At 68.0% G+C, this 53,431-nt stretch carries 59 protein-coding genes (1 of these 59 cut by a window edge); 31 read left to right on the top strand and 28 right to left on the bottom strand.

Annotated features, from left to right (window positions below; genetic code table 11):
• Together PAM7066_RS12430 and PAM7066_RS12425 are read right to left on the bottom strand one after the other, a co-directional pair.
• Nucleotides 1-353: the start of an NAD(P)H-quinone oxidoreductase gene (locus PAM7066_RS12430; RefSeq protein WP_370738093.1), read on the bottom strand. 640 nt of this gene lie to the left of the window's left edge; the window shows 353 of its 993 coding nt (coding positions 1-353); its start codon is at nt 351-353; its stop codon lies beyond the left edge, outside the window.
• A 3-nt stretch (nt 354-356) separates the two neighbouring features.
• On the bottom strand, nt 357-1,043 hold the full coding sequence (locus tag PAM7066_RS12425) for a COQ9 family protein (RefSeq protein ID WP_085854538.1): 687 nt from the start codon (nt 1,041-1,043) through the stop codon (nt 357-359).
• Nucleotides 1,044-1,151: 108 nt separating this feature from the next.
• On the opposite strand from PAM7066_RS12425, the gene rpsU reads away from it, so the two are divergent.
• The 3 genes from rpsU to PAM7066_RS12410 all read left to right on the top strand — a co-directional run bounded on the left by rpsU (nt 1,152) and on the right by PAM7066_RS12410 (nt 5,358).
• The gene (rpsU, locus tag PAM7066_RS12420; protein WP_007426337.1) at nt 1,152-1,358 is read left to right on the top strand and encodes a 30S ribosomal protein S21; all 207 of its coding nucleotides are present in this window, start codon (nt 1,152-1,154) and stop codon (nt 1,356-1,358) included.
• Nucleotides 1,359-1,494: 136 nt separating this feature from the next.
• The gene (gene lysA, locus PAM7066_RS12415) at nt 1,495-2,760 is read left to right on the top strand and encodes a diaminopimelate decarboxylase (RefSeq protein ID WP_085854537.1); all 1,266 of its coding nucleotides are present in this window, start codon (nt 1,495-1,497) and stop codon (nt 2,758-2,760) included.
• A 51-nt stretch (nt 2,761-2,811) separates the two neighbouring features.
• Nucleotides 2,812-5,358, top strand: coding sequence for a TIGR02302 family protein (locus PAM7066_RS12410; RefSeq protein ID WP_245749676.1), 2,547 nt, complete (start codon nt 2,812-2,814; stop codon nt 5,356-5,358).
• A 22-nt stretch (nt 5,359-5,380) separates the two neighbouring features.
• On the opposite strand, the gene PAM7066_RS12405 is transcribed toward PAM7066_RS12410, so the two are convergent.
• The gene (locus tag PAM7066_RS12405; RefSeq protein ID WP_085854536.1) at nt 5,381-6,262 is read right to left on the bottom strand and encodes a hypothetical protein; all 882 of its coding nucleotides are present in this window, start codon (nt 6,260-6,262) and stop codon (nt 5,381-5,383) included.
• Nucleotide 6,263: 1 nt separating this feature from the next.
• Complete coding sequence (greA, locus tag PAM7066_RS12400) at nt 6,264-6,734, bottom strand: transcription elongation factor GreA (protein ID WP_085854535.1); 471 nt, start codon at nt 6,732-6,734, stop codon at nt 6,264-6,266.
• 200 nt (nt 6,735-6,934) lie between these two features.
• On the opposite strand from greA, the gene PAM7066_RS12395 reads away from it, so the two are divergent.
• From PAM7066_RS12395 to PAM7066_RS12385, 3 genes are all read left to right on the top strand, one after another.
• Nucleotides 6,935-8,587, top strand: coding sequence for an electron transfer flavoprotein-ubiquinone oxidoreductase (locus tag PAM7066_RS12395; RefSeq protein ID WP_085854534.1), 1,653 nt, complete (start codon nt 6,935-6,937; stop codon nt 8,585-8,587).
• A gap of 91 nt (nt 8,588-8,678) precedes the next feature.
• On the top strand, nt 8,679-10,367 hold the full coding sequence (locus PAM7066_RS12390) for a tetratricopeptide repeat protein (protein ID WP_085854533.1): 1,689 nt from the start codon (nt 8,679-8,681) through the stop codon (nt 10,365-10,367).
• Nucleotides 10,357-11,184: a 4-(cytidine 5'-diphospho)-2-C-methyl-D-erythritol kinase gene (locus PAM7066_RS12385; protein WP_085854532.1), complete on the top strand. Its 828-nt coding sequence runs from the start codon at nt 10,357-10,359 to the stop codon at nt 11,182-11,184. Before PAM7066_RS12390 ends, PAM7066_RS12385 begins: the two co-directional genes overlap by 11 nt.
• Nucleotides 11,185-11,191: 7 nt before the next feature.
• Here PAM7066_RS12385 and PAM7066_RS12380 read toward each other — a convergent pair whose 3' ends face one another.
• Nucleotides 11,192-12,178 (bottom strand): polyprenyl synthetase family protein, encoded by a 987-nt coding sequence (locus PAM7066_RS12380; RefSeq protein WP_085854531.1) that lies wholly within the window; start codon nt 12,176-12,178, stop codon nt 11,192-11,194.
• 45 nt (nt 12,179-12,223) lie between these two features.
• Between PAM7066_RS12380 and PAM7066_RS12375 the strand changes: the two genes are divergently transcribed.
• From PAM7066_RS12375 to PAM7066_RS12365, 3 genes are all read left to right on the top strand, one after another.
• Nucleotides 12,224-12,439, top strand: a complete 216-nt coding sequence (locus tag PAM7066_RS12375; RefSeq protein WP_085854530.1) for a putative signal transducing protein — start codon at nt 12,224-12,226, stop codon at nt 12,437-12,439.
• Complete coding sequence (locus tag PAM7066_RS12370) at nt 12,417-13,175, top strand: tRNA1(Val) (adenine(37)-N6)-methyltransferase (RefSeq protein ID WP_090928987.1); 759 nt, start codon at nt 12,417-12,419, stop codon at nt 13,173-13,175. Before PAM7066_RS12375 ends, PAM7066_RS12370 begins: the two co-directional genes overlap by 23 nt.
• A 103-nt stretch (nt 13,176-13,278) precedes the next feature.
• Nucleotides 13,279-13,443, top strand: a complete 165-nt coding sequence (locus tag PAM7066_RS12365; RefSeq protein WP_085854528.1) for a YdcH family protein — start codon at nt 13,279-13,281, stop codon at nt 13,441-13,443.
• Between the two features lie 60 nt (nt 13,444-13,503).
• Here the strand turns inward: PAM7066_RS12365 and PAM7066_RS12360 are convergent, their stop codons facing one another.
• The 4 genes from PAM7066_RS12360 to PAM7066_RS12345 all read right to left on the bottom strand — a co-directional run bounded on the left by PAM7066_RS12360 (nt 13,504) and on the right by PAM7066_RS12345 (nt 17,234).
• The gene (locus PAM7066_RS12360) at nt 13,504-14,226 is read right to left on the bottom strand and encodes a beta-ketoacyl-ACP reductase (RefSeq protein WP_085854527.1); all 723 of its coding nucleotides are present in this window, start codon (nt 14,224-14,226) and stop codon (nt 13,504-13,506) included.
• 19 nt (nt 14,227-14,245) lie between these two features.
• Nucleotides 14,246-15,097, bottom strand: a complete 852-nt coding sequence (locus tag PAM7066_RS12355) for a patatin-like phospholipase family protein (protein WP_085854526.1) — start codon at nt 15,095-15,097, stop codon at nt 14,246-14,248.
• Nucleotides 15,098-15,137: 40 nt separating this feature from the next.
• The gene (locus PAM7066_RS12350; RefSeq protein ID WP_085854525.1) at nt 15,138-16,313 is read right to left on the bottom strand and encodes an acetyl-CoA C-acetyltransferase; all 1,176 of its coding nucleotides are present in this window, start codon (nt 16,311-16,313) and stop codon (nt 15,138-15,140) included.
• Between the two features lie 87 nt (nt 16,314-16,400).
• Complete coding sequence (locus PAM7066_RS12345; protein ID WP_085854524.1) at nt 16,401-17,234, bottom strand: EAL domain-containing protein; 834 nt, start codon at nt 17,232-17,234, stop codon at nt 16,401-16,403.
• Nucleotides 17,235-17,320: 86 nt separating this feature from the next.
• On the opposite strand from PAM7066_RS12345, the gene PAM7066_RS12340 reads away from it, so the two are divergent.
• Together PAM7066_RS12340 and PAM7066_RS12335 are read left to right on the top strand one after the other, a co-directional pair.
• Entirely contained in the window at nt 17,321-17,887 is a 567-nt protein-coding gene (locus tag PAM7066_RS12340; RefSeq protein ID WP_085854523.1) for a DNA-3-methyladenine glycosylase I, read from the top strand.
• A gap of 54 nt (nt 17,888-17,941) precedes the next feature.
• Nucleotides 17,942-19,375, top strand: a complete 1,434-nt coding sequence (locus PAM7066_RS12335; RefSeq protein ID WP_085854522.1) for a DUF2252 domain-containing protein — start codon at nt 17,942-17,944, stop codon at nt 19,373-19,375.
• 10 nt (nt 19,376-19,385) lie between these two features.
• Here PAM7066_RS12335 and PAM7066_RS12330 read toward each other — a convergent pair whose 3' ends face one another.
• The 3 genes from PAM7066_RS12330 to PAM7066_RS12320 are packed head-to-tail and all read right to left on the bottom strand — an operon-like array spanning nt 19,386 to nt 20,524.
• Complete coding sequence (locus tag PAM7066_RS12330; RefSeq protein ID WP_085854521.1) at nt 19,386-19,631, bottom strand: hypothetical protein; 246 nt, start codon at nt 19,629-19,631, stop codon at nt 19,386-19,388.
• Nucleotides 19,632-19,634: 3 nt separating this feature from the next.
• Nucleotides 19,635-20,228, bottom strand: a complete 594-nt coding sequence (locus PAM7066_RS12325) for a DUF5671 domain-containing protein (protein WP_085854520.1) — start codon at nt 20,226-20,228, stop codon at nt 19,635-19,637.
• Complete coding sequence (locus PAM7066_RS12320; protein WP_085854519.1) at nt 20,228-20,524, bottom strand: DUF1244 domain-containing protein; 297 nt, start codon at nt 20,522-20,524, stop codon at nt 20,228-20,230. The genes PAM7066_RS12325 and PAM7066_RS12320 overlap by 1 nt, the downstream gene beginning before the upstream one ends.
• A 129-nt stretch (nt 20,525-20,653) precedes the next feature.
• Here PAM7066_RS12320 and pyk point away from each other — a divergent pair, with 129 nt between their 5' ends.
• The 4 genes from pyk (at nt 20,654) to PAM7066_RS12300 (ending at nt 23,799) form a co-directional block, all read left to right on the top strand.
• Entirely contained in the window at nt 20,654-22,099 is a 1,446-nt protein-coding gene (pyk, locus tag PAM7066_RS12315) for a pyruvate kinase (RefSeq protein WP_085854518.1), read from the top strand.
• A 123-nt stretch (nt 22,100-22,222) separates the two neighbouring features.
• The gene (gene rpmI / locus PAM7066_RS12310) at nt 22,223-22,423 is read left to right on the top strand and encodes a 50S ribosomal protein L35 (protein ID WP_085854517.1); all 201 of its coding nucleotides are present in this window, start codon (nt 22,223-22,225) and stop codon (nt 22,421-22,423) included.
• A 12-nt stretch (nt 22,424-22,435) separates the two neighbouring features.
• Complete coding sequence (gene rplT / locus PAM7066_RS12305; protein WP_085854516.1) at nt 22,436-22,810, top strand: 50S ribosomal protein L20; 375 nt, start codon at nt 22,436-22,438, stop codon at nt 22,808-22,810.
• Between the two features lie 89 nt (nt 22,811-22,899).
• On the top strand, nt 22,900-23,799 hold the full coding sequence (locus PAM7066_RS12300) for a CHAD domain-containing protein (RefSeq protein ID WP_175484641.1): 900 nt from the start codon (nt 22,900-22,902) through the stop codon (nt 23,797-23,799).
• Here PAM7066_RS12300 and PAM7066_RS12295 read toward each other — a convergent pair.
• Together PAM7066_RS12295 and PAM7066_RS12290 are read right to left on the bottom strand one after the other, a co-directional pair.
• The gene (locus PAM7066_RS12295; protein WP_085854514.1) at nt 23,796-24,245 is read right to left on the bottom strand and encodes a CYTH domain-containing protein; all 450 of its coding nucleotides are present in this window, start codon (nt 24,243-24,245) and stop codon (nt 23,796-23,798) included. The genes PAM7066_RS12300 and PAM7066_RS12295 overlap by 4 nt on opposite strands.
• On the bottom strand, nt 24,238-24,975 hold the full coding sequence (locus PAM7066_RS12290; protein WP_085854513.1) for a dienelactone hydrolase family protein: 738 nt from the start codon (nt 24,973-24,975) through the stop codon (nt 24,238-24,240). Before PAM7066_RS12290 ends, PAM7066_RS12295 begins: the two co-directional genes overlap by 8 nt.
• Before the next feature lie 142 nt (nt 24,976-25,117).
• Between PAM7066_RS12290 and pheS the strand changes: the two genes are divergently transcribed.
• Together pheS and PAM7066_RS12280 are read left to right on the top strand one after the other, a co-directional pair.
• Complete coding sequence (pheS, locus tag PAM7066_RS12285; RefSeq protein WP_085854512.1) at nt 25,118-26,194, top strand: phenylalanine--tRNA ligase subunit alpha; 1,077 nt, start codon at nt 25,118-25,120, stop codon at nt 26,192-26,194.
• Nucleotides 26,195-26,199: 5 nt separating this feature from the next.
• A complete protein-coding gene (locus PAM7066_RS12280; RefSeq protein WP_085854511.1) occupies nt 26,200-26,475 on the top strand; it encodes a YrhK family protein in 276 nt (91 codons plus the stop codon).
• Between the two features lies 1 nt (nt 26,476).
• Here the strand turns inward: PAM7066_RS12280 and PAM7066_RS12275 are convergent, their stop codons facing one another.
• The gene (locus PAM7066_RS12275) at nt 26,477-26,803 is read right to left on the bottom strand and encodes an AzlD domain-containing protein (protein ID WP_085854510.1); all 327 of its coding nucleotides are present in this window, start codon (nt 26,801-26,803) and stop codon (nt 26,477-26,479) included.
• Complete coding sequence (locus PAM7066_RS12270) at nt 26,800-27,504, bottom strand: AzlC family ABC transporter permease (RefSeq protein ID WP_085854509.1); 705 nt, start codon at nt 27,502-27,504, stop codon at nt 26,800-26,802. Before PAM7066_RS12270 ends, PAM7066_RS12275 begins: the two co-directional genes overlap by 4 nt.
• Before the next feature lie 56 nt (nt 27,505-27,560).
• Here PAM7066_RS12270 and PAM7066_RS12265 point away from each other — a divergent pair, with 56 nt between their 5' ends.
• The 4 genes from PAM7066_RS12265 to PAM7066_RS12250 are packed head-to-tail and all read left to right on the top strand — an operon-like array spanning nt 27,561 to nt 31,628.
• On the top strand, nt 27,561-28,427 hold the full coding sequence (locus tag PAM7066_RS12265) for a formate dehydrogenase accessory sulfurtransferase FdhD (protein ID WP_085854508.1): 867 nt from the start codon (nt 27,561-27,563) through the stop codon (nt 28,425-28,427).
• Nucleotides 28,424-29,032, top strand: a complete 609-nt coding sequence (mobA, locus tag PAM7066_RS12260) for a molybdenum cofactor guanylyltransferase MobA (protein WP_085854507.1) — start codon at nt 28,424-28,426, stop codon at nt 29,030-29,032. The genes PAM7066_RS12265 and mobA overlap by 4 nt, the downstream gene beginning before the upstream one ends.
• On the top strand, nt 29,029-29,523 hold the full coding sequence (gene mobB, locus PAM7066_RS12255) for a molybdopterin-guanine dinucleotide biosynthesis protein B (RefSeq protein WP_085854506.1): 495 nt from the start codon (nt 29,029-29,031) through the stop codon (nt 29,521-29,523). The genes mobA and mobB overlap by 4 nt, the downstream gene beginning before the upstream one ends.
• The gene (locus PAM7066_RS12250) at nt 29,520-31,628 is read left to right on the top strand and encodes a molybdopterin-binding protein (RefSeq protein WP_085854505.1); all 2,109 of its coding nucleotides are present in this window, start codon (nt 29,520-29,522) and stop codon (nt 31,626-31,628) included. The genes mobB and PAM7066_RS12250 overlap by 4 nt, the downstream gene beginning before the upstream one ends.
• Before the next feature lie 8 nt (nt 31,629-31,636).
• Here PAM7066_RS12250 and PAM7066_RS12245 read toward each other — a convergent pair whose 3' ends face one another.
• Nucleotides 31,637-32,374, bottom strand: coding sequence for a zinc-ribbon domain-containing protein (locus tag PAM7066_RS12245; protein ID WP_085854504.1), 738 nt, complete (start codon nt 32,372-32,374; stop codon nt 31,637-31,639).
• A 149-nt stretch (nt 32,375-32,523) separates the two neighbouring features.
• On the opposite strand from PAM7066_RS12245, the gene PAM7066_RS12240 reads away from it, so the two are divergent.
• From PAM7066_RS12240 to PAM7066_RS12230, 3 genes are read left to right on the top strand one after another with little or no spacing between them, the layout of a single operon-like run.
• Nucleotides 32,524-33,201, top strand: a complete 678-nt coding sequence (locus PAM7066_RS12240; RefSeq protein WP_085854503.1) for a cell division ATP-binding protein FtsE — start codon at nt 32,524-32,526, stop codon at nt 33,199-33,201.
• A gap of 2 nt (nt 33,202-33,203) precedes the next feature.
• Complete coding sequence (locus tag PAM7066_RS12235) at nt 33,204-34,100, top strand: cell division protein FtsX (RefSeq protein ID WP_085854502.1); 897 nt, start codon at nt 33,204-33,206, stop codon at nt 34,098-34,100.
• Nucleotides 34,100-34,834, top strand: a complete 735-nt coding sequence (locus tag PAM7066_RS12230) for a lysophospholipid acyltransferase family protein (RefSeq protein WP_085854501.1) — start codon at nt 34,100-34,102, stop codon at nt 34,832-34,834. The genes PAM7066_RS12235 and PAM7066_RS12230 overlap by 1 nt, the downstream gene beginning before the upstream one ends.
• Here the strand turns inward: PAM7066_RS12230 and pheT are convergent.
• The 6 genes from pheT to PAM7066_RS12200 all read right to left on the bottom strand — a co-directional run bounded on the left by pheT (nt 34,831) and on the right by PAM7066_RS12200 (nt 41,421).
• Nucleotides 34,831-37,227, bottom strand: coding sequence for a phenylalanine--tRNA ligase subunit beta (gene pheT / locus PAM7066_RS12225; protein ID WP_085854500.1), 2,397 nt, complete (start codon nt 37,225-37,227; stop codon nt 34,831-34,833). The genes PAM7066_RS12230 and pheT overlap by 4 nt on opposite strands.
• A gap of 90 nt (nt 37,228-37,317) precedes the next feature.
• Entirely contained in the window at nt 37,318-37,665 is a 348-nt protein-coding gene (locus tag PAM7066_RS12220) for a DUF2793 domain-containing protein (protein WP_085854499.1), read from the bottom strand.
• Nucleotides 37,666-37,792: 127 nt separating this feature from the next.
• Entirely contained in the window at nt 37,793-38,410 is a 618-nt protein-coding gene (locus PAM7066_RS12215; protein WP_085854498.1) for a hypothetical protein, read from the bottom strand.
• A gap of 2 nt (nt 38,411-38,412) precedes the next feature.
• The gene (locus PAM7066_RS12210; protein ID WP_085854704.1) at nt 38,413-38,547 is read right to left on the bottom strand and encodes an aa3-type cytochrome c oxidase subunit IV; all 135 of its coding nucleotides are present in this window, start codon (nt 38,545-38,547) and stop codon (nt 38,413-38,415) included.
• A gap of 78 nt (nt 38,548-38,625) precedes the next feature.
• Nucleotides 38,626-39,657, bottom strand: a complete 1,032-nt coding sequence (locus PAM7066_RS12205) for an MBL fold metallo-hydrolase (protein WP_085854497.1) — start codon at nt 39,655-39,657, stop codon at nt 38,626-38,628.
• 60 nt (nt 39,658-39,717) lie between these two features.
• Nucleotides 39,718-41,421 (bottom strand): acyl-CoA dehydrogenase, encoded by a 1,704-nt coding sequence (locus tag PAM7066_RS12200; RefSeq protein ID WP_085854496.1) that lies wholly within the window; start codon nt 41,419-41,421, stop codon nt 39,718-39,720.
• 120 nt (nt 41,422-41,541) lie between these two features.
• Here PAM7066_RS12200 and PAM7066_RS12195 point away from each other — a divergent pair, with 120 nt between their 5' ends.
• Together PAM7066_RS12195 and PAM7066_RS12190 are read left to right on the top strand one after the other, a co-directional pair.
• Entirely contained in the window at nt 41,542-42,480 is a 939-nt protein-coding gene (locus tag PAM7066_RS12195; protein ID WP_085854495.1) for an L-threonylcarbamoyladenylate synthase, read from the top strand.
• Between the two features lie 36 nt (nt 42,481-42,516).
• Entirely contained in the window at nt 42,517-43,260 is a 744-nt protein-coding gene (locus PAM7066_RS12190) for a M48 family metallopeptidase (RefSeq protein ID WP_085854494.1), read from the top strand.
• On the opposite strand, the gene pyrC is transcribed toward PAM7066_RS12190, so the two are convergent.
• The 4 genes from pyrC to def (PAM7066_RS12170) are packed head-to-tail and all read right to left on the bottom strand — an operon-like array spanning nt 43,261 to nt 46,044.
• On the bottom strand, nt 43,261-44,529 hold the full coding sequence (gene pyrC, locus PAM7066_RS12185) for a dihydroorotase (protein WP_085854493.1): 1,269 nt from the start codon (nt 44,527-44,529) through the stop codon (nt 43,261-43,263).
• A 59-nt stretch (nt 44,530-44,588) separates the two neighbouring features.
• Complete coding sequence (gene def, locus PAM7066_RS12180) at nt 44,589-45,083, bottom strand: peptide deformylase (RefSeq protein ID WP_085854492.1); 495 nt, start codon at nt 45,081-45,083, stop codon at nt 44,589-44,591.
• Nucleotides 45,083-45,526: a hypothetical protein gene (locus tag PAM7066_RS12175; protein ID WP_085854491.1), complete on the bottom strand. Its 444-nt coding sequence runs from the start codon at nt 45,524-45,526 to the stop codon at nt 45,083-45,085. The genes def (PAM7066_RS12180) and PAM7066_RS12175 overlap by 1 nt, the downstream gene beginning before the upstream one ends.
• On the bottom strand, nt 45,526-46,044 hold the full coding sequence (gene def, locus PAM7066_RS12170) for a peptide deformylase (protein ID WP_085854490.1): 519 nt from the start codon (nt 46,042-46,044) through the stop codon (nt 45,526-45,528). The genes PAM7066_RS12175 and def (PAM7066_RS12170) overlap by 1 nt, the downstream gene beginning before the upstream one ends.
• Before the next feature lie 92 nt (nt 46,045-46,136).
• On the opposite strand from def (PAM7066_RS12170), the gene PAM7066_RS12165 reads away from it, so the two are divergent.
• The 5 genes from PAM7066_RS12165 (at nt 46,137) to PAM7066_RS12145 (ending at nt 52,654) form a co-directional block, all read left to right on the top strand.
• On the top strand, nt 46,137-47,306 hold the full coding sequence (locus PAM7066_RS12165) for a MalY/PatB family protein (protein WP_085854489.1): 1,170 nt from the start codon (nt 46,137-46,139) through the stop codon (nt 47,304-47,306).
• 33 nt (nt 47,307-47,339) lie between these two features.
• Nucleotides 47,340-48,089, top strand: a complete 750-nt coding sequence (gene map / locus PAM7066_RS12160) for a type I methionyl aminopeptidase (protein WP_085854488.1) — start codon at nt 47,340-47,342, stop codon at nt 48,087-48,089.
• 368 nt (nt 48,090-48,457) lie between these two features.
• A complete protein-coding gene (locus tag PAM7066_RS12155) occupies nt 48,458-49,342 on the top strand; it encodes an alpha/beta fold hydrolase (protein WP_217639963.1) in 885 nt (294 codons plus the stop codon).
• 256 nt (nt 49,343-49,598) lie between these two features.
• On the top strand, nt 49,599-51,503 hold the full coding sequence (locus PAM7066_RS12150; RefSeq protein WP_217639962.1) for a hybrid sensor histidine kinase/response regulator: 1,905 nt from the start codon (nt 49,599-49,601) through the stop codon (nt 51,501-51,503).
• Nucleotides 51,504-51,610: 107 nt separating this feature from the next.
• Nucleotides 51,611-52,654 (top strand): Ldh family oxidoreductase, encoded by a 1,044-nt coding sequence (locus tag PAM7066_RS12145; RefSeq protein WP_276326079.1) that lies wholly within the window; start codon nt 51,611-51,613, stop codon nt 52,652-52,654.
• A 177-nt stretch (nt 52,655-52,831) separates the two neighbouring features.
• Here the strand turns inward: PAM7066_RS12145 and PAM7066_RS12140 are convergent, their stop codons facing one another.
• Complete coding sequence (locus PAM7066_RS12140) at nt 52,832-53,329, bottom strand: chemotaxis protein CheW (protein ID WP_175484640.1); 498 nt, start codon at nt 53,327-53,329, stop codon at nt 52,832-52,834.
• Nucleotides 53,330-53,431: the final 102 nt, after the last annotated feature.

The raw sequence follows: 53,431 nt of genomic DNA, 5'->3' as shown, positions 1-53,431 counted from the left end.
GACAGCCCGCGCGGGATCGGCAGGCAATGCGCCGCCGGGGTCACGACATATTCCGCGTAGCCCCCGCCCGGCAGCAGGGCGCAAACCTGCTCGCCCACCTGGCGCGCTGCACCTTCGCCAACCGCTACGACCTCGCCCGAACACTCCAGCCCCGGAAGGTCCGAGGCGCCCGGCGGCGGGTCATACGCACCGGCCCGCTGCAGCGCATCGGGCCGGTTCACCCCGGCCCAGGCCACGCGGATCAGCACCTCTCCGGCACCGGGCACGGGCACGTCGCGTTCGGTCGGGGTCAGGACCTCGGGGCCACCGGGGCGCGCGATCTCAATGGCCTGCATCTTCGTCGGCACGGTCATGGGTTACGGCCGCGTGCCGGTCGTTCCGGGAAAGCCTCTCGGTGGGCGGATCGGGGCGCGCAGGCGGGACATCAGGAAGTTCGGCCCCGCCATGACCACCCGCCCGACCGGATTTGCGCTGACCGACGATTTCATCCGCTCGAACCGCATCACGTCCGAGATCCGCCGCGCGATGAAGGCCTTCGTGTCCGCGTGATCCAGCGACGCATCGCCCAGCCAGAACAGCACGACCGAGCCGTAGACCCCGGTCAGCGTCGCCCTCTTGGAATACCAGTTTCCGTCGTTCGACTTGTCGCCCAGCGCGGACCAGATCGCGTCCGCTGTGCCCCACAGGGCGCGCATTCCGTCGGCGGCGTGGTTCGGCAGCGCGAACAGCGTCGTGGCGCGGCGCGCCGCCTCCTTGTCCACGGAATCGAGGCGCAGCCAGATCGCCCGCGCGACCTTGTCCGAATAGCTCAGGTCGGCCATGCTCTCTTGGCGGACGCGGCGCAGCATGCGTTCGTCGCCGCGGCGGTGGAAGGCCAGCGCCAGGTCCACCGCGCCGCGCGGAAACAGCGCCCGGGCCTCGGGCAACGGAATGTCCGCGTCGGACGCAGCACGCTTCAGGGTCTGTTCGCTCCACCCGTCGAAGGGAACGTGGGCCAGTGCCGCGTCGAGGATGCGGTCCTGCGGGTCTTGGGGATTGTCCATGGAACCTCCGGGGCGTTCGTTTCGCTAGACAAACTAGGGAGGCCTGCGTATAAGGCCACCTCCTGCAGACGTTCCGAAACTCCAGACTAGAAAGGTGGTGAAAACCACATGCAGGTTAGCGTTCGTGACAACAATGTCGATCAAGCGCTTCGTGCCCTGAAGAAGAAGCTCCAGCGTGAAGGTGTATTTCGCGAGATGAAGCTCAAGCAACATTTCGAGAAACCTTCGGAGAAGAAGGCGCGCGAGAAGGCTGAAGCTATCCGCCGGCAGCGCAAGCTCGCCCGGAAGAAGGCCCAGCGCGAGGGTATGATGTAAACCCTCTCGGCATTGCCGAACCGAAAGATCGAAGCCCTCCGGACGCCCGTTCGGGGGGTTTTTTCGTTGGCCCCGCCCCTTGTTCCCGCCCCCGCGCGGCCGTACTGCATCCACGCTTCGACGCGCGAGGACGACCATGGACCATTTCAACTACAAGAACGGCCGCCTCCATGCCGAGGATGTCGACCTGGCCGAAATCGCAGCCGCGGTCGGCACGCCCTGCTACGTCTACTCGACCGCCACGCTGACGCGCCACTTCCAGCTGTTCGACGACGCGCTGTCGGGAATGGACCACCTCGTGTGCTTTGCGATGAAGTCGCTGTCGAACCTGGCGATCCTGAAGCTTCTGGGCGATCTGGGGGCAGGCATGGACGTCGTGTCGGGCGGCGAATACGCCCGCGCCCGCGCGGCCGGCATCCCCGGCGACCGCATCGTCTTTTCCGGCGTCGGCAAGACCCGCGAGGAGATGGCCGAGGCGCTCCAGGGCGGCATCCGCCAGTTCAACGTCGAAAGCGAGCCCGAGTTGCGCGCCCTGTCCGAGGTTGCCGACCGCCTTGGCGCCACCGCCCCGATCGCGCTGCGCGTGAACCCCGACGTGGACGCGCGGACGCACGAGAAAATCGCGACCGGCCGCAAGACCGACAAGTTCGGCGTGCCCCTGGAGCGCGCCCGCGACATATACGCGCTGGCCGCTTCGCTGCCGGGGATCGAGGTTATCGGCATCGACGTCCATATCGGCTCGCAGCTGACCTCTCTCGATCCGTTCGAGCAGGCCTATACGAAGGTCGCCGAGCTGACGCACCAGCTGCGCGAAGACGGGCATGACATCCGCCGGCTGGACCTCGGTGGCGGCCTCGGCATCCCCTACACCCGCGGCAATGAAGCCCCGCCCCTTCCCGCCGAATACGGCGCGCTGGTCCAGCGCACCGTGGGCGATCTCGGCTGCGAGATCGAGATCGAGCCCGGCCGCCTGATCGCTGGCAACGCAGGCATCCTGATGACCAAGCTGCTCTACGTGAAGGAAGAATCGGACCGCCGCTGGCTGATCGTGGACGGGGCGATGAACGACCTGATCCGTCCGGCCATGTACGGTGCGCATCATGACATCGTCCCGCTGAATGAACCGGCGGCCGGCGTCGAGCAGCAGGAGGCCGACATCGTCGGCCCGGTCTGCGAATCCGGCGACACCTTTGCCCGCTCGCGCCCCATGCCGCCCTTGGCCGAGGGCGATCTGCTGGCCTTCCGCTCGGCCGGGGCCTACGCTGCGGTGATGGCCAGCGAGTACAACTCGCGCCCGCTGGTCCCCGAAGTGCTGGTCCGCGGCGATCAATTCGCCGTCATACGTGCCCGCCCGACGATTGACGAGATGCTGGGGCGCGATAGGCTGCCCGGGTGGCTCTAACGCGGAATCCACCGCATCGGGCCGGCTGAACGGGACGACCCCCGGAGGTCCATGACCCCGAGACACCCCCTTCCTGACGCGGCTCGCAAGGGCTTGCGCAGACCGCTGATCCTGACCCGCACCGGCATGGTCGCGGAACGGGCCAGTCATGCGTTCTGGCCGCTCTGGACGATCTGCCTCGCCGCGCTCGCGGTGCTGATGATGGGCCTGCAGGACGTGCTGCCGCTCGAGGTGGCGTGGATGCTGTCCCTCGGGGTGATCGTGGGCACGCTCTGGGCGCTGTGGTACGGAATCCGTCGGTTCCGCTGGCCGTCCGAGGCCGAGGCGCTCGCCCGACTCGACGCCACGATGCCCGGCCGCCCGATCGCCGCGCTGTCCGACGAGATGGCGATCGGCGGCAACGACCCCGCCTCGCGCGCCCTGTGGGAGGCCCACGTCACCCGCATGGCCGAGCGCATCCGCGCCGCCCGTCCCGCGCGCCCCGACCTGCGCATCGCCGCCCGCGACCCCTTCGCCCTGCGCTACGCCGGCCTTCTGGCCTTCGCCATGGCGGTGCTGTTCGGCTCGTTCTGGCAGGTCGGGTCGGTCACGCAGATCGCGCCAGGCGGCGGACAGGCCGCGGCCGGCGGCCCGTCGTGGGAGGGCTGGATCGAGCCGCCCGCGTATACAGGCCTTCCCTCGCTCTACCTCGCGGACCTTCCCGCCCATCCCGTCGACGTCCCGGAAGGCAGCCAGGTCACCCTGCGCCTCTACGGCGAGGTTGGCGATCTGACGCTGACCGAAACCGTCTCGGGCACCACGACACCCGACCCCGCGAGCGCGCCACAGCACAGCTTCCAGGTCACGCGATCGGGCGAGATCGAGGTGGACGGCCCCGGCGGCCGCGACTGGCAGATTGCCATGAGCCCCGATGCCGCGCCCGCGGTCGAAGTCACCGGCGACCCGGAGCGCGCCTCGGGCGGCGAGTTCCGCCAGGCTTTCGCCGCGAGCGACGATTTCGGCGTCGTGACGGGCCAGGCGCGGATCGCGCTCGACATGGACCGGATGGACCGCCGTTACGGCCTTGCCACCGAGCCCGACCCCCGCGATCCCATCGTGGTCGACCTGCCGCTGCCGATTTCCGGTGACCGGGCCGAGTTCACCGGCACCCTGGTCGAGACGTTCTCGGAACACCCCTGGGCCAACCTGCCCGTCACCATCACCTATGAAGTCGAGGACGAGCGCGCTCAAACCGGCGCCTCGGACCCCTACGAGATGGATCTTGCCGGCCAGCGTTTCTTCGACCCGCTGGCGCAGGCCGTCGTCGAACAGCGCCGTGACCTGCTATGGTCCCGCGACAATGCCCGGCGCGTTGGCGACGTCCTGCGCGCGGTCTCGTGGCAGCCGCAGGGGATCTTCCCGTCCGAGACGCTGTACCTGCGCCTGCGCGTCGCGATCCGGCGGCTCGAGGCGGGGCTCGACATGACACCGCTGACCGCAGAGCGGCAGGACGAGATCGCCGCCGAACTTTGGGCAATCGCGCAGGAGATCGAGTTCGGCGACCTGAACGACGCTCGCGAACGGTTGCAGCGCGCGCAGGAGCGCTTGTCCGAAGCGATGGAGAACGGCGCCGACGCGGCCGAAATCGCCGAGCTGATGCAGGAAATGCGCGAGGCGATGAACGACTACATCGAACAGCTCGCCCGCGAGGGGCAGGAGCAGGGCGACCAGCAGCAGGCCCAAGGCGAGATGCAGGAGATGACGGGCGACCAGCTGCAGGAGATGATGGACGAGATCCAGCGCCTGATGGAGGAAGGCCGCATGGCCGAGGCCCAGCGCCTGATGGAGCAGCTGAACCGGATGCTCGAGAACATGCGTGTCACGCAAGGGCAGCAGGGTCAGCAAGGCGAGGGCCAGCAGGCGATGGACGGCCTGCAGGAGACTCTGCGCGACCAGCAGGAGCTGTCGGACGACAGTTTCCGCGGGATGCAGGAGGGTCAGCAGGGCCAGCAAGGGCAGCAGGGCCAGCAAGGTCAGCAGGGGCAGCAGCCCGGTGAGGGCCAGCAACCCGGCCAAGGCCAGCAACCCGGCCAGGGCCAAGGCACGCAGCAGGGGGGGCCGGGCGGCGAACAGAGCCTCGCCGACCGGCAGCAGGCCCTGCGGCAGGAACTGAACCGGCAGCGCGGCAACCTGCCCGGCGCGGGCACCGAAGAGGGCGAGGCGGCGCGCGAGTCGCTGGGCCGCGCCGACAGGGCCATGGAAGGTGCCGAAGAGGCCCTGCGCCAGGGCGACACGCCCGGCGCGCTCGACCGGCAGGCCGATGCGATGGAGGCCCTGCGCGAAGGGATGCGCAGCCTTGGCGAGGCGCTCGCGCAGGAACAGCAGCAGGGCCAGGGTCAGAACCAGGCGCAGGGCCAGCCCGGCGGTCAGAACCGCGACCCTCTGGGCCGGCAGGCGGGCGAGGGTGGCCAGACGGGCTCGGACGAGCAGCTTCTGGGGCAAGAGGACGTGCGCCGCCGCGCCGAAGAGCTGCTGGGCGAAATCCGCCGCCGCTCGGGCGAGCAGCAGCGTCCCGAGCGCGAGCTCGACTACCTGCGGCGGTTGCTGGAGCGGTTCTAGAACCGCCCTGCCGCCCCTCGAGTCAGTCGAATGTCCCCATCGCGCGGCCGACCAGCATGAAGCTGCGGGCCGTCCGGGTATCGGCGAGTTCCACGATTTCGCTATCGCTCAGGTGCGGCTCGAGCTTCGCTAGAAGCTGGTCGAACACCCGCAGGAAATGCAGCGCCACGTCGCGGAAGATGGTGTCCGCCCGCAGCCTCTGGGTCACGAGCGCGATCATGTCGTCGTCGCGCACGCCGCCCACCGCACCCACCGGGGCCCCGCGCTCGCCATGGGCGAATCGTCGCCACAGTTCCGGCCGGGCCGGCTCGACCGTCAGGTCGTCCATGTAGAGCCCCTCCTGGCTGAGAAGCGTGAGGAGATCCTGCGCGGCGGTCACCACGACCTTGCTCTGGCGGTCGCGAAGCGCGCGGCGTAGCGCTCGAAAACCGACCTGGTCGTGAGCATCTTGCGGGAAATGCAGGGCGATGATCAGCTCGTCGACCGTCAGCTCCGGCTCGGGGGATTTTTCAGCCGGTTCGAGCGCGAGCGCCCGCTGTTGGGGTGCCGCCGCGCGGGCGGGTTGCTGCGGGGCCGGCATCGCCACCTGCGCGCGCGGCCGCGTCGCCAGCACGGCGTCCAGCTTCTTCTCCAGCGCCGCGAGATCCGGCGCGGCCTGCCCGTTCGCAACCGCGCGTGTCAACGCGTCGAGCCGGCGCGCCAGGATCGTCGCCAGCCAGATCAGCGCGATGGGTCCGAGAACCGCCACCGGCACCATCAGCACCCGCAGCGGATCGAGATCGGCCTCTCCGCCGGTGAAGCCGAACAGGACAAGCGCCGAGATCGCCAGCCACGCGATCGTGGCACCCCACGCGAGAAGCTGGCCCCTCTGCGCCGCCTCGGCGCCATCGTCCTCGATGCGCATGTCAGGTATAGCTGACCGAGAGGATCTCGTAGGATTTCTCGCCGCCGGGGGTGCGGACCTCGACGCTGTCGCCCTCTTCCTTGCCGATCAGCGACCGGGCGAGGGGCGACTTCATGTTGAGCTTTCCGCTCTCGAGATCGGCCTCGGGCTCGCCGACGATCTGGTAGGTCTTTTCCTCGTCGGTATCCTCGTCCACGATCTTGATCGTGGCGCCGAACTTGATCGGGCCGGACAGCTTCGACGTGTCGATCACGTCGGCCCGGGCGAGGATTCCCTCGATCTCCTTGATGCGGCCCTCGATGAAGGACTGCTTTTCCTTGGCCGAATGGTACTCGGCGTTCTCGGACAGATCGCCATGCGCACGCGCTTCGGCGATTGCCTGGATGATCTCGGGGCGATCCCTGGACTTCAGGCGCTTCAGCTCTGCGTTCAACGCGGCCTGTCCGTTGCGGGTCAGCGGTATCTTTTCCATGTTTCCCCAATGGAGCTACGACACGCGCAAAGCGCGCGTCGGTTTACGATCTTCGGTGCATCCTGACACAGCCGTTCCAGAGGCGAAAGCACCCGCTGCCTCGAGGCCGCATCTTGCGCCGTAACGCCGTGTCGCAATTGATTCCGCACGAGAACCGCAGATATTCACTCAGACGCCCCACGGCAATCGGAGGAGCCCCCATGACCGACACGACCCGCGAAGCGATGGAATACGACGTGGTGATCGTCGGCGCCGGCCCCGCCGGGCTGTCGGCAGCGATCCGCCTGAAGCAGCTCGACCCCGCGCGCGAGGTCGTCGTGCTGGAGAAGGGATCCGAGGTCGGGGCACATATCCTGTCGGGCGCCGTGCTGGACCCGGTGGGGCTGAATGCGCTGATCCCGGACTGGAAGGACAAGGGCGCGCCGCTGAACGTGCCGGTGAAGGAAGACAAGTTCTTCTACCTGGGTGAAGGCGGCAAGGTCTCGGTCCCGACCAAGTTGATGCCGCCGATGATGAACAACCACGGCAACTACATCGTCTCGATGGGGAACGTGTGCCGCTGGCTCGCAGAACAGGCGGAAGAACTGGGGGTCGAAATCTTTCCCGGCATGGCCTGTTCCGAGCTGATCTTCGACGAGGACGGCAACGTGAAAGGCGTCGTCGCGGGCGAGTTCGGCCGCAACGCCGACGGCACCGAAGGGCCGGGATACGAACCGGGCATGGAACTGCACGGCAAGTATGTCTTCCTCGGCGAAGGCGTGCGCGGGTCGCTGTCGAAGCAGGTGATCGAACGCTTCGCCCTCGACAAGGCATCGGACGTCCAGAAATTCGGCCTGGGCATGAAGGAGCTGTGGGAGATCGACCCCGCGAAGCACTCCCCCGGCCGGGTGGTCCACACGATGGGCTGGCCGCTGGGGTCGAACGCGGGCGGCGGATCGTTCATCTACCACCTCGACAACAACCAGGTCTATGTCGGCTTCGTCGTGCACCTGGGCTACGCCAACCCGCACGTGAACCCCTACCTGTCGTTCCAGCAGTTCAAGCACCATCCTTACGTCAAGGACCTGCTCGAAGGGGGCAAGCGCGTCAGCTACGGCGCCCGCGCGATCACCGAGGGCGGCTGGCAGTCGCTGCCGAAGACCGCCTTCCCGGGCGGCGCGCTGCTGGGTTGCGCGGCGGGAATGGTCAACGTCCCCCGCATCAAGGGCAATCACAACGCCATGCTCTCGGGCAAGTCGGCGGCCGAGGCGGCGCACAGCGCGATCGAGTCCGGGCGCAGCCGCGACGTGCTGGAGGAATACGACCGCGACGTGCGCGACGGACCGATCGGCAAGGACCTGAAGCCCGTGCGCAACGTGAAGCCCATCTGGTCCAAGTATGGCCTGAACGCGTCGCTGGCGCTCGGTGGATTCGACATGTGGACCAACCGCTTCGGGTTCTCACTGTTCGGCACGCTCAAGCATGGCAAGACCGACGCGCAGGCGACCGAGGAGGCCGCGAAGCACAAGGTGATCGAGTATCCCAAGCCGGACGGAAAGCTCAGCTTCGACCGACTGACGAATGTGTCCTTCGCGAACACCAATCACGAGGAAAGCCAGCCGTCGCACCTGAAGTTGAAGGATCCCGACATCCCCGTGCAGGTGAACCTGCCGAAATACGCGGGCCTGTCGCAGCGCTACTGCCCGGCCGGAGTCTACGAGTTCGTGAAGGACGAAAGCACGGGCAAGGACCGCTTCGTCATCAACTTCCAGAACTGCGTCCACTGCAAGACCTGCGACATCAAGGATCCGACGCAGAACATCGTCTGGACCACGCCCCAGGGCGGCGACGGGCCCAACTACCCGAACATGTGAGCGATCTGCGGCGTCTTGAACGGGGCGCCGCGATTGCCCTTCGGGGGCGCGGGCTCTACTCTGCGGGGTAACGAGCGCAGAAGGATCCCGCATGTTCCGCACAGCCATTCTTGCCGCCGGTCTGGCCGGCCTGGCCTTGCCCGGCGTCGCCGAGCCGGACGCGGGGGCCTATCTCGCCGGCCGCTCCGCGCAGTTGGCCGACGATTTCTCGGCCGCCGAACGCTATCTCTCGCAAGCGCTGACGCGGGATGGCGACAACCTCGCGCTGATGGAATCGCTGGCCGGCGCGCAGATGTCGCTGCTGGACTTCGACCGCGCCGCGACGGTGGCCGAGCGCCTGGTCGAGAACGGCGGCAGCAGCCAGATCGCCGCCCTTGCCGTTCTGAGTGCCCGGGCGGGGAACGAGGATTGGCAGGGCATCCTCGACGCGCTCGACGAAGGGCTCACGGTCGGGCCGCTCTTCGACGGCCTGGCGCGTGCATGGTCGCTGATGGGCCTCGATCGGACCGAAGACGCGCTCGCCGCGTTCGACGAGGTCTCCGGCGAGCAGGGGGTCGAGGCGTTCGGCATCTACCACAAGGCTCTCGCCCTCGCCTCGCTCGACCGGTTCGAGGAAGCCGCCGAGGTTCTCGAGACGAATGACGGCATCCGCCTGACCCGGCGCGGGTTGATGGCCGAGGCTCAGATCCTTTCGCAGGTCGGCCGCGCCGACGAGGCCCGCGCCCTTCTCCAGGACGAGGCCGGGTCCGCCCTCGACGCCACGCTCAGCGCCACGTTCGACGCCCTGGCCGACGGCGAGCCGGTGGAGTTCACCGTCGCGCCCGACGCCCGCGCGGGCATGGCCGAACTTGCCTTCGACATCGCCAACACCGTGGTGGGCGAGACCGCCTCGAGCTACGCGCTGCTCTATTCCCGCATGGCCGAGTTCCTGCGTCCGAGCCATACCCACGCGACGCTGCTGTCGGCGCTTCTGTTCGAAGAGATGGGGCAACACGGCCTCGCCATCTCGACCTACGGCAACGTGCCCGCCGACGATCCCGCCTTCTTCACCGCCGAGCTTGGCCGCGCCGAAGCGCTGCGTGCCGAGGGGCAGTCGGACGCGGGCGTCGAGGTGATGCAGGAGCTTGCAGCACAATACGACGACCAGCCCCTCGTCCACATCACGCTGGGCGACGCGCTGCGCGAGGATGGGCGCTACGAAGAGGCGCGCGCCGCCTACGACGAGGCAATCGCGCTACTGGACGAGGCCCAGTCTGGCGAGTGGATCGTCTATTTCGCCCGCGCCATCACCGCCGAGCGCCTCGACGACTGGGAGGCGGCCAAGGCCGATTTCGAGACGGCGCTCGAGCTCAATCCAGACCAGCCGCAGGTGCTGAACTATCTCGGTTACTCGATGCTCGAGCGGGGCGACGATCTGGAAGAGGCGCTGGACATGATCGAGCGCGCGGTCGCCGCGGCGCCCAATTCCGGCGCCATCGTCGACAGCCTGGGCTGGGGTCTCTATCGCGCGGGGCGGTACGAGGAAGCCGTCGATCCCATGGAGCGCGCGGTCGAGCTGATGCCCGTCGATCCGGTCGTGAACGACCATCTGGGCGACGTGCTCTGGGCGGTCGGTCGCAAGCTCGAAGCGCGCTTCCAGTGGCAACGCGCCCTCAGCTTCATGGACGAGGACACCGAGGACGTCGACCCCGAGCGCGTCCGTCGCAAGATCGAAGTCGGCCTCGACCGGGTGCTCGACGAGGAAGGCGAGCCGCCGCTCATGATGGCAAATGGCGGCTGAGGCCTTTGCGCCTGCCAAAATCAACTTGGCGCTTCATGTCACCGGGCAGCGACCGGACGGCTACCACCTGCTCGATTCGCTCGTCGTCTTCGCCGATGTCGGCGACACCGTCAGTGCAGAGGCCGCGGACGACTGGCAGCTGACGGTGGACGGACCCTTCGCGGCCGGCCTCGCTCCGGACCCGTCGAACCTGGTGTTGCAGGCAGCGCGGCTGACCGAGGGGCCGCCAGCTCGGCTGACCCTGACAAAGCGCCTGCCGATCGCCGCGGGCCTCGGCGGCGGCTCGGCCGATGCGGCCGCGACCTTGCAGGCGCTGAACCTCCTCGACGGGCGGGCGATACCTGACGATGTGCTGCCCATCGGGGCCGACCTGCCGGTCTGCCTTGCCGGGCAGCCGGCGCGGATGCGCGGGATCGGCGAAGAGCTCTCTCCCCTACCCGACCTGCCCTCGGCGTGCCTCGTCCTCGTCAATGCCGGGCGCCACGTCCCGACCGGCCGCGTCTATGCCGCGACCAAGGTCAAGAACAACGCGCCACTGCCCGATCCCGTGGACTGGCCGGACGCGCCCGCCTTCGCGGATTGGCTAGCGCGGACCCGCAACGATCTGGAGGGTCCGGCGCGAGAACTCGAACCCGCGGTGGGCGTCACGCTCGCGCGGATTGCCGAGACGGAGAATTGCCTTCTGGCGCGCATGTCGGGATCGGGGGCGACCTGCTTCGGCCTCTACGCGACCGAGCCCGAGGCCCGCGCCGCTGCCGACGCGATCCTTTCGCAGCACCCCGACTGGTGGGTCGAGACCTCGGCCATCCGGCGCTGAGGCCAGCTTAGCGCAGCCGCGCCACAACGAAATCCGCCAGCTCGTGCAGCATGTGGCGCAGCGGGTTCTCCGGCAGGGCGCGCAGCGCCTCCTGGGCGGTCCCGGACCACCCGAGCGCCGTCTCCCGCGTCGAGTGCAGCGCCCCGGTCTCGACCAGCAGCTGATGCGCGCGGTCCAGGTCGCCCTCTTCCTGGCGGCCCTTGCCGATGGTGCGGGCCCAGAACGCCCGGTCGTCGCCGCCCTGCGCCGCGGCCACCGCGCGGATCACGGGCAGGGTCATCTTGCGCTCGCGGAAGTCGTCGCCCACGCCCTTGCCGGTCTCGGCCATCCAGTCGATCACGTCATCGGCCATCTGGAACGCGATCCCGAGCGCGTCGCCATAGACATGCAGCGCGCGGATCTGATCCTCGGAGGCATCGGCGATCACGCCCCCGGCCTCGGTCGCGGCCGAGAACAGCGCCGCCGTCTTGCCGCGCACGATCTTCAGGTACGTCTCCTCGCTCGTGCTGAGATCGCTCATCGCGGTCAGCTGCAGGACCTCGCCTTCGGCAATGGTGGCCGATGCATTGGCCAGGATGTCGAGCACCCGCATCGAGCCTGTCTCGACCATCAGCTGGAACGACCGCGCGAAGAGGTAGTCGCCGACCAGCACGCTCGACTTGTTGTCCCACAGCAGGTTCGCCGTCGGGCGCCCGCGTCGCTGGCTCGATTCGTCGACCACGTCGTCATGCAGCAGCGTCGCGGTATGGATGAACTCGACCGTCGCGGCGAGGTGCACGTCGTAGGGCCCCGGATATCCCAGCAGACGCGCCGAGGCGAGCGTCAGCATCGGGCGGATCCGCTTCCCGCCCGCGCTGACGAGGTGCTGCGTGACTTCGGGGATGCGCGGCGCGTGCTCCGAGGCCATCCGCTCGCGGATCAGCGCGTCAACCTGGGCCAGCGGAACCGAGAGGGCATCGGCCAGCTGCTCGTGCGGTTTCGCTTGTACATCCATGTCTTGCCTCTTTCGCCGGGCGGCAGTCGGGTTTACCTCGACCCCATGAAGGAACTCCTCCGCTCAAACGATCCCGCGACGATCGCCTTTGCCAAAGCCCTTCTTTCGGGCGAGGGGATAGAGGTGTTCGAGTTCGACGTCCATACGAGCATGATCGAGGGATCCCTCGGCATCCTGCCACGGCGCCTGATGGTCGCGAACCGCGACCATTTCCTCGCAACCGCCGTTCTGCGCGACAATGATGTCGACTTCGGACGATAGCACGACGCACGACGCCTTCCTCGGCGGGCAGCTGATCCTCGGCCAGTTCCGCCACGGCTACCGTGCCGGGGTGGACCCCGTTCTTCTGGCCGCGAGTGTGGAGGCCCGGCCCGGGCAGAGCGTTCTGGATCTGGGCTGCGGCGCGGGGGCGGCGATGCTGTGCCTGGGGACCCGAATCGCGGAGCTCGACCTGCACGGGCTCGAGGTGCAGCCAGCCTATGCCGCCCTCGCCCGCGTGAATGCGGGGCGCAACGGCATCGCCGCGACGATACACGAGGGCGATGTGGGGCGCATGCCGCCGGCGCTCAGGGCGCGGCGGTTCGACCGGGTCATCGCGAACCCCCCTTATTTCGACCGCCGCACCGGCACCCCCTCGCCCGATACCCCTCGCGAAACGGCATTCGGCGAGGGCGTGGCGCTGGCCGACTGGATCGCCGCCGGTGCGCGGCGGCTCGAACCCCGCGGCGTGATGAGCGTGATCCAGAAATCAGACCGCCTGCCCGACCTGCTGGCCGCGATGCACGGGACGCTCGGCAGCTTGCGCCTGCGCCCGGTTCAGCCGCGAGAGGGGCGGCCGGCGGTGCTCGTCGTGATCGAAGGCACAAAGGGGGGCCGTTCCCCTGCCCGGATGGAGGCGCCGCTGATTCTGCACGCCGGCGCTCGCCATACCGCGGATGGCGACGATTTCAGCGCCGAAGCAAGGGCCTTGCTCAGGGCCGGAGCAGCTTGGGAATAACTTTCGGCAAATCTTCGCGGGGCCGTGGCAATATTTGCAACGAAACCATGACAGCCGGCGACAGAGTGCTTATCTTTGGAGTCTCACAGCAACGGAGGTGACGATGTCTGTAAGCTCTCACGTTCAGGAACTGCGCAGGAAACACCAGGCGCTATCGGCGGAAGTGGAGGCCGCGCAGCGCCGACCATCCTGCGACGAGTCCGAGGTGAAACAGAAGAAGCGTCAGAAGCTCCGACTAAAGGAACAGATCGAGCGGCTCACGCACTGAGCCGCCACCCGTACTGAACCGCAAAGGCCGGCCCCGGGGCCGGCCTTCTCGATTCTCGGCTCAGGCGAGGTACTGACCGCCATTCGCCGTCAGAGTGGCGCCGGTGATGAAGCCCGCGTCGTCCGAGGCGAGGAAGGCAACGCAGCGCGCGATTTCCTCCGGCTCGCCCAAGCGGCCCACGGGGATCTGCGCCACGATCTGCTCGCGGACCTTTTCGGGGACGGCCATGACCATGTCGGTCGCGATATAACCGGGGCTGACCACGTTCACCGTGATGCCCTTGCGCGCCCCCTCTTGCGCCAGGGCCTTGGTAAGCCCGATATCGCCAGCCTTGGCGGCCGAATAGTTCGCCTGCCCGAACTGCCCCTTCTGGCCGTTGATCGAGCTGATGTTCACGATCCGGCCGAATCCGCGATCGCGCATGCCGCCCCAGACATTGTGGGTCATGTTGAAGACCCCCGTCAGGTTGGTGTCGATCACCTCGCGCCACTGGTCGGGCGTCATCTTGTGGAACGGCGCATCCCGCGTGATCCCGGCATTGTTGACGAGGATCTCCACGGGACCGAGCGCGTTCTCGACCTCGGCGATGCCGGCCTTGCAGGCCTCGTAATCCCCTACGTCGAACTTGAACGTGCGAATCCCGGTCTCCTCGGTGAAGGCGCCGGCGGCCTCGTCGTTGCCGCCATAGGTCGCGGCGACCTCGTGCCCGGCCTCCTTCAGCGCCCGAGAGATCGACGCGCCGATGCCGCGACTGCCTCCGGTAACGATCGCTACACGTGCCATGTCTGTCTCCTCCTCTGTGTCACTTCCGGGCGATGTTGCCGATGTCGCGTAGAAAGCTGCGCGCGTCCTCCTCGCCCAACGCCCACGTGTCCCGCATCTTTTGCGGATCGGTGAAGTCGATCTTGTCGGCCGGCACCTCCTCTGACGGCGCGACGTAGACCCTCCCATCGACCTCTGGAATATCGTTGAACGCTTTTGTCAGCAGCACAAGGGTGCGCCCTGAATCGCCGGTCGGAAACGGCGCCTGATCGACCATCCCGGCGTCGATGGCCGGCTCGCCGTTCCAAAGCGGCGGCTCGAAGGCGGGCGGGATCGTCGCCGCGGCGCAGATCAGGTCGATGATCCGCCCGTCGCGCGCCGCGGCGCGGGCGTCGATCATCTCGCCCTTTAGACCCGCGGCCTTGGGCCACCTGAGATGCGGGTTCGATCGCACGGCAGTGTCGGCCTCGTAGAGCAGCGTCATCGCGGCTCCGGTCAGCTTTGCCCATTGGTCGTCCGGCGGTCGCCCGATGAGGATCTCGAGCTGCGGCCCCTTGGCGATATCGTCGGTCGCCTCCGGATCGTCGAAGCAGGCCTTGATCACTTCGCGATAGATCTGCTGGTGCGGCGTATAACCGTACTTGCCGTCGAAGGGTTCGTGCAGCGGAATGTTGCGGTCGTGCTTCTGGAAGCTCTCGATGAAGATGTCCCGCACATGCCTGCCGCGATGGGTAACGAAACCGCAGGCCGAGCACGCACCCCCCGAAACCCCCGTCACCCGCTCCGGGCTAAGCGGGATCTCTTGCCGCAGGACGTCGACGAAGCCGCCCTGCCACATGCAGCGCGTGCCGCCGCCCGAGAAGACGATCTGATCGAAAAAGGTATCGGACATCGGGATCGACCGCGCGAGGGTCCGCGCGGTCTTGTCTCCGTCAGGGACGCTCGAGGCACATGGCGACGCCCATGCCACCGCCGATGCACAGCGTGGCCAACCCCTTCTTGGCGCCGCGGCGCGTCATCTCGAACAGGAGGGTGTTGAGGATCCGCGCACCGCTCGCGCCGATCGGGTGGCCGATGGCGATAGCGCCGCCGTTGACGTTCACGACCTCGGGGTCCCAGCCCATCTCCTTGTTCACCGCGCAGGCCTGAGCGGCAAAGGCCTCGTTGGCTTCGACGAGATCCAGGTCGCCGGGCTTCCAGCCGGCCTTCTCCAGCGCCTTTCGGCTGGCGCCGATGGGGCCCGTGCCCATGATCGACGGGTCGAGGCCGACCGTCGCGTAGCTGACGATGCGGGCCATGGGCTCGATACCCCGCGCCTCGGCCTCGTCGGCCGACATCAGGAGGGCGACGGCGGCACCGTCATTGATGCCGCTCGCATTGCCCGCCGTGACCGAGCCGTCCTTGGTGAAGACGGCGCGGAGCTTGGACATCCCCTCGGGCGTCGCGCCCTCGCGGATGTGCTCGTCGCTATCGACGACGATGTCGCCCTTCCGGGTCGCGATCGTGTAGGGCACGATCTCGTCCTGGAATTTCCCCTCGGCACGCGCCTTCTCGGCGTTGTTTTGTGACTTCACCGCAAATGCGTCCTGCTCTTCGCGGCTGATCTGCCATTGCTCGGCCACGTTCTCGGCGGTCTGGCCCATGTGATATCCGTTGAAGGCATCCCAGAGACCGTCGCGGATCATCGTGTCGATGAACTTGAGGTCCCCCATCTTGTGGCCCTTGCGCAGGTTCGCCACATGGGGGGCCATCGACATGTTTTCCTGCCCGCCGGCCGCGACAATCTTGGCATCGCCCAACTGGATGTGCTGCGCGGCAAGGGCCACGGCCCTGAGGCCCGAACCGCAGACCTGGTTGATGCCCCATGCGGCGGCCTCGATCGGGAGGCCCGCGTTTATATGCGCCTGGCGGGCAGGATTCTGGCCTTGGCCCGCGGTGAGCACCTGTCCGAGGATGGTCTCGCTCACCTCCGACGGATCGACGCCAGCGCGTTCGACGACAGCTTTCAGGACGTGAGCGCCCAGGTCGTGGGCCGGCGTGTCCGCGAAGGAGCCGTTGAAGGTTCCGACGGCGGTGCGGGCTGCAGAAGCGATGACGACGTTAGTCATGGTGTTCCCCCCGGGGTGTGATCTGTTCTCGCATGCATGCGTTCCGCAGGAGTATAAGGTCGGCGAGGCAGAATTCCACCGGGAGACTCATCCCGCGCGCGGCACCGCGCAAGGAACGAAGCTCGGGTTGATCGTCGGGGCCCCGAACAGGTAGCCTTGCAGGCAATCGACGCCGATCTCGGTCAGGACACGGGCATCCTCGGCCGTCTCGACACATTCGGCGACGGTTACCATGTCGAAATGCCGTGCGATCGCGACCATGGCCGAGACGAGCGCGCGGTTGTCGGGTTGCGAGGCGACCCCGCGGCAGAACTCTCCATCGATCTTCATCATGTCGCAGCAGAAGTCCTTGAGGTAGCGCATCGAGGTGTAGCCGGTTCCGAAATCGTCGATCGCCACGCATATTCCGCGCATCTGCAGGTCGTCGACGAAACGGCTGACCAGTTTGGGCATGGTGATCGCGGTGCTTTCGGTGATTTCGAGAATCAGGCGTTCGGCGATGAACGGATCCGCGGCGAGACCATCCTCGAGCGTCTTCATCCAGAGCGGATAGGCGACCGAGCGGGCGGACATGTTGACCGACAGGCGCAGCTCGGGGCGCTGGATCAAGGCGTCGATCCCGCATCTCAGGGCGAGCACGTCGAGGCGCCGCCCGGTTTCGGTAGCCTCGACCTCATTGATGAAGTCCCGCGCCGGAATGACACGGCCGCTAGGGTCGAGAACCCGCAGAAGCCCCTCGAAGAAGACCGGCTTGGCGCCACCGCCCGCCACCACGACCGGCTGATAGGCGAGCACGACGTTGTCCGTGTCCAGCGCCCGCTCTACCGAGGCGATGACGTGGCGGTCACGTTCCGCCACCGCATAGCTGAGCGGATCGGGTGCCTGATCCGAAACCTCGATCTCGTCAAAATCCCACGCCATATTCCCACCATCCCCTCTGTACCCCTTACGTTCTTATTCCGCGCGCCCTAACATCGGGTAAAACCATTTTGACAGGCGGAGGACGCATGACGACTACACGATGTCCCTGGTGCGGAACCGACCCGATCTACGTCGCCTACCACGATACGGAATGGGGCGTTCCCGAACGCGAATCCCGCGCGCTATGGGAGAAACTGATCCTCGATGGGTTTCAGGCCGGTCTATCATGGATCACCATTCTCAAGAAGCGAGATGCGTTCCGCGAAGCCTTCGACGGATTCGACCCCGAGCGGATCGCAGGATGGGGCGATGCCGAGGTCGAGCGCCTTCTGCGCAATGAAGGTATCGTCCGACATCGTGGCAAGATTCAGGCAACGATCGGCAACGCACGTGCCTTTATCGAGATGGATGAAGACTTTGCGGATTTCACCTGGGGCCATGTCGGCGGCGCGCCGGTGCAGAACGCCTTTCATACGGCCGCCGACATGCCCGCGGCCACGCCGACCTCGACGGCCCTCGCCAAGGCATTGAAGGCGCGGGGATTCCGATTTTGCGGGCCGACCATCACCTATGCATGGATGGAGGCCTGCGGGCTGGTCAACGACCACCTGACGGGCTGCATCCGCCACGACGCCGTCGCGCGCATGGGCTAGGTGGGAACGGCGCTCGCACGGGCGGCGTTCCCCACCAACACCCGGAGGGACTGCATGGCGACCCAGAAGAAGCGCACAAACGGCACGGCCACGAAGAAGACCGCCGACAAGACCGTCGCCCAACCGGTGGTCAAATCGTCGGGCCGCGTCGAATCGTTCCATAGTCTCGCCACGAGAATCGCCGAGGGCGAGCAGATCCTCCCGCCCTCGTACCTGACCGGCCTTCCCCGGCGCCATCACGTCCGCTCGACCCTGCGCGAGGACCACCAGACGCGAATCGAGGAGAAGGCCTCGGGAACCCGCGACAAGTTCAAGAAGCTTGCCGGCTCGCGCTACAGCTTCTTCCGCGGCACCGCGCTGCTGTTCTATCGCGACATGGTGGGAACCGACGCGCACATGCCCTCGGTCCTCGCGCTCGGCGACGTGCATCCCGAGAACTTCGGCGTGATGCCGAACGCCGAGGGCGTGCCGATCTTCTCGGTCAACGATTTCGACGAGGCGATCTATGCGCCCTTCACCTGGGACATCAAGCGCGGCGCCGTCGGCTTCTGGATCGCCGCGCAAGAGGAAGGCGACCTGAGCCGGAAACAGCGCCGGAAGATCGTGTGCGCCTTCGTGGATGGATACCTGGCGGGCATGAAGCGCTTCGCCGAAAGCGAGGTCGAGAAGAACGACGCCTTCCGGATGGACAACTCCCCCAAGGTTCTGCAGCGGCTGTTCGAGGATGCCTGGCAAGAGCGCAAGGACTGGCTGTGGGAGGATTACCTCAAGCCCAACGGCCGCGGCTTCAGGGCGGATGACGAGCTCGAGCCGATCACCACGCAGAAGAAGAAATTCCAGAAGGCGGTCGACGACCTTGCCAAGGCCAACGGGATCGACGCGCCCGACCGAGCCGGTGAACTGAAGGTCAAGGATGTCTGCGTGCGTCACGGGCAGGGCACGGCGTCACTGGGGCTGCCGCGCTACTACGTGCTGATCGAGGGGCCGTCGAAGAACGCGACGGACGACCTCATCATCGAGTTCAAGCGGGCCCGCACCTCGGCGCTCGAGGGGCTGACGCCGCCATCGGACTTCCACGCCGGCAGCCAGGGCGCGCGCATCGCCCACGGCCAGGCAGTGCAACTGGCCCACGGCGACATCTTCTACGGGGCCGTCGAGATCGACGGCGACAGCTACATGAGCCGCGAGCGCGCGCCTTTCCGCGACGACATCGACCTGGACGAGCTTTCGAAAAAGACATGGCGCGCCTACGCGCATGTCTGCGGCGAGGCGCTTGCCCAGGCCCATGCGCTGTCGGACGACCTCGGCCAGATCGACTACGACGTGGAACCCTCGATCATGGCCGCCTGCGAACCGCGCGAGCTGTTCAAGCAGGACATCCTGCGCTTCACCGTCGCGACCGCCGACCGCATCAAGCACGACCACCGCGAGTTCATCGACGACTTCGAACTCGGCGCCTATGACAGCATCGACATGGTGTATCGCTGAGTCGCCAGCGTCAGTCGGCGAAATCCGGATTGCGCAGGATCGCCCGCAGCCTGCGCCGCGTGTCGAGGTAGCCGTGACGACCGGCCTGGTCGAGCGTCAGGCTCATCGCCGCCGCCTGGTCGAAGGTCAGTTCCTCCGGCCTCACGTCGATGCCGTAATAGCGCACCCCCGCCGCAACCCGTTCTTCCATCGGAGGCTGCGCCGGCACACAGGCCGATAGTAACAGAACGACCCCCAGCATGAACGGCGTCCGCATTTCTCAACCCTCCCTGTCTGCACGGAAATCACCACGGTAATACGCCATGATGCCACCGGCTGTTCCCGCCACGACAAGCGCCTTCGCCCCCAGCGCCAGGGTCAGCCCGCCCGACAGGCCCAACGCGATCACGCTGACCAGGGTGAACAGGATCACCAGTGCCGAGAAGAACAAGGCGGCATAGGCGCAGATCTTGCGCACCGGGCTTTCGCGGTCCGCCCGCCAATCCGTCGCGGCGAAGAGCGGCGCGAAGACAACGATCGCCGCCACGCGCCACGCCTGCTGCTCGAGTCCGCCGCGCCACATCGGATCGGTCAGTGCCTCCACCGCGTCGAACAGAAGCGAGACGAAGCAGACCACCACGACGCCGAGCGCGAAGAAGCCAAGCCCGTAGATCACCGCATCGCGGGCCGAGACGAAGGCCTGCGGCCGCGGCACCGGCGGCACGAAATCCCCCGCATGGAACGCGGCCAGCGCCCGGTCGGCATCCTTCTCGCGCCACCCGGCACCTAGGATCGCGCGGTGGATTTCGTCACGCCCCCGCCCCGCCGCCAGCGCGTCGCGGACGAACCGCACCAGGTCAGAGCGCGCGCGCATCAGTGGCCCTTCGACGCCGTGTCGAACGTCGCCTTCTGGGCGTCGCTGGCCTCGGTCTGATAGCGGTCGCGCCATTCCGCGTAGGGCATCCCGTAGAACGCTTCGCGCGCGTCCTCCTTGCCCATCTCGAGGCCACGCTCGGTGGCGGCCTCCTGATACCATCGGCTCAGGCAGTTCCGGCAGAACCCGGCGAGGTTCATCATGTCGATGTTCTGCACGTCGGTGCGCGTCTGCAGGTGATCGCGCAGGCGGCGAAACGCCGCGGCTTCCAGTTCCGTGCGGGTGGCGTCGTCCATGGATTCTCTCCCGTTGTCTGCCCGAAAGCTGTGCAGCGCCCCGTGAAAGATCAAGGCAAGATGGCGCGCCTTGTTGTCAGATGCCGGGCTTTGTCCCATAAGCGCGTCCGACGCTAACGGGAGCCCACCATGCGACGCATGCGCAAGATCAAGATCGTGGCCACCCTCGGCCCGGCATCCTCCGACTACGACACGATCCGCGCCTTGTTCGAGGCCGGGGCCGACGTGTTCCGCCTGAACATGAGCCACGGCAGCCACGAGGAAATCGGTGCCCGCCACAAGATCATCCGCCAGATCGAAGAGGATCTGGGCCGGCCGATCGCCATCCTGGCCGACCTTCAGGGTCCGAAACTGCGCGTCGGCGTGTTCCAGGACGGCAGCGCCGAGCTGGTCGAGGGGCAGGATTTCCGGCTCGACCTCGACGATGCCGAGGGCGACGCCACGCGCGTCCAGCTGCCCCACCCCGAGATCTTCCAGGCGCTCGAGAAGGGTGCGAGCCTGTTGGTCAACGACGGGAAGATCCGGCTCAAGGTCAAGGAGCACGGCGAGGACTTCGCCGATTGCGAGGTCATGGTCGGCGGCACGATCTCGAACCGCAAGGGCGTGAACGTCCCCGACGTGGAGCTTCCCCTCGCCGCGCTCAGCCCCAAGGACCGCTCGGACCTGGAATATGTCTGTGCCCTTGGCGTCGACTGGCTGGCCCTGTCCTTCGTCCAGCGCCCCCGCGACGTGGAAGAGGCGCGAGAGCTTTGTCAGGGTCGCGCCGCGGTCCTGTCGAAGATCGAGAAGCCGCTGGCGGTCAAGAACTTCGAGTCGATCCTCGAGGCCTCGGACGGCATCATGGTCGCCCGCGGCGACCTCGGGGTCGAGCTTCCCGTCCAGAACGTCCCCCCGATCCAGAAGCGTCTGATCCGCAAGTGCCGCGCCGCGGCCAAGCCGGTGATCGTGGCGACGCAGATGCTGGAATCGATGATCGAAAGCCCCGTGCCGACCCGGGCCGAGGTCTCGGACGTCGCGAACGCCATCTACGAGGGCGCCGATGCCGTCATGCTTTCGGCCGAATCGGCTGCCGGGGACTACCCGATCGAGGCGGTCACGACGATGAACGCCGTCGCCATCGAGGTCGAAAGCGACCCGACCTACCGCGACGTGATCAACGCCAGCCGTGGCGGCACGAAAGAGACGGTGGCCGACGCGATCGTCTCGGCCGCCCGCGAGATTGCCGAGACGACCGACATCAAGGCGATCTGCTGCTACACGCAGTCCGGCACGACGGCCACGCTGGTGGCGCGCGAACGCCCGATGGTGCCGATCATCGCGCTGACCTCGATGATGGGCACCGCGCGGCGGCTCTGCCTGTCGTGGGGGATGCACTGCGTCCGCACCGGCGAGGTGACCCGCTTCAAGGAGGCCGTGATCAACGCCGCCCGCGCAGCCCGCACCGAAGGCATCGCCGACGCGACCGACCAGATCGTCGTCACCGCTGGGGTGCCCTTCGGCCAGTCGGGCACCACCAACATCCTGCGCGTCGCCCCCTGCGAGGAACGCCTGATCTTCGCCACCGATCCGGGCTGAGCGCAGCCAGATCACCCTTGCGCCAGCGCGCCCCAGGCTGTAATGGGGCCGCCTATCCGTGCGTGGTCCGGCCAGTGTGGCATGCCGAGGCTGCGGAACTGTCCCTCTCAACAGGAGACGAAAATGCCCAAGATGAAGACGAAGTCGAGCGCCAAGAAGCGCTTCAAGGTCACCGCGACCGGCAAGGTCGTCGGCGGCTCGGCCGGTAAACGGCACGGCATGATCAAGCGGTCCAACGATTTTATTCGCGACGCCCGCGGAACCCGTGTGCTCAGCAAGCCCGACCAGAAGCTTGCCAAGCAATACATGCCCTACGACCGGTAAGGAGACGCTCCCATGGCTCGAGTCAAAGGTGGAACGACCACCCACGCCCGTCACAAGAAGGTCATCAAGGCTGCGAAAGGCTATTACGGCCGTCGCAAGAACGCCTTCCGCACCGCCACGCAGGCCGTCGACAAGGCGAACCAGTACGCCACGCGCGACCGCAAGACCCGCAAGCGCACGTTCCGCGCCCTGTGGATCCAGCGGATCAACGCCGGTGTCCGCGCCCATGACGAGTCGCTGACCTATTCGCGCTTCATCAACGGCCTGTCGCTTGCGGGCATCGAGGTTGACCGCAAGGTTCTGGCCGATCTCGCCGTGCACGAACCCGAGGGCTTCGCCGCCATCGTGGATCAGGCCAAGGCCGCACTGGACAAGCAGGCCGCCTGAACCGGCGCCGATCGAAGATGGCAAGGCCGCCCCCTCGGGCGGCCTTTTCTTTGGCGGGAACGCGGCGCCTGCGCCAACGTTCGTCGCACATGGCCTATTCATTCAAGATCGACGACGACAGCCTCACGACCGCGGTCCGCCGCGTCGCGCTCGACCAGATCGACACGGCGCTGGAAGAGGCCGCGGATGACGGCATCTCCGAGGCCGAGCGCATCCACCAGCTTCGCAAGCGCTGCAAGAAGCTGCGCGGCCTCATCCGACTGGTGCGCCCGGGCTTCGACGGCTATGCGCACGAGAACACGGCCTTTCAGGACACCGCCCACCGCCTTGCCGACGTGCGAGACGCCCGCGCCCTGGTCGAGACCTGTGACGCGCTGAAAGCCCAGTTCGACGACCAGCTCTACGCCAACGCCTTCTCGACCATCCGGGGCCATTTCGAGAAACGCGCGAAGAAGGTCGAATCCGCCCCCGACCTTGGCAAGCGCCTTGAAGAGGCCGCCGATACGCTCCGTGCCGCGCGCGAGCGGGCCTGCCTCTGGACCATCGACCCTGACAGCGCGGAAAGCATCGCGGGCGGGGTGAAAAAGACCTACGGGCGCGGCTGCGCCGCCATGAAGGCCGCACGCAAGACCCCTACGGGCGAGAACCTGCACGAATGGCGCAAGCGGGCGAAGTACCACTGGTACCACCTGCGCCTTCTGAAAAACACGTCGGCCGTCGCCAAGGCCGAGGTCGATCCCGCCAGCGACCTTGCGGACCTGCTGGGCGACCACCACGACATCCACGTCATGGGCGAGGCGCTCGACGCGGCGGGCGAGATTGCCGATGCCGACACAATGGCCGCCTTCCGGGGACTGATGCGCGCGCGGCAGGAGATGCTCGAGGCCGAGGCGTTCCGGTCGGGTCGATCGGTGTTCGCCGAACCGCCCAAGGTGGCGGCGCGTCGGCTGGCGACCTACTGGAGCATCTGGCGCGAGGACGCAGCCTAGCCCGTGCCCAGCGCCATCGCCGCGTTGTAGTAGGCCGGGTCATCGGTGACCTCTTCTCCCAGCCAGTCGGGACGCTCGAAGGCGGCGTCCTCGGACGGCAGTTCGATTTCGGCCAGGATCAGCCCGTCCGCGAAGACGTCCACCTCCCACGCCAGGTCGCCCGCCGGCACCACGTGGCGCGTCTTGACCAGCACACGCCCGGTTGCGAGCGCCTCCATCTCGCGGGCATCCTCGATCGGGATGTCCCATTCGTATTCGGGCCGCGCGGGGCCCTCGCGGTTGCCCTTCACCGTCAGCCGGGCCGACACGTCGTCCGTGATGCGCACCCGCACCGTCGCCGTCTTGCTATGCGACAGGTAGAACTGGCGAAAGGCGTGCCGATCCGACACGCCCTCCTTCCAGCCATCCCCGGTCACGAGGAACTTGCGCTCGATCTCCTCAGCCAAGGCGTTCGCCGAGGAAGTCGGTGAAGGCCTCCCAGCTTTCTTCCGCCGCGCGCTCCTGGTAGCGGTCGCTGCCCTCGACGGTGAAGGCGTGGGGCGCGCCCGAATAGAGCTCGACCGTAAAGGTGTTGCCCGCCTCTTCGAGTTCGCGCGCGAGGGCGAAGAGGGTTTCCATCGTCTGCGACTCGTCCGCCGCGCCGTGCAGGATCTGGATCGGCGGCTCGTCCCCGTCGTAGCTTTGCTCCTCGGGCGTCGCCAGCGTCCCGTGGAACACGGTGTAGCCCGCGGCCTGAGCGGCAAATCCCGACCGCGCCATCTCGAGCACCACGCCGCCGCCGAAGCAGTAGCCCATGACGACGAGGTTCTGCGCATCGCTTTGCCCCTGCGCCGCCTCGATGCCGGCCAGCAGGATCTCGTGCATCTTGTCGCGGTCCTCGGACAGTTCCGAGGTGGCGGCACGGTTTTCCTCGACCGTGCCGGCCGGCGTGTCCGCGCCGTACATGTCGACGACGAAGGCGTCGTAGCCCATCCCGGCCAGCTCGTCGGCGCGGCCGGTCTCGAAATCGTCGACACCGTCCCAGTCGGGGACGATCAGGACGAGGCCCGACACCTCGCCCTCGCCAGCGGCGTAATAGCCGGTGTGCTGAACGCCGTTGAAATCATAGGTCACGTCAGCGGCGAAGGCCCCCGTGGCGGTGAAGGCCAGGGCGGCGGTGGTCGCAAGCAGTCGCATGGCGGTCTCTCCCATTGGATGGGGGAAAGGTGACGCGACGAAGGCTCCAAGCAAGGTCACCATTGCGTGAAGCAGCGCGCCAGCTTGCCACTGCGCCCCGCCCGCGCTAGCACCGCCCGCGACGATGGATGAGAGGCCCGCCATGGAAGACTTGCGCGCAAAGTACCTGACCCGCGTGAACGAGGCCGGCGACGAGGCCGCGCTGGAAGAGGTGCGTCTGGCCGCCATCGGCAAGAAGGGCGAGGTCGCGCTGGAAATGCGCAAGCTCGGTCAGATGACGCCCGAGGAACGCCAGACCGAAGGCCCGCGGCTCAACGCCCTGAAGGACGAAATCACCGGCGCCATCGCCGCCAAGAAGATGGCGCTGGAAGACGCGGCGCTCGATGCGCGCCTGTCCGAGGAATGGCTCGACGTCACCTTGCCCGCGCGCCGCGGCCCGCGCGGCGTCGCCGACGGCAGCGTCCACCCGGTCAGCCAGGTGTGGGAGGAATGCACCGCGATCTTCGCCGACATGGGCTTCGCCGTCGCCGAGGGCCCGCAGGTCGAGACCGACTGGTACAATTTCGACGCGCTGAACATCCCCGACCATCACCCCGCCCGGGGCGAGATGGACACGTTCTACATGCACCGCGCGGCCGGCGACGACCGCCCGCCCCACGTGCTGCGAACCCACACCTCGCCCGTGCAAATCCGCTCGATGCAGGCGCAGGGCGCGCCGTTGCGCATCATCTGCCCCGGCCGTGTCTACCGTGCCGATTACGACCAGACGCACACGCCGATGTTCCACCAGATCGAGGGGCTGGCCATCGACAAGAACATCTCGATGGCGAACCTGAAATGGGTGCTGGAAGAGTTCTTCTCGGCCTATTTCGGCAAGTCGGTCAAAACCCGTTTCCGCGCCTCGCATTTCCCCTTCACCGAGCCGTCGGCCGAGGTCGACATCCAGTGCAGCTTCGAAGGCGGCACCGTGAAGGTCGGCGAAGGTGACGGCTGGCTCGAGGTTCTGGGCTCGGGCATGGTCCACCCCAAGGTACTGGAAGCCGGCGGGATCGACCCCTCGCAGTGGCAGGGCTTCGCCTTCGGCATGGGAATCGACCGGATCGCGATGCTGAAATACGGCATCCCTGACCTGCGCGCCTTCTTCGACAGCGACCTGCGCTGGCTGCGCCACTACGGCTTCTCGGCGCTGCAGGTGCCGACCCTGAGGGCCGGAGTCTAGGCCCGATGACCCTCTTCCGCCACGAGAACCGGCAGCGGTCCGAGCGCGCGAAGCGGTTCTATGCCGCCTCCGAACTCGCCCATACCTGCGTGGATTTCGCGGCGGCGGTGGCGTTCCTCGTCGGGTCGATCCTGTTCTTCTGGAACAGCCTCGAGACGATCGCCATCTGGTTCTTCGTCCTGGGCTCGCTCCTCTTCGGAGTGAAGCCGACGATCCGGTTCCTGCGCGAGGTGAAGCTGGCCGCCATGGGCGACGAGGAGGACCTCGCGAAGCGCGACTAGCTCAGATCAGCCACAGGCCCAGATACAGCGTCGCCGCCCCGGCAAGGATGCCCCACAGCACGCTGCGCATCACGTAGCCGACCGCCAGCGTGGCGAAGGCCGCGAGGCCCCGCGCCGGGTCGAACGTGCCGCCCGTCGCGGCAGGCCACATGACAAGGGGCGCGACCAGTGCGGGGAACACCGCGACCGGCGTGTAGCGCAACAGCCGCAGGACCCAACGGGGCATCTCGCGGTCGCCCAGCAGCCCCAGGAACGAGAAACGCAGCAGGTAGGTCGCCGCGCCGAGGACGACGATGATGAACCAGATCTGGGCGGTCGGCATCGTCATGTGCGGCGCTCCATCCAGGTCTCGACCAGCGCGCCGGTGGCGCAGGCGCAGGCCGCCGCGACCAGAACGCCGGTGCCCGTGGGCATCCACGTCGTGCTCAGCGCCACCACGGCCGACACGACCGCCGCCGCGACATGCGCGACCGTGCGCAGCATCGGCCCCACCAGCGCCAGGAACGTGATCGGGATCGCGAAATCCAGCGCGAAGGCCGGCGGCACGCTCGCCCCCAGCACCGCGCCGACCCACGTGGCCAAGACCCAAAGCGGCATGATCGGCGCCGCCACGCCGAAGTAGAAGGCGACGCGCTTGCCCACCGGCTCGTCCCGCGCCTCGTAGCGGGCCACGGACGCGGCATAAACCTGGTCGACCTGCATGTAGGCAACCAGCGCCCGCTGCCACAGCGGCGCGGTGCCCAGATACGGCACGAGGCTCGCCGAATACATCGCCATGCGCAGGTTCACCGTCAGCGACGCCGCCAGGATCAGGAAGACCGGCGCGTTGTCGACCATCAGCGATACGGCAGTGAACTGCGACGCGCCGGCCACGACGAGCAGGGTGAACCCCATGACCTCGGCCAGGTTCAGCCCGGCCTCGGTCCCCACGACTCCGAACAGCAGCCCGAACGGCACGATCACCAGGATGAACGGCAGCCCCTGCACGACGCCCTGACTGAAAACGGATTTCTTGGTGGAGGCTGGCATGGTCGCGCTCTACGGTATGGCCCAAGCCTACTGCCCCAGCCCAGAGTGGCCTGCAAATGCAATCTCGTGATACCACTTATCTGATCGCCCCCGACCCGGCCGCCCCGCGCCTGACCCGCGCCGTCACGGGCACCGATCAGACCGGTGCGACCCAGACCATTCCGGTGGTCGAGGAACGCCCCCTGACGATCTACCTCAACGGGCAGGAGATCGTCACCGCCATGACGATTGGCGACTATCCCCAGTACCTCGCGCTCGGGTTCCTGAAGAACCAGGGGATGCTGCGCGAGGGCGAGACGGTGACGGGCGTGGAGTACGACGAGGATCTCGAGGTCGTCGTCGTCCGCACCGACAGCCCCACCAGCCACGAGGAAAAGCTGAAGAAGAAGACTCGCACCAGCGGCTGCGCTGTCGGCACCGTCTTCGGCGACATGATGGAGGGGCTGGAGAACCTGCGCCTGCCCGACGCCGAGCTGCGCACCAGCTGGCTTTATGCGCTGGCCAAGCGGATCAACACGACGCCGTCGCTCTACCTCGAAGCTGGCGCGATCCACGGCACCGTCTTGTGCCACCACGACCGCCCGCTCGTCTACATGGAGGATGTCGGCCGCCACAACGCGGTGGACAAGATCGCCGGGTGGATGGTCTCGGAAGGAGCAGACGGCGCGGACAAGATCATGTACACCACCGGGCGCCTGACGTCCGAGATGGTCATCAAATGCGCCCATATGGGCATCCCTGCGCTGGTCTCGCGCTCGGGCTTCACCGCCTGGGGGGTCGAGATCGCGCGGCAGGTGAACCTGACCCTGATCGGCCGGATGCGGGGCGAACGCTTCGTCTGCCTTGCTGGAGAAGATCGCCTGATCCGCGACGCAGAACCCGGATCGGCGGGCGAGGATCGCAAGCGGCGGTCCGCCTCATGATCGCGCCCTACGGCGTCATCCTTGCAGGTGGCCGCGCGACCCGCATGGGCGGGGGCGACAAGGGCCGGATGATGATGGGCGACCGCTCGATCCTCGACCGGGTCATCGACCGCCTCTCGCCGCAGGTGCCCCGCCTCGCGCTGTCGGCGAACGGCGACCCGGCGCGATTCGCGGACCTGCAACTGACCGTCCTGCCCGACAGCATCGAAGGGAATCCCGGCCCACTGGCCGGCGTGCTGGCAGGAATGGACTGGGCCGCGCATCTGGGAGCGAGCCACATCGTCACCGCCGCCGCCGACACGCCGTTCCTGCCCGGCGACCTCGTCCCGCAACTGCTGCTCGCGGCCGAGGCGCAGGGCAAGCCGATCGCCCTCGCCTCGACCCCCGATCCCGAGCATGGTGTCGTCCGCCACCCCACCTGCGGCCTCTGGCCCGTCGACCTGCGCGAGGATCTGCGCGAGGCGCTGGCAGACGGTGTCCGCAAGGTCGTCCTCTGGACCGAACGGCACGGCACCGCGCTCGCCGCCTTCCCCACCGACCGGGGCGATCCGTTCTTCAACGTCAACACGCCCGAGGATCTGGACGCCGCGAGAGGAATGGCATGAGGCTTTTCGGCGTGACCGGCTGGAAGAACGCTGGCAAGACCGGCCTGATGGAGCGTCTGGTGGCCGAGTTCACGCATCGCGGGCTGACGGTCTCGACCCTGAAGCACGCGCATCACAGCTTCGATGTGGACCAGCCGGGAAAGGATTCCCGCCGCCACCGGGACGCGGGCGCGCACCAGGTGCTCCTGTCCTCGCGCAGCCGGTGGGCGCTGATGACGGAACTGGGCGAGGCTGACGAACCCTCGCTGGAAGAGCTGCTGGCGCGGATGGCGCCCGTCGACCTGATCCTGGTCGAGGGCTGGAAGCGCGACCGTCACCCCAAGGTCGAGGCCTGGCGCGCCGAGACCGGCCGCCCCCTGATCGCCCCCGATGATCCCACGATCCGCGCCGTCGCGGCGAAGGGCGACCCCGGCATCGACGACCGCCCGATCCTCGACCTCGACGACACCGCCGCCATCGCCGACTTCATCGCCGCCGAGGTCGGGCTTTGAAACCCTTCGACACGATCCTCGTCGTCGACTGGTCCGCCGCCCAAGGCCGCGCCGCCGCCCGCGCCAACACGATCTGGATCGGCATCGCCCGGGATGGGGTCGCCGAAGCGCCCCGCCACATGCCCACGCGCCGCGCGGCCGAGGCATGGCTGGCCGACACCCTGCGCACCGAGATCGCCGCCGGCCGCCGCGTCATGGCCGCGTTCGACTTCCCCTTCGGCTACCCGCAAGGCTTCGCCCGCGCCGTCACCGGGCAGGACGACACGCTCGCCCTCTGGGACTGGCTGGCCGACCGGATCGAGGATGACGACACCGGCCGCAACAACCGCTTCGCCGTCGCCTCGGATCTGAACCGCCTGTTCCCCGGCACCGGCCCCTTCTGGGGCAAGCCGAACGAGACCGACTGGCCCGACATCCCCTACCGCGGCAGCACGCGCGACGGGCACGGGATGGCCGAGAAACGCGCCTGCGACGCGGCGGCGGCGGCGTCCAGCGTCTGGCAACTCGCCTTCCCCCCCACGGTCGGTAGCCAGGCGCTGATGGGCTTGCCCATGCTCTCCCGCCTGCGCCGGATCGACGGCACCGTCGCCTGGCCGTTCGAGCCGTGGCAGGACGCGCCCGCCGTGCTGACCGAGATCTGGCCCGGCCTCATCGAAAACGCCATGCCCCCCAAGGGAGACGGCATCCGCGACCGGCACCAGGTGCGCCTGCTCGCCCATGCGCTCGCGGCGTTGCCCGTCGATGAACTGGCGCGGATGATGGACGTGGACGCTCCCGAGGAAGGGTGGATCCTTGGCGCCGGACGTCGCGGGCGGCTGACGGACCTCGCCGCCTCCGCGCCGGCCGAGGCGCCCCTCGCCCCTCCGCCCCTGTCGAACGATTGCTTCGCCCTGCCCCCGGGCATCGAGTGGACGCCGGTGGACGACGCCCTCGCCCTCCTGCGCGACAGGTTGCGGCCGGTCACGGGCGCCGAGCAAATTGCCGCTGCAGACGCCGACGGCCGCATCCTCGCCGCGCCCGCCACGGCCACCCGCGCGAACCCGCCGGGGCCGAACTCCGCCGTGGATGGCTACGGCTTCGCGCATGAAGTGACCGGCGACGGACCGCAATCCCTGCCCCTCGTCACCGGCCGCGCCGCCGCCGGGGCACCGTACGCCGGCACGGTTCCGCGGGGTCAGGCGGTCCGCATCCTGACGGGTGCTTTGCTGCCCGAAGGCGTGGATACCGTGGTGCTGGAAGAGGATACCCGCACCGACGGCACCACGGTCGCCTTCAACGGCCCCGTGAAGCCACGCGCCAACACCCGCCAAGCGGGCGAGGATGTGGCTGCGGGCGACACCCTGCTGGCCGCGGGCGCGCGGCTCAGGCCGCCCGACCTTGCGCTGCTGGCCGCCGCAGGGGTGGCGCAGGTCAGCGTGCGCCGCCCGCTCCGGGTCGGCGTCCTGTCCACGGGGGACGAGCTGGCCGCTCCCGGCAGCACCATGGACCCCGCGCGGACCTACGACGCCAACCGCCCGATGCTCCTGGCCCTCGCCGCCCGCTGGGGGCACGCGGCCGTGGATCTGGGCCATGTGGAGGACGACCGGAACGCCCTGCGCGACAGGCTCGACGGGGCCGAGGCCGACGTGATCCTGACCTCGGGCGGGGCGTCGGCCGGAGACGAGGATCACGTCTCGGCCCTGCTGCGCGAAGAAGGCGCGCTGACCTCGTGGCGGATCGCCCTGAAGCCGGGGCGGCCGCTGGCGCTGGGGATGCGGGCCGGGCTGCCTGTCTTCGGGCTGCCGGGGAACCCGGTGGCGAGCTTCGTCTGCGCGCTGATCTTCGCGCGGCCCGCCCTGTCGCTGATGGCTGGCGGCGGGTGGGCCGAACCGCTCGCCATGACCGTCCCGGCCGCGTTCGAGAAGCGCAAGAAACCGGGCCGCCGAGAATACCTGCGCGCGCGCCTTGGCCCCGAGGGGGTCGAGACTTTCGCTTCCGAAGGGTCGGGCCGGGTTTCGGGCCTGTCATGGGCGGACGGGCTGGTCGAACTGTCCGACGGTGCGGCGCAGATTGCGCCGGGCGATCCGGTGCGCTTCCTGCCTTATGCAGGGTTCGGCCTGTTCTGAGCCGGAGGTCAGGCCGAGAGGCCGTCGATCCACTCGGCCGCGCCCTGCAACAGCCCCTCGACCGCCATGCGGAAGCTGTTGACCCCGCCGACATAGCCGGCCAGCGCGGGCTCCAGCGCCGGCACCTGCGCCGCGAGCCACGGCGCGGCGAGGTAGAGCGCCATGATCAGGATCGCCAGCGCCAGCATCAGCAGGAACCCGCTGCGAAAGGCGCCCGACGCCGAGGCGGGCTCGGTCAGGTCACGGTCGGCCTCGGTGCCGGCGGAAAGGGTCGAGTTGATCTCTTCGATGTCCGGGAACATGCCGCCGCCCCCGCTTCGGCGGCGCTGGGCGCTGTAGGCCGGGGCGGCAGGCTCTTCCGCGGGTGGCGCAACCTCGAGAGCCGGGTCGGGCTGCATCTCGATGGCGGTGACGTGGCGGGTCCGGCGGCGGGCGGCTTCGCGTTGCGCTTCCTCGCGCAGGATGCGGCGGGCGTCGGGATCCAGCTCGCGCCGCGGCACGCGAGTGACCGTGACCTCGCCTTCGGGCTGTTCCTCGGCGTCGGCGTCATCCGCCTCGTACTCTGGCTCAGGTTCGTCGGCGGCGGCATCCGAGGTGTCCTCGTCGGGGATCTCCTCGACCCGGCCATCGCCGAACTGCTTCCAGGTATGCCCACAGGCCGAGCACTGGACGTCGCGGCCGTCTTCGGAGATGAGCCCTGCACCGACCTCGTACTGGGCCGCGCAATTGGGACAGGTGATCCGCATGTTCAGGTGGCCGCCCCCTCAAGGTCTTGTTATTGGTATCCTTCCCTTTGGTAGCAATAGAGGCCAGCCAAGCAAGCCTTTTGCCACCCGGTGCGATTGAAACGCCTCGTCCGGTGCGGCAAAACGGCCGCGAGCTGACGAGGCGCCCAGTGATCGAGCTGAACGACATCACATATGGATACGACGGCACGGCGCTTCTGAGCGGTATTTCCCTGTCCCTGTCGCCCGGCAGCTTCCATTTCCTGACCGGCCCCTCGGGCGCGGGCAAGACCACGCTCCTGCGCCTGTGCTACCTGGACCTGACGCCCTCGCGCGGGTCGATCACCGTCTTCGGCGTGCCAGCCGCGAGGTTGGGGCGAAACGACGTGGCCAAGCTGCGCCGCCGGGTCGGGGTGGTGCACCAGGATTGCGGATTTCTCGACCACATGTCGGTGCGTGAGAACATCGCGATGCCGCTGGCGACGTCCGGGTTGGATCCCGCCCAACACGCGGCCGAGATCGACGAGCTTCTGGCCTGGGTCGGCCTGACGGACCGGGCCGAGGCGCGCCCGGCCGAGCTGTCAGGCGGCGAAAGGCAGCGTGCAGCACTCGCCCGCGCGCTGATCCTGTCGCCCGACGTGGTTCTTGCCGATGAGCCCACCGGAAATGTCGATTGGGAGATGTCGCTGCGCCTTCTGACCCTGCTGGTCGAGCTGAACCGCATGGGCAAGGCCGTGCTGATCGCCACCCACGACATGAACTTGATCCGCGCCGCGAAAAGCCAGGTGCAGGCGCGGGTGCTGCGGCTGCGGCGCGGGCAGCTCGACATGGCGGGCGCCGATCTGTGAAGATGTTCCGCGAGATCATGCAGACGCTGGCCGGGGATGCACAGGCCGACCGGATCGTGCCCCCCTCGGGCTTCACGGCGCGGCTGACGGCCTTCACCGCCGCGGCCATGGCGTTTCTCGCGGTCTTTGCGCTGGCCCTGTCTCTGGCAACCCACCGATTGGCCGAGCGATGGTCGACGTCATTGGCGCAAAGCTCGACCATCCGCATCTCTGCCCCGCTGGACCAGCGAGAGGCGCAGACCCGGGCGGTGCTGGCGCTGCTGCAGACGACGCCGGGAGTGGCGTCGTCTCGGGCGCTCGACCCCGCCGAGCAGCGCGCCCTGCTCGAGCCCTGGTTCGGCCCCGATCTGCCGGTCGAGACGCTGCCAATCCCGCAACTGGTCGAGGTGGTCGAGACGACCGAGGGCTATGACGCGCAGGGCCTGCGCCTGCGCCTCGCCGCCGAGGCCCCTGGCGCGATCCTCGACGACCACGCCCGCTGGCGTCGGCCGCTGGTGCGCGCGGCCGGGCGGCTGCACGTGCTGGGCCTCGGCGCGCTCGCCCTGATCCTGTGCGCCATGGCCGCGATGATCACGCTGGCGGCGATGTCGGCCCTTGCCGCCAATCGCGACGTGATGCGCGTCCTGCGCCTGATCGGCGCGCGCGACACTTTCATCGCCCGCGCCTTCGTCCGCCGTTTTACCATCCGTGCCGCGGGCGGGGCGCTTTTCGGCACGCTCGCCGGGATGCTGGCGATCTGGGCGCTACCCTCCGTCGAACAAGCGGGTGGCTTTCTCACCGGGCTGGGCTTTACCGGAGCGGGATGGCTCGCGCCGCTTCTCGTGCCGCCGGTCGCCGGTCTCACGGCCTTCTGGGCCACCCGCCTAGCCGCGCTTCGTGCGCTCAGGAGCATATCGTGATGCAGTACCTTCGCTCGCTGATCTTCACCGTGCAGATGTATGCCGTCATGGCGCTGATGGGCCTCTACTGGGCACCGATCGCCATGCGCAAGGACGACGGCGCACATCGGGGCGTGCGCGCCTACTGCAACTATGTCCGCTGGTCTGCCGCCTGGATGATCGGCCTGACCTCCGAGGTGCGCGGCGAGGTGCCGGACGGTGCCGTGATGATCACGGCCAAGCACCAGTCGTTCTTCGACATCATCATGCTCTGCTCGGTCCTGCCCGCGCCCAAGTTCATCATGAAGAAAGAGCTGACCCGCGCGCCCGTCCTCGGCTGGTTCGCCAAGCGGATGGGATGCGTGCCGGTCGATCGCGGCAAGAAGGGGCAAGCCATCGCCAAGATGATGGCCGACGTCCAGAAGGGCCGCGCGAGACCCGGGCAGCTGATCATCTATCCCCAGGGCACCCGCGTCGTCCCGGGGGTCCAGGTACCCTACAAGACCGGCACGGCGGTTCTTTATCAGCAACTGCAAGAGACGGTGATCCCGGTGGCCGTCAACGTGGGCGTCTTCTGGCCCCGCACGGGAATCCGGAAGACGCCCGGCCACGCGGTGATCGAGTTCCTCGACCCCATCCCACCGGGCCTGTCCAAGGACGTCTTCGTTGAACGGCTGCGCAACGCGGTCGAGGGGCGGTCGGACGAACTGATGGCCGAGGCCGGGTTCAGGGCGGCCGAGCTGACCCGCTCCTAGCCGCGCAGGGTGCCGCCCGTGGCGCTTTCGACCTTCTGGACGACCTTCTGCGCGACGACCTCGATCTCCTTGTCCGTCAGCGTCTGGCCCGTGGGTTGGATGCGCACCGTGATGGCGAGGGACTTCTTGCCCTCGCCCAAGCTGCCGCCGACGAACTGGTCGAAGACCCGCACCTCGTCGATCAGCGCCTTGTCCGCACCCTGAGCCGCCGCGACGACCTGCTGCGCCTCGATCCGGTCGTCCAGCACGAAGGCGAAGTCGCGCTCGACCGCCTGCAGATCGCTCAGCTCCAGCGCAGGGCGGGCGGCGCCCTGGTTGCGGGGGGCGGGAACCTCGTCCGGCCAGATGGTGAAGGCGACGGCAGGCCCCTTCACCCCAAGCTCGCGCAGGATCTTCGGATGGACCTCGCCGAACACGCCGAGCGTCTTCTTCGGCCCAAGGCAGATGCGCCCGTGGCGACCGGGATGCCACCACGCGGCCCCTTCGCGGAAGATCTGCGTTTTCGCAGGCGCGCCGAGGGCAGCCAGCACCGCCTCGATATCCGCCTTTACGTCGAACACGTCGACCGCGCGCGAGGCGCCGTGCACGTCTTTCGGCCCGGTGCGCCCGGTCAGAAGGCCGGCGACCTGCACACGTGACTCCTCGGGCTCACCGCCCTGGAAGGTCGTGCCGACCTCGAACAGCGCGACGTCACCCTGCCCGCGCTTCTGGTTCCGCGCGGCGGCCTGCAGAAGGCCCGGCAGGAGGTCGGGACGCAGGTGGCTCATCTCGGACGAGATGGGGTTTTCGAGCATCGTGGCATCCGACCCGCCCTCGAACAGCGCGGCCGAAGCGGCGTCGATGAAGGAATAGGTCACCGCCTCGTTGTAGCCGAGAGCGGCACATGTGCGCCGCGCGATCTGCTCGCGCCGCTGGCCCTCGGTCAGGATCGGCTTCGGCACGCCGGGCTGGGGGCGCGCCATCGGCTGCGGCACCAGCAGCGTCAGCGACGCGATGCGCGCGACCTCTTCCACCAGGTCCGCCTCGCCCTTCACGTCGGGGCGCCAGCTTGGCACGTGGGCCAGGTCGCCCTCCAGTCGGAAGCCAAGCGCCTCCAGCGTCTCGCGCTGCTGGCCGGACGGGATGTCCATGCCCACCAGCGACGAGCACCGCGCGGGATCCAGCGAATAGGCACGTGCATGATCGGGTGCCGCGCCGGCCTCGACGACCTCCGACGCTTCGCCGCCGCACAGGTCCAGGATCATCCGCGTCGCGGCCTCGAGGCCGGGGCGCGTCCATGCCGGGTCCACGCCCCGCTCGAACCGGTAGCGCGCGTCAGAGTTGATCTTCAGCGCCCGGCCCGTCCGCGCGATCGTCACCGGGTCCCACCACGCGGATTCAAGGAACACGTCCACCGTGTCCTCCTCGACGCCCGAGGGCGCGCCGCCCATGATGCCGGCGATGCTCTCGACGCCCTGATCGTCGCTGATGACGACCTGCCCCGCGCCGAATGTGTAGATGCGCTCGTCCAGCGCCTCGAGCGTCTCGCCGCCCTCCGTTAGGTGCACCCGCAGGTCGCCCTTGACCCGCGCCGCGTCGAAGACGTGCAGGGGCCGGTTCATGTCGAAGGTGAAGAAGTTGGTGATGTCCACGAGGGCCGAGATCGGGCGCAGCCCGATCGCCTTCAGTCGCGCCTGCAGCCACGCCGGGCTGGGGCCGTTCTTCACGCCACGGATCAGCCGGCCGGTGAAGTGGGGCGCGTGGGGCAACGCGGCCTCGTCGATGGCCACGCCGATGGGGGACGGGAAGCTACCATCGACCACAGGCTCGGCCAGAGGCTTCAGCGTGCCCAGCCCCCGCGCCGCCAGATCGCGGGCGATGCCGCGCACGCCCAGCGCATCGGGGCGGTTCGGCGTGATCGCGATCTCGATCACCGGGTCGACTGCCTCGGGACGGTTCGCGGCCAGCCAGTCGGCGAAGCTTTCGCCCGGCTCGCCCGAGGGCAGCTCGATGATGCCGTCATGTTCTTCCGACAGCTCCAGCTCGCGCTCGGAGGCCATCATGCCGAAGCTCTCCACGCCACGGATCTTGCCCACGGCGATGGTCGTGTCGAGGCCGGGGATATAGGTGCCGGGCTTGGCGACGACGACCGTGATCCCGGCCCGCGCGTTCGGCGCGCCGCAGATGATCTGTGTCGGGCCTTCGCCGGCCTCGACCGTGCAGATGCGCAGGCGGTCGGCGCCGGGGTGCTGCTCGGCCGTCTGAACCTTGCCGATCACGAAGGGGCGCAGCGCGGCGGAGGGGTCGGAGACCTCTTCGACCTCGAGGCCCAGGTCGGTCAGCGCCTCGGCGATCTCGTCCACCGTGGCGGCGGTCTCGAGGTGGTCCTTCAGCCAGGACAGCGTGAATTTCATGTCGGTCCGCGCCTCTTGTCGTGTCGCCCGCGGGACTAGCGCAGGCGGCGCGGAATGGGAAGCGCCCGGTCCGGGCCCGGGCGCCTCGCCTCAGTCGAAGATCGGTGTGCGCCAGCCGGTTGGGGTCATCACCCGCAGCCGCCCCGTGTCGGCGGCCACCGCGATCCAGCCCGCGCGCGGCGTGATGAACACCCAGCCGCCGTTCTGGAAGGCGGCGACGGTGCCGCCCTGCCCGGCCCAGGCGCCCGTCGGAGCGGTGCCGAGCGCATAGGCCGCGCCCTCGACCGGAGCGGCGGGGGGCGTCGCGGCGTCGAAGGCCACGACGGCAAGCTGGGTCAGCACGTCGAGCCGCGCGATCGCCTCGTTATGGGTGACGTGCTTTTGCGCCTGCGACGGCTGGATGAACGGCAAGGCAAGGTTGGTGGAGCTGTCGGACATGGGATCCTCGGGTGTATGAACGCCCGGACCATCCGCGCGACGCACTTGCCGGAAGGTTGAGCGGCCGTTCGCACCGGAGGCCAGCCGCGCAACGCCGCCGCCGGGTCGCCCGGCTTTCCTGGACGGCTCAGGCGCCCGGCGGCAGCGGCACGCCACCGCGCCCGAAGATCACGTTGTGGTTCGTGTTCACGTTCGATGTGTCGATCCGCGTGGTCGTGACGCCCGGCAACTCGCCGAAGTCGCGCACCAGGGCATTGGGGAACCAACTGCGCCCGACATCGAACCCCGCCTGCCGCAGGATACCGCTGGTCGACAGCGCGCAAGTCGCCTGCCCCGCCGCGCCATGCGCCCGCATTGCCGAGATAATGCGGTCGGCGGTCTCGCGCGTGACGGTCTTGTCCTGCCGAACGACGTAGAAATCCGGGCGGACGTGGTAGTCCGTATAGATGCGCTCGATCATCGGGGTGATGCCGAAAAGGACGTCGCCGATCTCGGGCACCTGCGGATGAAGGAACGAACCCGCCGGATCCCACAGCACCCGCTCGCTGCCGTTCACCAGCAGCGCCGTGTGCGCGCCGTTATCCTTGCCGACGCCGCGTACCGTGAACAGCGTGATCTGCGCAGGACCGCTGTCGGAAAAGCTGCGACGGGCGACCTCGGCCGGGTCGGAGGGCGGCGGATTGCCCACGGCGCAGCCCGCCAGCGCAAGGCAGAGCGCGGCGAGCGCAATAACGATGCGGGGCACGATCAGCCGTTGACGAGCCAGAGGAAGATCAAGCCGAGGATGATTGCGATCGTTCCGCGGGTGATCCACGTGATGAACGAGTTGAAGACCTTCTCGTGATGCGTGGTATCCATCGAGCCGTGGGAATGCTTGGCCATGTTCCGCTCCGAAGAAAACAGTTCCGCGGTCTGATAGCCCATGTGTGCGGGACTGTCACCGCCCCGTGGACGCAGAATTCACCGCAATGCGAAGCGCCACACGCCGTCCGTGCCGGTTTCGCGCAGCACTTCGCCGCGATGGACCAGGTGCTGGCAATGGGCGACCGCCTCGACCAGGGCGAGGCCGTATTCCGCCGTCCCGATCTCGCGCTTGAACAGCGGGCGGAAGCACTCGACCGCGCTGCGCGGCTCGGTCATGTGCGATCTCAGCCGGTCGAGCGCGCCATCGTGATTCTCGATCAGCTGACGCAACCGGGTGTCGAGGCCGCGATAGGGCAGCTTGTGACCCGGCAGGACGATCCTGTCGGGCGTCGCAAGCCCGCGGAACCGCTCGCACGAGGCCATCCATTCGCCCACCGGGTCGGCCTCGGGCTCGGTCGCGTAGATGCCGAGATTGGGCGAGATCGAGGGCAGGAACTGGTCCCCGCCAAGGACGAGCGGCCCGTCCTCTTCCCACAGCGTCGCATGTTCGGGGGCATGGCCGTCGCCGCAATGGATATGCCACCACCGCCCGCCGAGGCAGATCATGTCCTCGTTCATCAGCCGCCGGTAGCCAAGCGGCAGGGGCGTCACCACGTCGGCGAAGTTGAAGGGCCGCTCGGCCGCGCGCGCCTCGATCATCTCGGACGGCATCCCGGCGGCGCGCCAGAAGGCAAGCGTCTCGGGCGCGGGACGCTCCTGCAGGTCGAGAGTCAGCATCCGCGCCATCAGCCAGCCCGTGCGTGGCATCAGCAACTCGGTCCCGTGCTCGGCCTGGAACCAGCCGGCAAGGCCCACATGGTCGGGGTGGTGGTGGGTGACGACGACCCGCGCAACCCGCCGCCCGTCCAGCGCCCGTGTCCAGAGGTCGCGCGTCTTCCGGCTGTCGAAGCCGGTATCGACGATTGTGACGGCGCCGTCCCCCTCGTCGAGGATCCAGCAATTCACGTGGTCCAGCGCCATCGGCAGGGGCAAGCGCAGCCATTCCACCCCCTTGGCGATCGCGGTCGGCACGCCGAATTCGGGCGGCGTCTCGTGAATGTACCGGATCGTTCCGCCGTCGCTTTTCATGTCGGCCCCCTTTGTCCGGGGACCCGTATCGCCTCGGCCAGCCGTAGACAACTGCGCGACTCAGGCCGCCGTCAGGTCGTCCAGGCTGATCGAATAGAGGCCCTTTGCCCCCGCCCGCGCCTGCGCCAGAAGTGCGCGATGTTCGGGCAGCAGCCGGTCGATGTAGAACGCGGCGAAGGCCCCGCGCGCCGCGTCGCCCTTCTGCGCGGCCCGCAGATGCGCGGCACCGCCCAGCACCCGGGCGAAGGCATAGAGGTAGGGCACGGCGCCGGCAAAGCGGTCCTGCATCTCCTGCTCGGCCAGCCATTCGGTCGTCTCGCGCAGCGCCTCGGTGGCCTCCCAGACCTTCTGGGCCAGCGCCTCGTGAGACGCGCGGGCCTCTTCCGCCTGCGACTGGATCTCGTCGATCAGGGAGAATGCCGCCTCGCCCCCGTCCATCATCTTGCGCGCCACGAGGTCCATCGCCTGGATGCCGTTCGTCCCCTCGTAGATCGGGGTGATGCGGGCGTCGCGGCTGAACTGGGCGGCGCCGGTTTCCTCGACGAAGCCCATGCCGCCGTGGATCTGCACCCCCTCATGCGCGACCTGCACGCCGGTTTCGGTGCCGAAGACCTTGGTGATCGGCGTCAGCAGCGCCGCACGTGCCTTCCACCCGGCCTCGCCGGTGGCCGCGGCCATGTCGATCGCCACCGCGTTCATCAGCGCGATGGAGCGCGCGGCGAACAAGTCCGCCTTCATCTGGGTCAGCATTCGCCGCACGTCGGCATGTTCGACGATCGCGCCCGAGCCGCTCGCCTTCCCCTGCACCCGGTCCATCGCGTAGGCCACCGCGTGCTGATACGCACGCTCGCCCACGCCAATGCCCTGCGCGCCGACGCCGAGGCGCGCGTTGTTCATCATGGTGAACATCGCCGCCATGCCCTTGTTCGGCCCACCAACCAGCCAGCCGGTCGCGCCGTCGAACTCCATCACGCAGGTCGGCGAGGCGTGGATGCCCATCTTCTCTTCCAGGCTGACGACCCGCAGGTCGTTCTGCTCGCCCGGCTCGCCCGCCTCGTTCGGCAGGTATTTCGGGACGAGGAACAGGCTGATCCCCTTGGTCCCGGCGGGCGCATCCGGCAGGCGCGCCAGCACAAGATGCACGACGTTCGGCAGGAAATCCGCGTCGCCCCAGGTGATGTAGATCTTCTGCCCCGTGATCCGGTAGCTGCCGTCTTCCTGCGGCTCGGCCTTCGTCCGCAGCGCCCCCACGTCCGACCCCGCCTGCGGCTCGGTCAGGTTCATCGTTCCCGACCATTCGCCGCTGGTCAGCTTGGGCAGGTACAGCGCCTTCAGCTCGTCGCTGGCATGATGCTCCAGCGCCTCGATCTGGCCCTGGCTCAGCAGAGGGCACAGCTGCAACGACAGGCAGGCCGATGACAGCATCTCGTTCACCGCCGTCGTCACCGCCATCGGCAGGCCCATGCCGCCATGATCGGGGTTGGCCGCCATGCCGACCCAGCCGCCCTCGGCGATCGCCTTGTAGCCGTCGCCGAAGCCCGGAGACGTCCGCACCACGCCGTTCTCCAGCTTGGCCGGGTTGCGGTCGCCGGGCCAGTTCAACGGCGCGATCACCTCTTCGCTCAGCCGTGCGGCCTCGGTCAGGATCTGCTCGACCAGTTCCGGCGTGGCCTCGGCGAAGCGCTCGGTCTCGGCAACGCGGGAGAACCCGACGACATTCTCGAAGATGAAACGATAGTCGTTCAACGGGGCGCGATAGGGCATGGCGGCGGCTCCTCCAACTGGCGTGACCGTCAGAATGGCGGGCCACCCCCCGCCCGACAAGCGGAACGCGGCGTTATTGCCCGTCTGGCCAAGGCGCCCCGGCTGGCCTAATCCGACGCCATGACGTTGCGCCTCTCCGCCGACACGCCCGGGATCGACCGCGCCGCCCAGCTCTTGCGGCAGGGCGCCCTCGTCGCCTTCCCGACCGAGACTGTCTACGGCCTCGGCGCCGACGCCACCGATGCCCGCGCGGTGGCCGGCATCTACGCCGCGAAGGGCCGGCCCAGCTTCAACCCCCTGATCGCGCATGTCCCCTCGCTTCAAGCGGCCGAAGACCTCGTCCACTTCGACGACCTTGCCCGCCAACTGGCCCGCGCCTTCTGGCCCGGCCCGATGACGCTGGTCCTGCCCCTGCGCGATGGCGCCCCCGTCGCCGACATTGTCACCGCGGGCCTTCCCACGCTGGCCGTCCGCGTGCCCGCCGCCCCGTTGGCCCTGCGCCTTCTGGAACGCACCGGCCGTCCCGTCGCCGCGCCCTCGGCCAACCCCTCGGGCCGGGTCAGCCCTACCACGGCCGACCATGTCGAGGCTGGCCTCGGCGACCGGATCGACGCGATCCTCGACGGCGGCCCGTGCCCGGTCGGCCTCGAATCGACGATCCTGATGCCCGTGGACGGCACCGTCCGCCTGCTCCGCCCCGGCGGCCTCCCGGTCGAGCGGATCGAGGCGCTGCTGGGCACCCCCATCAGCCTTGAAGCACCCGGCGACACCCCCACCGCGCCCGGCCAACTCGCCTCGCACTACGCGCCGCAGGGCCGGGTGCGGTTGAACGTCACGCAGCCCGACCCGGACGAGGTCCTGCTGGGCTTCGGCCCCATCAACGCCGACCTGAACCTCTCGCCCACCGGCGACCTGACCGAGGCCGCCGCACAGCTCTTCGGCCATCTCCAGACCCTCGACCGCATGGGCGCGCGCCGCATCGCCGTCAGCCCCATCCCCGAACGGGGCGTCGGCCGCGCGATCAACGACCGCCTGCGCCGCGCGGCCGCCCCACGATAGGCCGGAACGCCCGCCAAAGACGCGCGTTCGAGCTTCATGTGCCAAAGCTGCTTCACCCGCCGCGCTTTCCTGGGCGCCTCGCTCACCGCCCCGGTCGCGCTCTCGGGATGTGACGAGGCCCCGAACCTCGTCTCGGACGAAGAGGCCGCGCGCATGGGCCAGGAGGCGTGGGAGCAAATGCTCGAGACCACGCCCCTCAGCCGCAACAGGTCGTACGAACAGGCGCTCCAAAGCGTGTCCATGCGGCTTCTGAACGCGTCGGCGGTCGAGCATGACGGGTGGGAGATCGAGGTCTTCGCCTCGCCCCAGATCAACGCCTTCGCCCTGCCCGGCGGCAAGATCGGCGTCTACGAGGGCATGTTCGACGTCGTCCAGAACGAGGCGCAGCTTGCCGCCATCGTCGGGCACGAGATCGGACACCTCTCGGCCGAGCACGCGCAAAAACGCATGTCGGCCCAGATCGCCCGGAACGCGGGGCTGCGGATCGTGTCGTTCTTCCTGAATGTCGGCGGCGTGGAATACAGCGCCGAGATCGCCGCGGCCCTAGGCCTCGGCCTGGATTACGGCCTGCTGCTGCCCTATTCCCGCGACCAGGAGATCGAGGCCGACGCCCTTGGCCTCACCACCATGTCGGATGCCGGGTTCAACCCGCAAGAGGCCGTCACCCTGTGGCAACGGATGCAAGCCGCGAACGCCAACCGCGCGCCCGAGTTCCTCGCGACCCACCCCACCCCGGCGTCCCGCATCCGTGAGATCGAGGAAATCCTCGAGACGATCTGATCAGGCCGCCTCGCGCGCATAGACCTGCGCGCCGCCGACCCACGTTCCCAGCACCCGCCCCTGCATCCGCGCCCCGTCGAACGGCGTGTTCTTGGATTTCGACGCCAGCGTCGAGCGATCCAGCACGAAGGGCGCATCGGGGTCGAACAGCACCAGGTCCGCCGGAGCGCCCGCCGACAGCCGCCCCCCCTCCAGCCCCAGCCGCCGCGCCGGGGTCAGCGACAGCGCCCGCCACAGCTGCGGCAGCGTCAGGCTGCCCGCATGCACCAGCTGCATCGCGGCGGGCAGCAGCGTCTCTAGCCCAACCGCACCCGATGCGGCTTCTTCAAAGGGCAGGCGCTTCGATTCCTCGTCCTGCGGCGTGTGCATCGAACAGATAACGTCGATCAGCCCCGAGGCGACAGCCTCGACCGCCGCCTGCCGGTCATCCTCCGCCCGAAGCGGCGGCTTCAGCTTGAAGAATGTCCGATAGCCCGCCACGTCCAGCTCGTTCAGCGTCAGGTGGTGGATGCCGATCCCGGCGGTGATATCCAGCCCGTTGCGCTTGGCCCGCTCCAGCGCCGGCAGCGCCCGGGCAGAGGTGATCTGGTCGACGTGATACCGCGCGCCCGTCATCTCCAGCAGCGAGATATCCCGGTCCAGCCCCATCCGTTCCGCCATCGGCGACACCCCCGGCAGCCCGTAAAGCGACGCGAACTTGCCGCTCGTCGCCGCGGCCCCCCGGCTCAACCCCGGCTCCTGCACATGCCCCACGACCAGCGCACCAAGGCCCTTGGCATAGGTCAGCGCGCGGGACAGCACGCGCGTATCCTCCACCACCCGGTCGCAATCGGTGAACGCCACAGCCCCCGCATCCATCAGGAACCCGATCTCGGTCATCTCGCGCCCGTCCCGCCCCTTGGTCAGCGCGGCCATATGGGCCGTCCGCACCTTCGAATCGGCCTCGGCCCGTCTGGCGACGAACTCCAGCACCTCGGGCGTGTCGATGGCGGGGTTCGTATCGGGCCGCGTCACCATCGTCGTCACCCCGCCCCGGGCGGCGGCGCGTCCGGCCGAGGCGAAGCTTTCCTTGTGCCGCTCGCCGGGTTCAGAGACCTTCACGCCCAGATCCACGATCCCCGGCGCAAGGCACTTGCCCCGGCAGTCGATCACCTCGGCCGCCTCGGGTGCCGCGTCCAAGATGTGTCCCTCGGCGACGTGCAGGTCGCCCCGGCGCTCCTCGCCGGTTTCGGGATCGATCAGGCGGGCGTTGCGGAAGGTCAGGGTCATGGGCGTCTCCGGGTCCGGGCGTCGCCGACATACGCCGCCCCACCCCCGCGTGGCAACAATCAGCCCGCCTTGGCCGACCGCCGGATCAGCATCTCGCGCTTGGTGCGGCTGAGGCGATCCACGAACAGCTTGCCATCCAGGTGGTCGATCTGGTGCTGCACGCTCGCCGCCCAGAGGTGAACGAAATCCCGCTCCACGACCGCGCCCTCGGCGTTCAAGAACCGCACCGTCACCGCGCGCGGCCGCGCCACCTTGGCCGAGACACCCGGCAAACAGGGCGAGGCCTCTTCATGCACGCGATCCTCGACACTCGCATGCAGCACCTGCGGATTAGCCATTCGAACCGCCTGCCCGCGCGCATCGCTGGCATCGACCACCGCAAGGCGCAGCCCCACCCCGATCTGCGGCGCGGCAAGGCCCACGCCCGGCATCGCGTCCATCGTGTCAATCATGTCCTGCCATATCGCGCGGATGTCGTCCGTCACCGCCTCGACCGGGGCCGCAGAAACGCGCAACCGCCGGTCCGGCCAGCGCAGGATCGGGCGGACCGCCATCAGACGACCCCCTCGGGCAGGCGGTCCGACAGGTAGCGATCGGCCGAGGCGGGCGCGTGCATCATGTGCCGCACCCAGGCGTCGCGCTCGTGCATCAGCACCGGGAGCTCCCATACGCAGGCGGTCAGAGGGCGGTCATCCACGGCCCGGAACCCGGCCCCATCGTCAAGGCTGAGGCGCTGACACAGGATGTCGCCATGCGCCCACCAGTCCATCAGCAGCCACGTCCCGGCCTCGCCCTCGTGCACCACGGCGAAGCCAAGATCGTGCGAACTGCCTTCGGTCGCGGCAGCCTCGGCCATCCGGTCGGCCTCGAGCCGTGCCGCAGACACGCGCGCCTCGGTCGGCACCGCATGGCCGATATGGTAGGGCTTCACGCGCAGGGCTCCGATCCGCCACATCATCAGGTGGCGCACGGGGCGCGGAGCGTAGACCGGCGGCATCACGCGCGCGCCTGCTCTCGCTTCATCTTCTGCATCTTGCGGGTGATCATCTGCCGCCGCATCGGCTTGAGGTAGTCGATGAACAGCTTGCCATCGAGGTGGTCTATCTCGTGCTGCGCGCAGGTCGCCCAGAGGCCGGCGAACCGCTCGCGCTGCCGCGCGCCGTCAAGGTCGGTCCAGGACACCTCGACCTCGGCCGGGCGCTCGACATCGGCATATTGCTCGGGGATCGACAGGCACCCTTCCTCGTAGGTGTTCAGCGCCTCCGAGGACCACTCGACCACCGGATCGATCAGGGCCATCGGGCGCGGCTCGGCGCCCTCTTCCTTGATGCAGTCCATGACGAACAGGCGCTTCATCACGCCGATCTGCGGCGCGGCAAGGCCGATGCCCGGCGCGTCGTACATGGTTTCCAGCATGTCGGACGCCAGGGCGCGGATCTCGGCGTCGGGGGCGCCGATCTCGGTCGCGCGGGTCTTCAGCCGCGGGTCGGGGTGGATCAGGATGGGGCGGATCATGCAGGGGATTTAGGCGAGCCTCGCGCCCTTCGCAACGCCCCGCTTCACCTCCCGCGCCCTGCCTGCTAGCCAAGCGGCCAAAGGAGCATCCCATGAGTTTCGACGAGATCATCGACCGCCGCGGCACCCATTGCGCAAAGTGGGACAAGATGGAGGCGATCTACGGCGTTCCCGCCGAGACGGGCCTTGCCATGTGGGTCGCCGACACGGAGTTCCGCCCGCCGCAATGCGTACAGGATGCCGTCGCCCGGATGCACGCCCACGGGGTTTACGGCTACTACGGCGACGACACCGCCTATCTCGAGGCGATCCGCTGGTGGATGGAGACGCGCCACGGCTGGTCCATCGACCCCGCCCACATCCTGACGACCCATGGCCTCGTCAACGCCACCGGCCTCTGCGTCGATGCCTACACGCAGCCCGGCGACGCCGTGGTCCTCTTCACCCCCGTCTACCACGCCTTCGCCCGCGTGATCCGCGCGGCGGGGCGCGAGGTGCGCGAGCTTCAGATGCCGGTCGTCGAAGGCAAGTACGTCCTCGACATCGACGCCTTCGACGCCGCCATGCAGGGCAACGAGAGCATGGTGATCTGGTGCTCGCCCCACAATCCCGGCGGACGCGTCTGGACGGCGGAAGAGAACGCCGCGATCGCCGACTTCGCGATACGCCACAACCTGGCGCTGGTCTCGGACGAGATCCATCAGGACCTGACCTATCCCGGCCACGTCCACCGCCCCATGGCGCTGACGCCGGGCGTCGAGGATCGGCTGGTGACGCTGAACGCGCCCTCGAAGACGTTCAACATCGCCGGCAGCCATACGGGCAACGTCATCATCGCCGACGACGACCTGCGCGCGCGGTTCGCCGGGCGGATGGGCGCGCTCGGCCTCTCGCCCAATTCGTTCGGACTCGCCATGACCGAGGCCGCCTATTCGGCGGAAGGCGCGGAGTGGGTGGACGGGCTGGTGGCCTATCTGGACGAGAACCGCCGCATCTTCGACGCGACGATCGCCGCCATTCCGGGGCTGTCCTCCATGCCTCTGGAAGCGACCTATCTCAGCTGGGTCGATTTCTCGGGCACCGGAATGGCCCTGTCCGAGGCGACGCGCCGGGTCGAGCAGGACGCGTCCATCGCCGCCAACCACGGCGGCACCTTCGGCAAGGGCGGCGAAAGTTTCCTGCGCTTCAACATCGGCATGCCCCGCGCCCAGATCGAGGACGCCTGCGCCCGCCTGGAAAGCGCCTTCGCCGACCTGCAGTGACCGCACCTGCCCCGAACCCGCGAAAGGCCGAACATGACGATCACGCACGAGGACGAGTTGGACGGCCTGAAGGAGATCGGCCGGATCGTCGCGAACACGATGCAGGCCATGGCGAAAGCGATGGAGCCCGGCATGACCACCCGCGAGCTGGACGAGATCGGCCGCGATCTGCTGGAGCATGAGGGAGCCGTTTCGGCCCCGCAATCGACCTACGATTTTCCGGGCTTCACCTGCATCAGCGTGAACGAGGAGATTGCGCATGGCATACCGGGCGACCGGGTCATCGCGCTCGGAGACCTGGTGAACATCGACGTGTCGGCCTCCAAGGACGGGTACTTCGCCGATACCGGGGCGACGTACAATCTCGCGCCAGAAGACCCGTCGCTGCACCGCCTCTGCCGCGACGGGAGGCGCGCGATGCAGATCGGGATCGCCCAGGTCGGTCGGGACAAGCCGCTGGCGGGTATCGGCCGGGCCATCGGCCGCTTCGCCTCGGGCCGGGGCTACACGCTGATCCGCAACCTGGCCAGCCACGGCGTGGGCCGGTCCTTGCACGAGTACCCCGGTGAGATCGCGACCTGGCCGACCCGTGGCGACACGCGACGCATCAACAAGGGGCTTGTCATGACGGTCGAGCCCTTCCTCTCGACGGGCGGGCTCTGGGCCAGCGGCGGGAGCGATGGCTGGACGCTCTACAGCGAGCCGGCGGCCCCGGTCGTGCAGTATGAACATACGGTGGTCGCGACGGATCGCGGGGCGACGATCGTGACACTGCCGGGATGATCCATACTTCGGGCGCACTCGGGAATTCGACTTCCGGGCCCAGAAGGGCCGATCCGCGACCTCGCGCTGCCGCTGGTGCAGGAATCTTTCACGATCTCTCGTGGCTTGCCGCCAAGGATCGCTGCTTCGGGCGGACCCCGCTTTCAGGGCGAGGAACCACTGCATCCGGGAAACGTAGATGTCCTGCACCACGAAGCCGCCCGCCGGGCTGTCACGCGCCATAGTGAACGGAAACCCTGATGACATTTCGCTTGAGCAGTTACCCTGGTAGGCGCAACGCAATCCGGAAGCGTGCGGCACCCCCGCGGCCGTCCAGCGGGTCCAACGTCCTTGGCCTTGCGATTGCCGGCCTCGCGGTATCTGCTTTCGTGAACCACCGCCTCGCCCGGAAGGCCGAGCGCGACAATCCCCCGGCCGGCGAGTTTCTGAACATCGACGGCGTTCGTCTGCACTACGTGGACCGCGGCGATGGGGATCCGATCGTCCTGCTGCACGGCAATGGCAGCATGATCCAGGACTTCGAGTCGAGCGGCCTCATCGATCTCGCCACCCGGACTCATCGCGTCATCGCATTCGACCGCCCGGGTTACGGCCACAGCGCACGCCCACGGAGCAGGGTCTGGACGCCCGAGGCGCAAGCGGATCTGATCCACGAGGCGCTCTCGCGGATCGGCATCGAGCGTGCGACGATCCTTGGTCACTCCTGGGGCTGCTCGGTGGCTGTGGCGCTTGCGCACAAGTATCCCTGGCTGGTCAGCGGGCTGGTGCTCGCCTCGGGCTACTACTATCCGACCGCGAGGCCCGACGTGATCGGCATGGCCGGCCCGGCGGTACCGCTGGTGGGCGACCTCATGCGCTACACCATCTCTCCGATCCTGAGCCGGTTGATGTGGCCGCTCCTGATGCGGAAGATCTTCGGCCCGCAGCGCGTCCCGGCGAAATTCGCGGGCTTCCCGAAGGCCATGGCCGTTCGGCCGTCCCAGATACGGGCGAGCGCCGCGGAATCGGCGCTGATGATCCCCGATGCCGCCGCCTATCGTGCCATCTACTCCAGCCTCGGGATGCCCGTCGCCATCGTCGCTGGCGCCGAGGACCGCCTCGTCGATCCCAAGGCGCAGTCAGCGCGTCTTCACCGGGAGATCGCGAAGAGCAGCTTCGACCTCGTTCCAGGCGCGGGACACATGATCCATCAGACAGATACGGGTGTGGTCATGGCGGCGATCGAGAAGGTTGCCGCGCCTCGGAAGACGTAGCCTCGGCGCTAGGGACTCGTCATCAGATCTTACACGGACAGGCGACCGCGCTGCGCGTCCATCGCCATGCCGCTCGGTCGCCCGGTTGGCGACATCGTCGGGAACTGGCTTCCAGGAACGGGTGCCTCATCGCCCTCTGGACCTCGCGCCCGACAGCCTACATCGTGCCCGAAGATTCAGAAGAAGAAGCCCAAAGACCGTTCACGAGCGATCTGAAGGGATGAGAGAGACCGAGGAGAACAGCTTGGCACACCAGGTGAGCGATGATGACCGGTACCGACTTCTGCTGGAATCGATCACGGACTACGCAATCTACATGCTGGACCCCGGCGGCCACGTTTCAAGCTGGAATCCCGGCGCGCAGCGCTTCAAGGGCTATGACGCGGCCGAGATACTCGGCGAGCATTTCTCTCGCTTCTATACCCAGGACGACAAGGATAGCGGGTTGCCGGAGCGCGCGCTTCGGACCGCCGATGCCGAGGGACGCTTCGAGAACGAGGGGTGGCGCGTCCGCAAAGACGGCAGCCACTTCTGGGCGCATGTCGTCATCGACCCCATCCGATCGCCTTCGGGCGACCTCCTGGGCTTCGCCAAGATCACCCGCGACCTGACAGAACGGAGGGCGACAGAGGAAGCGCTGCGCAAGAGTCAGGAGCAGTTCCGGCTTCTCGTCCAGGGCGTCACGGACTACGCCATCTACATGCTCGACCCCACCGGTCACGTGGCGAGCTGGAACGCCGGCGCGCGCCGCATCAAGGGCTACGCGCCCGCCGAGATCATCGGCCAGCACTTCTCGCGCTTCTATACCGAGGAAGACCGGCATGACGGGCTGCCCTCACGGGCGCTCGCGACTGCCGAACGCGAAGGTCGCTTCGAGCACGAGGGCTGGCGGGTGCGGCGGGACGGGACCCGCTTCTGGGCCAGCGTGGTGGTGGACCCGATCCGCGACGATGACGGCCACCTGATCGGCTTCGCCAAGGTCACCCGTGACATCACCGAGAAGCGGGAGGCACAACGCGCACTCGAGGAGACGCAGGAAGAGTTACTCCAGGCCCGCAAGATGGAGGCACTGGGCCAACTCGCCGGCGGGATCGCGCATGATTTCAACAACCTCCTGATGGCGATATCCAGCAGCCTCGAATTGCTCCAGAACCGGCTGCCTGACGAGTCTCGGGTCACGCGCCTGCTCGAGAACGCGGTTCAGGGCGTTCATCGGGGCGCCACCCTGACCTCCCGCCTGCTGGCCTTTTCCCGCCGTCAGCCGCTCGAACCGCAGGCGGTGGACCTTCCGGCGCTCATTCGAGGCGCCGGTGATCTGCTGCGGCTCTCGCTTGGCAGCGATATCTCGGTCGAAACCCAGGCCCCTCTCTCGGTGCCTCAGGCGATGGTGGATCCGACACAGCTCGAGCTTGCCTTGCTCAACGTGGCAGCCAATGCACGTGACGCCATGCCCCAGGGCGGGACGCTGACCATCACCCTGTCGAGCGAGGAGGTTTCGGACGGGCAGGTGACGGGCCTCAAGGGCGGGGCCTATGTGCGTCTTTCCGTTTCGGACACGGGTGAGGGAATGGACGAAGAGACGCTCGGCCGGGCAGCCGATCCCTTCTTCACGACCAAGGGTCCCGGCAAGGGCACCGGACTGGGGCTTTCGCTGGTCCATGGACTGCTTGAGGACTCCGGCGGCCGCCTGGTCCTGAGCAGCCGCAAGGGCGAAGGTACGACGGCTGAACTCTGGCTTCCCGCCGCCCAATCCCAGCGATTGTCCAAGGCAGGACCAGCGGCAGGCGCGGAGTCGGAGACCGGCGACGGGAAGACTGTTACGGTGCTTGCCGTCGATGATGACGCCCTGATTCTGATGAACACCGCGCTCATGCTGGAGGATCTCGGCTATTGCGTCATCGAAGCCAGTGGCGGGGCTGAGGCGCTCAAGGTTCTCGAAAAGCAGCATGTGGATCTGCTGATCACGGACCAGAACATGCCGCGGATGGTCGGAACCGAACTTGTGAAGGCAGCACGACAGATCCGTCCGGATCTTCCGGTGATACTTGCCACGGGCTACGCCGATCTCGACGAGGCCAGTGAACTCCGGCTGCCGAAGCTCGACAAGCCGTTCGGCTTTAACGAGCTACGATCCGTTGTCCGCGACACGCTCGGGCAATGATGGATGGCTTCCAGCCAGGATGACGGGGCCCTTGCGCTCAAGCAGGTGGCGGTGGTCTCGTTGGTGGATGCGGCGGGTCGGGCGGGCCGGTTCTCGCCTCATCGCCGGTGGAGATACAGCATGGATACGAATCAGGTGAAGATTTGACCGAGAGCAGACCTTACGAGCGCATCCCTCGCCAGCATGCGGCAGATATCGCGACGAAGATTCTCGGTGGCGCCGGGTATTCGCAGGCGCATGTCGAGGTCATGGCGCGCAACATGGTCGAGGCACAGGCGCAGGAATGTCATTCCCATGGCCTCTATCGCCTGGTTTCCTGCTCGACCGTGGCGGAGAGCGGGCTGGTGAATCTGACGGCCACGCCGGAGGTGACGGACCGGGCCCCGGGCGTGGTTGCCGTGGATGCCAAGGGCGGCAATTCGCTCCTCGCGTTCCAAGCCGGTGTCGGGCAGTTGGTCGAGAAGGCCCGGGCCAGCGGTATCGCCGCACTCGCCGTCAACGACTGCTTCCATTACTCGGCCCTCTGGTGGGAGGTCGAGCAGCTGTCCGCGCAGGGACTGGTGGCGCTCGCGATGACGCCGACCCATCCGTACGTTGCCCCCTTTGGCGGGACGCAGCCTCTTCTCGGGACGAACCCCCTCGCGTTCTCCTGGCCGCGCCCCGATGGCGAGCCCTACACCTTCGACTTCGCAACGAGCGCGGTTGCCCGTGGCGAGGTCGAGCTCCGCAGCCGGCAAGGGGAAGCCCTTCCCGAAGAGTGGGCGATCGACGACGCGGGGCAGCCAACGACCGACAGCACCAAGGCGCTGGCGGGCGCTCTCCTTCCCTTCGGCCGCCACAAGGGTTCGGCCATCTCGACGATGGTCGAGCTTATGGCGGGTCCGTTGATCGGCGACCTGCTGAGCTGCCAGACGGCAGAGCCCGGCAGCTCCGCACGGAAGGGTGTCCAGCACGGCGAGCTGGTCATCGCGATCGATCCGGGCCGTTTCGGCGTCTCCCTCGAAACCGCCGAACGCCTTTTCGAGGAGATTTCCGACCAAGGCGCCAGGCTGCCATCTGAACGCAGGCGGGCCGCGAAACGAGAAGCCGCGAAGGCGGGGCTTCTCGTCGCATCCCACTTGCTCGCGGACCTCGAGAGACGCGCGGCGTGAGGGCATCCCCTGTGCACGAGCAGGGCGGCTTGGGGCAGGTTTATGCCGTGGGCCACCCAGGGGGCGAGAGACCCAGCGAAGTTGAGGACTTTGGGGCGAAGCCGGTAGCTGTGCGAAACCCATCGATAATTTGCGCCGCTGCCCTTGATCAACTTCGGAATAAGAGACTGCTCCAGACTACGCGGGGGGCCCGTCAAGCGCGAGTTCGTCCATCATGTCGCCAAAAATTCGGTCGATCCGGATCAAGACAACCAGTTCAGCTTCGCGGAGGCTGAGGCCCTCGATGATGCTGCTGTCCCAATTGCTGATCCCGATGCTGGGGCACGGCTGGATCTTGTCCGCAGGAATTTCATCTACCTGGCCCACCCCGTCGACGAGGATTCCTAGCAGCTTGCGATGTGATCCCGCCGCAACTTCCACGACCAGGATCTGTGGCTCGTGAGTGCTCGCCGTCGAAGGAATGTCAAGGTGCGCCTTCAGGTCGACGACCGGCAGAGGGGTCCCGCGGAGATCGACGACTCCCAGAACGCAGATGGGCGCATCGGGCAGCGGGGTGATCTTCCCCGGGACCAGTAGCTCCCGCACATCGCGGACATCTATTCCGAGCGTCTGCTCGCCAAGGTGGAAGGTGAGGTAGACGGGGGAGGAATCCTCCTCCCCCGCCACGTCCCGCACATGCCGAGTGCTGATTTTCATGGATCAGCCGGCGTAGCGATGGAAGTCGTCGTCGGAGACCTCCTCCGACTTTAGGTCGAGCTCGAACGCCTTCACGTCCTT

The sequence above is a fragment of the Palleronia marisminoris genome, from assembly GCF_900172315.1.
GTDB classification, from domain to species: Bacteria; Pseudomonadota; Alphaproteobacteria; order Rhodobacterales; family Rhodobacteraceae; genus Palleronia; species Palleronia marisminoris.
This window is presented reverse-complemented; position numbering and strand designations above follow the sequence as displayed.

What these genes read in the sequence shown, in the direction of transcription:
- PAM7066_RS12345 (WP_085854524.1), bottom strand. Translation starts at nt 17,234, where the DNA reads ATGGCGTGGGATTTTGACGAGATCGAGGTTTCGGATCAGGCACCCGAT.
- rpmI (WP_085854517.1), top strand. Translation starts at nt 22,223, where the DNA reads ATGCCCAAGATGAAGACGAAGTCGAGCGCCAAGAAGCGCTTCAAGGTC.
- PAM7066_RS12175 (WP_085854491.1), bottom strand. Translation starts at nt 45,526, where the DNA reads ATGCCGCCGGTCTACGCTCCGCGCCCCGTGCGCCACCTGATGATGTGG.
- PAM7066_RS12375 (WP_085854530.1), top strand. Translation starts at nt 12,224, where the DNA reads ATGAAGGAACTCCTCCGCTCAAACGATCCCGCGACGATCGCCTTTGCC.
- PAM7066_RS12350 (WP_085854525.1), bottom strand. Translation starts at nt 16,313, where the DNA reads ATGACTAACGTCGTCATCGCTTCTGCAGCCCGCACCGCCGTCGGAACC.
- PAM7066_RS12325 (WP_085854520.1), bottom strand. Translation starts at nt 20,228, where the DNA reads ATGCGCGCGCGCTCTGACCTGGTGCGGTTCGTCCGCGACGCGCTGGCG.
- PAM7066_RS12190 (WP_085854494.1), top strand. Translation starts at nt 42,517, where the DNA reads ATGTGCCAAAGCTGCTTCACCCGCCGCGCTTTCCTGGGCGCCTCGCTC.
- def (WP_085854492.1), bottom strand. Translation starts at nt 45,083, where the DNA reads ATGGCGGTCCGCCCGATCCTGCGCTGGCCGGACCGGCGGTTGCGCGTT.
- PAM7066_RS12370 (WP_090928987.1), top strand. Translation starts at nt 12,417, where the DNA reads ATGATGTCGACTTCGGACGATAGCACGACGCACGACGCCTTCCTCGGC.
- PAM7066_RS12280 (WP_085854511.1), top strand. Translation starts at nt 26,200, where the DNA reads ATGACCCTCTTCCGCCACGAGAACCGGCAGCGGTCCGAGCGCGCGAAG.
- PAM7066_RS12360 (WP_085854527.1), bottom strand. Translation starts at nt 14,226, where the DNA reads ATGGCACGTGTAGCGATCGTTACCGGAGGCAGTCGCGGCATCGGCGCG.
- mobA (WP_085854507.1), top strand. Translation starts at nt 28,424, where the DNA reads ATGATCGCGCCCTACGGCGTCATCCTTGCAGGTGGCCGCGCGACCCGC.
- greA (WP_085854535.1), bottom strand. Translation starts at nt 6,734, where the DNA reads ATGGAAAAGATACCGCTGACCCGCAACGGACAGGCCGCGTTGAACGCA.
- PAM7066_RS12220 (WP_085854499.1), bottom strand. Translation starts at nt 37,665, where the DNA reads ATGTCCGACAGCTCCACCAACCTTGCCTTGCCGTTCATCCAGCCGTCG.
- PAM7066_RS12270 (WP_085854509.1), bottom strand. Translation starts at nt 27,504, where the DNA reads ATGCCAGCCTCCACCAAGAAATCCGTTTTCAGTCAGGGCGTCGTGCAG.
- PAM7066_RS12265 (WP_085854508.1), top strand. Translation starts at nt 27,561, where the DNA reads ATGCAATCTCGTGATACCACTTATCTGATCGCCCCCGACCCGGCCGCC.
- def (WP_085854490.1), bottom strand. Translation starts at nt 46,044, where the DNA reads ATGATCCGCCCCATCCTGATCCACCCCGACCCGCGGCTGAAGACCCGC.
- PAM7066_RS12165 (WP_085854489.1), top strand. Translation starts at nt 46,137, where the DNA reads ATGAGTTTCGACGAGATCATCGACCGCCGCGGCACCCATTGCGCAAAG.
- PAM7066_RS12405 (WP_085854536.1), bottom strand. Translation starts at nt 6,262, where the DNA reads ATGCGCATCGAGGACGATGGCGCCGAGGCGGCGCAGAGGGGCCAGCTT.
- PAM7066_RS12390 (WP_085854533.1), top strand. Translation starts at nt 8,679, where the DNA reads ATGTTCCGCACAGCCATTCTTGCCGCCGGTCTGGCCGGCCTGGCCTTG.
- map (WP_085854488.1), top strand. Translation starts at nt 47,340, where the DNA reads ATGACGATCACGCACGAGGACGAGTTGGACGGCCTGAAGGAGATCGGC.
- PAM7066_RS12335 (WP_085854522.1), top strand. Translation starts at nt 17,942, where the DNA reads ATGGCGACCCAGAAGAAGCGCACAAACGGCACGGCCACGAAGAAGACC.
- pyrC (WP_085854493.1), bottom strand. Translation starts at nt 44,529, where the DNA reads ATGACCCTGACCTTCCGCAACGCCCGCCTGATCGATCCCGAAACCGGC.
- pheS (WP_085854512.1), top strand. Translation starts at nt 25,118, where the DNA reads ATGGAAGACTTGCGCGCAAAGTACCTGACCCGCGTGAACGAGGCCGGC.
- PAM7066_RS12275 (WP_085854510.1), bottom strand. Translation starts at nt 26,803, where the DNA reads ATGACGATGCCGACCGCCCAGATCTGGTTCATCATCGTCGTCCTCGGC.
- PAM7066_RS12300 (WP_175484641.1), top strand. Translation starts at nt 22,900, where the DNA reads ATGGCCTATTCATTCAAGATCGACGACGACAGCCTCACGACCGCGGTC.
- PAM7066_RS12245 (WP_085854504.1), bottom strand. Translation starts at nt 32,374, where the DNA reads ATGCGGATCACCTGTCCCAATTGCGCGGCCCAGTACGAGGTCGGTGCA.
- pyk (WP_085854518.1), top strand. Translation starts at nt 20,654, where the DNA reads ATGCGACGCATGCGCAAGATCAAGATCGTGGCCACCCTCGGCCCGGCA.
- PAM7066_RS12340 (WP_085854523.1), top strand. Translation starts at nt 17,321, where the DNA reads ATGACGACTACACGATGTCCCTGGTGCGGAACCGACCCGATCTACGTC.
- PAM7066_RS12290 (WP_085854513.1), bottom strand. Translation starts at nt 24,975, where the DNA reads ATGCGACTGCTTGCGACCACCGCCGCCCTGGCCTTCACCGCCACGGGG.
- PAM7066_RS12320 (WP_085854519.1), bottom strand. Translation starts at nt 20,524, where the DNA reads ATGGACGACGCCACCCGCACGGAACTGGAAGCCGCGGCGTTTCGCCGC.
- PAM7066_RS12195 (WP_085854495.1), top strand. Translation starts at nt 41,542, where the DNA reads ATGACGTTGCGCCTCTCCGCCGACACGCCCGGGATCGACCGCGCCGCC.
- PAM7066_RS12395 (WP_085854534.1), top strand. Translation starts at nt 6,935, where the DNA reads ATGACCGACACGACCCGCGAAGCGATGGAATACGACGTGGTGATCGTC.
- PAM7066_RS12380 (WP_085854531.1), bottom strand. Translation starts at nt 12,178, where the DNA reads ATGGATGTACAAGCGAAACCGCACGAGCAGCTGGCCGATGCCCTCTCG.
- rpsU (WP_007426337.1), top strand. Translation starts at nt 1,152, where the DNA reads ATGCAGGTTAGCGTTCGTGACAACAATGTCGATCAAGCGCTTCGTGCC.
- PAM7066_RS12355 (WP_085854526.1), bottom strand. Translation starts at nt 15,097, where the DNA reads ATGTCCGATACCTTTTTCGATCAGATCGTCTTCTCGGGCGGCGGCACG.
- PAM7066_RS12235 (WP_085854502.1), top strand. Translation starts at nt 33,204, where the DNA reads ATGTTCCGCGAGATCATGCAGACGCTGGCCGGGGATGCACAGGCCGAC.
- PAM7066_RS12230 (WP_085854501.1), top strand. Translation starts at nt 34,100, where the DNA reads ATGCAGTACCTTCGCTCGCTGATCTTCACCGTGCAGATGTATGCCGTC.
- PAM7066_RS12210 (WP_085854704.1), bottom strand. Translation starts at nt 38,547, where the DNA reads ATGGCCAAGCATTCCCACGGCTCGATGGATACCACGCATCACGAGAAG.
- PAM7066_RS12365 (WP_085854528.1), top strand. Translation starts at nt 13,279, where the DNA reads ATGTCTGTAAGCTCTCACGTTCAGGAACTGCGCAGGAAACACCAGGCG.
- PAM7066_RS12385 (WP_085854532.1), top strand. Translation starts at nt 10,357, where the DNA reads ATGGCGGCTGAGGCCTTTGCGCCTGCCAAAATCAACTTGGCGCTTCAT.
- PAM7066_RS12205 (WP_085854497.1), bottom strand. Translation starts at nt 39,657, where the DNA reads ATGAAAAGCGACGGCGGAACGATCCGGTACATTCACGAGACGCCGCCC.
- lysA (WP_085854537.1), top strand. Translation starts at nt 1,495, where the DNA reads ATGGACCATTTCAACTACAAGAACGGCCGCCTCCATGCCGAGGATGTC.
- PAM7066_RS12200 (WP_085854496.1), bottom strand. Translation starts at nt 41,421, where the DNA reads ATGCCCTATCGCGCCCCGTTGAACGACTATCGTTTCATCTTCGAGAAT.
- PAM7066_RS12330 (WP_085854521.1), bottom strand. Translation starts at nt 19,631, where the DNA reads ATGCGGACGCCGTTCATGCTGGGGGTCGTTCTGTTACTATCGGCCTGT.
- mobB (WP_085854506.1), top strand. Translation starts at nt 29,029, where the DNA reads ATGAGGCTTTTCGGCGTGACCGGCTGGAAGAACGCTGGCAAGACCGGC.
- pheT (WP_085854500.1), bottom strand. Translation starts at nt 37,227, where the DNA reads ATGAAATTCACGCTGTCCTGGCTGAAGGACCACCTCGAGACCGCCGCC.
- PAM7066_RS12425 (WP_085854538.1), bottom strand. Translation starts at nt 1,043, where the DNA reads ATGGACAATCCCCAAGACCCGCAGGACCGCATCCTCGACGCGGCACTG.
- PAM7066_RS12410 (WP_245749676.1), top strand. Translation starts at nt 2,812, where the DNA reads ATGACCCCGAGACACCCCCTTCCTGACGCGGCTCGCAAGGGCTTGCGC.
- rplT (WP_085854516.1), top strand. Translation starts at nt 22,436, where the DNA reads ATGGCTCGAGTCAAAGGTGGAACGACCACCCACGCCCGTCACAAGAAG.